A 55,229-nucleotide genomic window follows, 5' to 3' on the forward strand; every position below is an offset into this window, starting at 1 on the left:
GAGCAACTACAAAACCAGCTCTGCCCGCCGCGTACCCCACAACAACGATCCCCGCCCCACCAAAGGAAAAAGCAACAAGCTCTGGACAGGCCTCCAATCTTAACAACGACCTCCGCAGCATTTGCAGGTGTCTGAAATTCCGGACAGTGGGTCGGTAAAGGCGCTGATTTCCGCACAGTTAGGGGCCATAGTAGAGAACAAGACCACCGTGCTATGTAAGGACCCGCCATGAGCGCCACCACCGAAACCGTCACCCTCAGCTCTTCAGGGGTCACCCCCGAGGACGTCATTGCCGTGGCCCGCCACAACGCAAAGGTGGTGCTCAGAGCGGAGGCGCTGACCGGCGTCGAACGGGTGCGGGCTCATGTGGAAAAGCTGGCGCACTCAGAGACCCCCTCCTACGGCATCTCCACAGGCTTTGGTGCCCTCGCCAACCGCCACATCCCCACTGATATGCGCACGCAGCTGCAAAAATCGCTAATCCGCTCCCACTCCGCCGGCATGGGTCCGGCCGTGGAGCGCGAGGTGGTGCGCGCCCTGATGTTCCTGCGCGCCAAGACCCTCGCGAGCGGCCGGACGGGTGTGCGCCCCGTGGTTGTGCAGACCATGGTGGACGTGCTCAACGCCGGCATCACCCCGGTGGTGCGTGAATTCGGTTCACTTGGCTGCTCCGGTGACCTGGCCCCGCTCTCGCATTGCGCGCTGGTGCTTATGGGCGAAGGCGAGGCGGCAGGCCCGGACGGCGTGATCCGCCCCGTGCCCGAGCTGCTCGCCGCAGCTGGCATCACCCCTATCGAGCTGGCCGAGAAGGAGGGCCTGGCGCTGGTCAACGGCACCGACGGCATGCTCGGCATGCTGCTCATGGCCATCGCTGATTTGAAAATGCTCCTGACCACGGCGGACATCACCGCCGCGCTCAGTGTGGAGGGCTTGCTGGGGACCGATCAGGTTTTTGTGCCCGAGCTGCACATGGAGCTGCGCCCGCACCCAGGCCAGGCTCTCAGCGCGGACAACATGCTGCGCGTGCTGGCGAACTCGCCCATCGTCGCCTCGCACCGTGTGGGCGACTCCCGCGTGCAGGACGCCTACTCGCTGCGTTGCGCCCCGCAGGTGGCCGGCGCCGCCCGGGACACCGTGGATCACGCGCTCATGGTGGCCACCCGGGAGCTCGCCGCCTCGATCGACAACCCCGTGGTGCTCCCTGATGGCCGCGTATCCTCCAATGGAAACTTCCACGGCGCACCGGTGGCCTACGTGCTGGACTTCCTCGCTATTGTGGCCGCCGACGTCGCCTCCATCGCCGAGCGCCGCACCGACCGCATGCTAGACCCCGCCCGCAGCCACGGCCTGCCCGCATTCTTGGCCGGGGACCCTGGGGTGGATTCGGGCCTCATGATCGCCCAATACACGCAGGCCGGCCTGGTCTCTGACTCCAAACGCCTGGCCGTGCCCGCCTCCGTGGACTCCATCCCCAGCTCCGCCATGCAGGAGGATCACGTTTCCATGGGCTGGCATGCCGCCCGGAAGCTGCGCCGCTCCGTGGAAAATCTGCGCCGGGTCCTAGCGATTGAGCTGGTCACAGCCACCCGCGCCATTGACATGCGTACGTCCTTGTCCGGCGGCGTTTTGCTCCCCGGTCCGGCTGGCGCCGCCGTACTTGAGGTGCTTCGGGCAACCGTGCCGGGACCGGGTGCCGACCGTTTCCTCTCGCCCGAACTTGAGGAAGCCGACCGTTTGGTAGGCTCCGGCGCCATCCGTGCAGCAGCGGAAACTGCCACGGGTCCGCTGAACTAGGCGCGGGTGGGGCACGGAACGTGAAAGTGCCCCGCCTTAGCGCAGCAGTGTGTCGATCAGCCGAGCGGCCACCTTCGCGGTGCGGTTGTCAATGTCGAATTCGGGGTTAAGCTCCGCCACATCACAGTGGAACAACTTCCCGCTCGCGGCCACCTGGCGGCATATGGCGGCGATGATTGCCAGTGGTACCCCGTAGGCTGCGGGTGCGCTGACGCCGGGGGCCACGGCTGCGGGCATCACATCCAGGTCGATCGTGAGGTACACAATATCCACGGTCTGCAAAAATGAGGACACAAACCCTTCCGTGCGTTCCGCTGAGCAATCCTCATCCAGCAGGTACTTCACCTCGAGTTCATGCGCCGTATCGAAGAGGGCCCGGGTGTTGTTGGGTTCACTGATGCCCACGACGGCGTAGTTCAGTTCCCGCCCAGCGGCGGCTTCCGCGCGGGCCATCTGCAGGAACGGTGTGCCGGAGCTGGGTACTGGGGCCTCGCGCAGGTCAAAGTGGGCGTCCAGGTTCAGCACACCGAGACGGGCGCCGTTGGTGAACGCCGCAGTGCCCGCAACACCTAGGTAACTGGCATACGCGGTTTCGTGCCCGCCGCCCAGCACACAGGTGAGGTATCCGGCGTCGAGCATGGCTGTCAGAGCAGCGCCGCAGCGGGCCTGGCCGTCCTCTAAGGAGTCACCGGAGACCACAATGTCTCCGGCGTCAGTTACTTCCCGGGTGCCATGGAAGGCGAGCGAGCCCAGAGCGGCGCGGAGGGCTGCGGGGCCGGTGGCGGCGCCCGTGCGGCCGTGATTGCGGGCAACGCCGGCGTGGGAGGCGAAACCCAGCAGTGCAGCGGGGCCGGGCAGCGAGGCATTCAGCGAGGCGGTGTTCAAGGACGGGGCGTCCGGGGATGCGGAGGTGGCAGCAATGGCGACAGTCTGCCACCAGCGGCGGTGGGCGGGGGATTCGCCGTCGTTCCGGCCGGTCCATGCCGTGGCGGGTATATCAACGGAGAGCGTAGAAAAGTCCATGTGCCAAGCCAACCCCATGCCCTGGGACAACGCCAGCGGTCCTCGGGTATGGGCGTCTCCCATCACAGACACCCATTAAAATGAAATCGAGTACACAAGCTGGTGGACCGAAACTACACGATTCGGTCCACCAACTTACGTACTCGAGGGTGGTGCGGTTACCCGATGCCGAACAGGGCTTCCACCGTGCCGATGCCGAAGAACAGCAGGAACGCCGCAGCAACAGCCCACATCAGGGGGTGAATTTCCTTGGCTCGGCCCTGGAATACGCGGATCAGCACGAAGGCGATGAACCCGGCACCGATGCCATTGGCAATGGAGTAGGTGAACGGCATGAGGGTGAACGTCAGGAAGGCCGGGATGCCGATTCCCCAGTCGGACCAATCGATCTTGCCCACCTGGGAAACCATCATGAAACCGACCACAACAAGGGCCGGGGCCACTGCTTCAAAGGGGACCAATTTAATCAGCGGCGTGACGAACATGGCCAGCAGCAGGAGCAGGCCCGTCACGATGGAGGCCAGACCCGTACGGGCGCCCTCACCAATACCGGCACCGGATTCCACATAAATCTGGTTAGAGGATGCGGATGCGCCACCTCCGGCGATCGCACCGAACGCGTCAACAAGCAGTACGCGGTCCACGTTGGGGATGGTGCCGTCTTCACGCAGTGATCCGGCCTCGGCGGCCAGACCCACCATGGTGCCCATGGCGTCAAAGAAGATGCTCAGCAAAATCACAAAGGCGAGCAGCAGGGCAGCAATCGCCCCCAATTTGCTGAAAGCGCCGAAGATATTGACCTGGCCAATGAGGGACAAGTCAGGCAGGGACCACTGCGAGAGCTGCGGGACCACCAGTGACCAGCCCTGCGGGTTGGACGTGGTGCCGTCGAAGGACGGGCCAATGTGGAGCGTCATTTCCAAGATGTTGGCCAGGACGGTGGAGACCACGATGCCGATCAGGATGGCGCCCTTGACCTTGCGCACCACCAAGGCGATGGTCAGGATCAGCCCAACAATGAAGACCAGCGTGGGCCAGCCCAGCAGCTTGCCGTCAAAACCCAGTCCCACAGGAACCGTGGTGCCAGCAACGTCCGGAATACGGCGCACAAAGCCGGCATTGACCAGGCCAATGAGCGCAATGAACATGCCGATGCCCACCACAATGGCGATTTTTAGCCCTTCAGGCACCGCCTTGAACACCGCTGTTCTAAAGCCCGTGAGTACCAAGATGAACATGGTGATACCGGAGAGAACCACCAGGCCCATCATGTCCGGCCAGGTCAGGCCCGGGTTCGTGGCAACCGTGACGGCCACAAATGCGTTGACGCCCAAGCCCGCCGCAAGGGCGAAGGGGTGCTTGGCCCAGGCGCCCATGAGGATGGTCAGGATGCCGGCCACAAAGGCGGTGACAGCGGCAACGCGCTCCAGGCCCAGCTCACCGCCTGCGGAATCTGCGCCGCCCAGGATCAGCGGGTTCAGGACCACAATGTAGCTCATCGCGAAGAACGTGGCGAAACCGCCGCGGATTTCCCGCGAATAGTTCGAGCCACGCTCGGTGATCATGAAATACTTGTCGACCGCAGACAGGCGCGGTGCCGTCTTCGTTGCCATGGGGAGCCTTCCAGGGAAGTGAAAAAAGATTTAAGTTAACCGAGGAAATAATAGCCCGTAATGGTGGCGCGTACTTATTAGGCGTTGGCTTGGATTTTTAACTCCTAGGCTGACCGCGGCGGTAGTTGGCTTGGGTGCCCCGCCAGGCGCTGTGGGGCGAACTCCCATAATGCTGGGATACCGTGGGGTGGCATTCTCCAACGAGTAAAGGAACTTTTGCTGTGATTTCTCGCATAGGCCACCGACAGAGTGAGATTAACATGACATCAAAATCATTGCTGGGCCGCTCATTGGCGGGCCTGTTGACGCTTCTGCTGGTCTTTTTTGGTACCGCCACGGCGGCTTTTGCCCACGATTCCGTGACGGAGACTTCACCCTCTGACGGTTCCACCGTGGCCACAGTTCCCGAGAAGATTCAGATCACCATGAGCAATTCCCCTGCCGTCATTGGTTCCCAAGTTCTGGTCCTTGACGCGGCAGGAGATAATTGGGGGGTCGGTGAGGTGGAGGTGTTGGACAACATCGCGACCCAAGCAGTGCGTCCGGGGGCGCCCGCTGGAAAGTACACCGTGAAATGGCGGCTAGTGTCCTCTGACTCACACCCCATTGAAGGTACCTTTGGGTTCACCGCTACCTCCGCCGGCACGGCTTCTGGTCAAGGCGCGGGCGCCGGCCCCGTGGTGTCCGTCCAGGCTGAACCGGAAACCCCTGGCGAAACGGTGCCGGATAGCCCCGCAGTGCCCTGGTCCATCATTGGCCTTGCCGTTGTCCTGGTGGGTGTAGTGGTGGCCATGGTGGTTGTTGCCCGCCGCCGCCTTTCCAGCGAGGACTAGCCACTGCGGTGAGGCTCTAAGCGGTGGCGGCCACGGAGCCCAGCTCCCGGGTTGCGATCCGGGCAGAGATGGACTGGCTGGCCCGTTTGGCTTGATGCAGAATTTCCTGAGTAGTGGGGATGGCAAGATCCCCTACACCTACGAGGTAGATCCCCAAGGCGTGCATGCCCGCCCGCACGTCAGTTGCGGTGGTCACGCCCACGCTGTGCAGGAGTCTGCGCAATTGGCTCAGGGCGCTGCGGGTGAAGACAACGCTGTGGGCCGTCAACATGCCGGTGGTTGTCTGTACTCGCCACTGGCGCTGAGACGGGGCCTCACCGTGATGCTGGGTAAATTCCAAGGCCTGGGTTGTTGGGCGTAGATCCAATTCATGGCGGCGGGCGTAGTGCTCAAGGAGCCGCACAATTTCGCTGCGCTCGTTCAGGGCGGTCAAGCTGATGCCTCCCGTGGTGGGTGCCAGCGGTGCCGGTGACTTCATGGGGCAGCCGCTATCCACCACTATGGTCTTGATGCCCTGCCGGTTGAGTTCGGCTGCTACGGCCAATGCCGAGAAACCGGAACCGATCACAATGGTGGTGGTGCTTTCAGGGGATGTTCCCCGCTGCGCGGAGGCGCTGGTTGCTACCGTGCTGGCAGGTATCACGCTGGTACCTGCCAGTGGCACCAGATCAGCTCGTGGTGGGGCAACTTTTGGGGCATACATCATAGCAAATGACTCCTCGAACGGTAGGAGAATTCACGGGTCGGTGCAGGCCATCAAAGCCTGCGCCGTAGGGCGGGTGCAACGGAAGGGGTTGCTCTGCACTGAGTTCAATAATTAGCTCAGTACTCGATCCAGATAAGCGTTTCTGAACACCCGCCGAGGATCAAGATCATCCCGAACAATACAGAACTTTTCTAGGTCTGGGTAGAGCTGGCAAAAGTCTTTCGATTGGAGGAAATGCCACTTGCCCCAATGCGGTCTCCCCTCATGGGCACGAAAGATTTCCTCGGCGGCGCGAAAGTACTCCAAGGGTGCCGTTTTCACATGTTGATGGATGGCGATGTAGCCACTTTCGCGATGGTTTGCCGTGGATAGGGCAATGTCATCGGCGGCGGCGCTGCGAACTTCTACGGGGAAGGAGATGTGCAATCCACGGCGCATAATCATGGCCTCAAGTTCGGCCAGCACCGTGGGGATTTGGGCCAGCGGAACGGCATACTCCATTTCCCTGAACCGGACAGTGCGCTCGGTGGCGAAAACCTTGTGTGAGAGATCGCCAAATTCCCTATTGCCCGTCAGCTTCGAAGCCGTCTTGTTGAGGCGGGGAATGATGGCGGGCATCTTGCCGGATACAGTGCACAGGGCAGAAAACAAGGTGTTGGAGACCAACACGTCATCCACTAAGTGATTCACCGCGGACAAAGGGGAGACCCCCTGTGGCAGCCCGCCCACTGGGTGGCGCGTGTTCGTTTTGGTGAGCGCCGTATCGGTGTGTGGAAACCAGTAGAACTCAAAGTGGTCAAGGGTGGCGTTGCGTTCGGGCAACGATTCCAAAACGGCCGCCAGCCGTTCCGGGCGCTCCACAGCATGGAGCATGAATGCATCCACACATGCCAAGGTGACCTCAACAATGATGCCCAAGGCGCCAAGGCCTACACGTGCCACGGCGAACAGGTCCGGGTTTTCAGTGGCGGAGCAGTGTTTGATTTCCCCCGTGCCCGTCACCATTGTCAACGCCCGCACCTGGGTGGCAATACCGCCAAATCGCACACCCGTCCCGTGCGTGCCCGTGGAGATGGCCCCTGCTATGGACTGCTTATCAATATCGCCCAGATTTTCCATGGCCAACCCGTACGGTGCCAGCAGGGCTGGGATCTCATGCAACCGGGTGCCACCTGCAACGGTGGCCAGCTTCGCTTCCCGATCCACCCTGAGCAATCCGCTGATGCCATCGAGGTGCAGCTGAACGCCCTGGGTCAGGGCGATGTCAGTAAAGCTGTGCCCGGCTCCCACAGCTTTGATGGTTGTGCCACTACTGGCAGCCGCTGCGACTAAGGCCGAAACCTCAGCTACTGTACTGGGCCTAGCTACGGAGCTTGGTATGCAACGCTGATCGCCTGCCCAATTGCGCCACTGACTCATATGAACGCCTTCCCTTCGCCTCGATAGGTGAGCGCCCTGCCTGCCCGATGGCCGCCGCCGTCGATAATTTCCAGAGCGTCAACATGCTCACAAACCTCACCGGATTTGGCATGGCGGAACCAAACTTTCTCGCCAATGCGCAGGGTTGAGGCCGCGGCCCCGCGCAAAGGGGTCTGCACCTCTCCCGCGCCCTCCGTACCAATGAGAGATAAACCGGAGGGGTAGACGGGCTCAGGGGACCTGTCCGCGCCGGACGGGCCGGAGGCAATCCAGCCACCGCCCAGAACCGTGACAATATCCGGGGCCGGCCGTCTCACCACGGGTGTGGCAAATCCGACGGCGTGGGCCGGGCTGAAGCGCGAGTACCCGTCAAAGAGCGTGGGACCGAAGAGGCCCGAACCTGCGGCCAGTTCCGTCACGGAGGGATCTTCAGTGGTGAGTTCCAGGCTGCCTGTGCCGCCACCGTTGACGAATTCGAGCTCGCACAAATTGCGCACAGCAGCCACAACGTTGGCGCGGCGGTGGAGGATTTCAGCCATCGATGAGCGCTGTATTTGTTGGAGGATCTGTGACTTGGCGGCATCGGCCAACTTGTTCTTGGTGTGCGGGGTGTCCTGCAGACCAGCGATTTGGGCCTCGTACGCCATGATGCCGGTGAGCCGGAAAAGCTGTGCACCGCCCTTGACATAACGGCCGATCGCTAGAGCCAAGGCGATGGCGTCGCCCCCGGTGCGCACGGGGGAGCGGTACACGCCAATGTGACCCAGTGTGCGTCCTGCCACTGCCGGGCGCCACGAAGCGTCTAGATCCAGGCACAGCCGGATGGGGGCAGCCGGTTGGGTGCCTGCCAAAGTGGCGGCCATCCACTCCAACTGTTCTGTGGAATCCACCATGAGCGTCACGCGGGCACAGGCTTGCGGATCAGCGGCAAGGGCGCGCAGGGCGGGGGAATCGGCGGTGGGGTAGGCCACCACAATGTCAGTGAAGGCGCCGGATGGATCAGCGGCTAACCACAACGCTTCCGGAAGTGTAAATCCGAGTATGCCGGCAAAACCGGGCTGGGCCAGCACGGCACGGAGAACGTCACGGTTCCGGATTGATTTACTAGCCACCCGGATGGGCTTGCCCGCCGCCCGCCGCAGCAGGGACCCGGCATTTGTGGACAGTGCCGCCAGGTTCAGGACGGCCAGTGGGGCGGACAGGTTGGCACAGGCCAAATCCACCCCTGCCCACATGGCCTCCTCCGCAGAGATAGCCCCAGAAGAAGGCGCAGAAGGCGTGGAAGAAGCCCCGCTGAGGCCGTCCGCCAGAGCCGATTGTAGTAGTTTCAACATTGCTGCCCACTTTCCTACTCGCCAGTAATGCCAACTCTGTCACATGTCAGGCTCCGGATGTGGATATGGCAGATGAAGTCATGTTTGGCACACGCCGCAGCGCAACTTGACGTGCATGGCTGAACCCGCAATAGTCACAAGTAAAGGCCGCGACGGGGAGGCCGCAGCAAGTTTTTGCATCCCCGGCACACAAGAACCAGGAGGCGCACGATGACCAGCCAAGAGCAATCACCCCAAGGCGCAGCGCACGAACCGATCCCCGCCCCCACCGGGATTGTGGTCGGAATTGATGGTTCCGAGCAGAGCATTGGCGCCCTGATCTGGGCCGCCCGGCAGGCGAGATTGCGCAACGTTCCACTTCATCTGGTCACCGCCTACACTGTCCCCATTTTTGCCGCCTCGGGACTCGACGGCGGCTATGCAACAGTGGACGACGACGTCATCCGCCAAGGTGCCGAGGCTGTCCTTCGTGAATCGGCGGCCAAAGTGGCGCATCTGGATATTGAGATGGACGCGCGGGTTGAGAACGGTGATGCCGCCGGAGTGCTGCTGGAACTAAGCGAAACTGCCGAGCTGCTGGTCTTTGGCTCACGCGGCAGGGGCGGGTTCATTGGCAGGCTTTTAGGCAGTGTCAGTTCCGCGCTTCCCGCCCACGCCAAATGCCCCACCGTCACGGTCCCACTGAGCTGTGCCGCACGCCTGGAAGAAGGCCTTGAGGAAGGCCGGGCAGGGATTGAAAAAGTTGTCACAGTGGGTGTGGACGGCTCGGATCAGGCCCGTTACGCGGTGCTTGTAGCGGCAGAACAAGCCCAACTTTCCGGCAGTACTCTGCGCATCATCTGCGCCGTGCAGCCCTACACCGGATCGCTGGCCTGGATGCCCGCACCTGTAGACCGAGAAGCGTTATTCACTGAGATTCGCAGCCAGCTGGAGGCCGGTGAAAAGTGGCTGCGCAATCATTTCCCGAAGCTGCCCATTGAGATTGAACTGTTGGAAGGATCAGCCGTGGAAGCGCTGGTCAAGGCCACCGAAACAACAGAGCTGGTGGTTATGGGAACCCGTGGCCGTGGCGGTTTTGCCGGCATGATGCTCGGCTCCACCACTGACGGTGTGCGCCACCATGCCAAGGGCCCCATCATGGTTGTGCGCGATAGGGAAGATCCCCGTCAAGACGACCGCACCGCCTTTGGCCCACTGCTGAAGACATGATCCGGCTACTTAGCTGAGCGCGCAAAACTGAAGGCGCGGCATCCGCCCCTACGGGCTGGATGCCGCGCCTTAGCTTGCTGTCATATCTTCTTACCGTAGGGCAGACAAGCGCCTCAGGGCCTCTGTGCTGCGTGGTTGCAGCCGCTAATACCTGGCCGCGTAAGGATACAGGCTCATATAGGGGGTCATGTGCGAGAGCGGGGTGATTTCCACCGGCTGGGTGTAATTCAGGGCCTGAACCACCTGGTTGTTGCCAATGTAAATGGCAACGTGACCGAAACGGCCATTGCCGTCGTCATCGAACACCAGCAGATCGCCATATTGCATCTGAGATAGCGGAACACGGACCGGGGCAGCCCAGAACTGATCTGAGCCTTGGCGCGGCACGCTCTTGCCAGCAGCTGCGAACGCCTGCTGAACCAGCCCGGAACAGTCAAAGGCATTGGGCCCGTTGCCGCCCCATTGGTAACGGCTGCCAATCTTGGACAGGGCGTAATTAACCATGACCTGGGTGTAGCTGCCCGTAGGCGGAGCAACAGGTGGCTTGGGTGCCGGTGGTTTAGGTGCCGGTGGCTTGGGCGCAACCGGTGGTTTAGGAGCGGGTGGCTTCGGTGCAACAGGGGGTTTAGGTGCGGGTGGCTTCGGTGCAACAGGGGGTTTAGGTGCCGGTGGCCTGGGCGCGGATGTGGTGGGAGCCGGGGGTTTGGGGGCCTGCGGTTTCGGGGCCTGCGTGACAGGCGGTTTGGGCACAGGGGGAAGCGCGGGAGGTTTGGTGCCGGTGGCCGGTGGGCGGACTGGAGCCGGGGTGTCGGCGGAGGCCTCAATCTGCTCCTTGAGGGCCTCTTCCTCGGCCTTTCGGGTGAGCTCGTCAACCCGGGCACCCTCCAACTCCACCGTGGTGTTGTGCAAGCTGGCAAGTCTTGTTAACAAAATATCTCGCTGGCTTTGGTTCTCCGCCACTACTGCGGCCTGCGCGTCAGCGGCTCCCTGGGCTTGGGCGCGTGAGGCCTCGGCGGCCGTGGTGGCCTCGGTGGCCGCAGTGCTGGCGGCCAGGGCTTGTGCATCCAGTGCGGCGGACGTGGCAGCGGCGGCTTCGGCGGAAGCAAAGGTGTTGGCTCGATTGGAACTCAAAGCCATGAGCGTGGAGGCCTGGTAAAGGGCGTCATCGCCCTCATCGCTGGTCAGCAGGGTCTGGACGCTCAGCCCAACGCCACCGGACTTGTACAAGTTGCCTGCCAGCTGCCCCAGTTGGGTCTTGGCCTTGGAATGTGCGCTCCGGGCAGCTTCGGATTTCCCCTTTGCGGTTGCGGCTTCTTCTTGGCGCTGTTCAAGCACCACCAGTGCTTCGGTGTACGAGCCGCTGGCGCTCAGCGCGGCCATGGACGTTGCCCGGAGGCGGTCATTGGCCGTGGCCAAAATGGCCTCCAGCTCGGCGGCTGCAGCCGCGGTGGCAGCCTCTGATTTTTTGGCCTTGGCAATGTCCTCTTCGCTGGGGACGGTGGGAAGGTGAGGCTGCGGGGCGAACTTTTGAAACGCCGTCGAACTTAATCCAGGTGCCGCAGAGACAGCGGGTCCGGCCGTGGCGGGTAAGAGCAGGCCGGAAGAGGCCAAAGCGGCGCACGCCAATGTTGCAGTGCCGCGAACCAAAAAGCGCATACTCATCCAGGTGCCTCACTGCAGATCGATTGGTAAATGGTGCAGCCCCCAGGCCACAGGCCGGAGACAGGTGGCTCTCGGCGAATTTACACAGCTAAGCCGACCCTACGGGTCTTAGGAATGCTTGGCAACACAGGAAACAACAGCACCATGAACAACAATAGTGTCATTTAGCCCCAGCCAAGCTCGTGCAAGCGCGCGTCGCTAATGCCGAAGTGGTGGGCGATCTCATGGACCACCGTTACCGTGACCTCATGGATCACTTCTTCGCGGCTGTGGCAGATCTCTAAAATGGGCGCACGGAAGATGGTGATTCGATCAGGGAGGGAACCGGCCTCCCACCAGGAATCCCGTTCCGTCAGCGGCGTCCCCTCATACAAGCCCAGCAACACGGTATCCGGGTGTTCTCCGGTGGCAGGCTCGTAGTCATCGGCAATGAAGATGGCCACATTGTCCATTTCGGCGCTGATATTTGCCGGAATCGCGGCGATGGCAGCCTGCACAGCAGCGTCAAATTCCTGTTCATCCATAGTGAAAGGCAGGAAGGAGGGAATGCCGGCAAGGGGATTGTGATGCATGCCTCAAGCGTAGCGGTGAAACCCCGGCATCATGCGGATACAGTGCCCTCTAGAGTCACTGTCGGGGAGCTGTGGCCAACGTTTTCAGCCCCCGGTGGGCGGTTGTCGCATGTCCGTTTTGTGTTCTGAGCAAATAGGCCCTATAGTTTTTGGAGTCCACTTCGAACCGAAGCGCTGGGAACAACGCAGAGGCTACGAAGCTGACTTAGGCCCCCATCGTCTAGCGGCCTAGGACACCGCCCTTTCACGGCGGCGGCACGGGTTCGAATCCCGTTGGGGGTACTTGCGAGCAAGTGGTAAATCAGTAAGAAATTTGCTGGTACGCTATAACTCGTGAAAATCACACAAACGTGTGACGGTAACAAAATGCAGTAAACGTATGGCCCTGTAGCGCAGTTGGTTAGCGCGCCGCCCTGTCACGGCGGAGGTCGCGGGTTCGAGTCCCGTCAGGGTCGCTTTGGTTTTCTTGACTAGTGCAAGAAGATCTGGTGACGAGATTTTCAGATCACCAAGGCTCTGTAGCTCAGTTGGTAGAGCGTTCGACTGAAAATCGAAAGGTCACCGGATCGACGCCGGTCGGAGCCACCACTAAGAACCCCCGCTAATCCGGGGGTTCTTCGCTTTAACACATAACTCGCCGCACCTATTTGAACGTTTCGGGGGGAGCGGCCAAAACGTTTCGCGCCCGTTTGAACCATAGCGAAAAACTCAAAGTGGGGCGAAAGTTCACTCCACCGACTCCTTTCCCGGTTGTGTGCCAGAATGACCACCAAGGGGTAGCGGCTGCCTGTTCAGCCGAGCCAACAAGTGCGGCTTACAAAAGGGGTCTTCATGCGAGCAGCAAGAACTTTCCGGAAAATATTCCTGCTAGTAGCGGCCCTGCTCACAGCCTCGGTAACCGCTACTGCGTGCTCGGTAATTCCAGACCTTGGCGGCCTCTCCGGGAACTCAGGAAGCAGCCAGGAGAGCACGCAGGCACAAGCGCCCCGCGGCGAAGGCCAGCAGGAACTTGACCCCGGTGAAGTGGTGCCTGATGTGAGCGGGATGCTCGGCAACGCAGAGGCCTGTGTCAGTGTCAGCGCCGTGGTGATCACCGGTAGCACGCTGGCCTTCATAGCGAGGCTCGATCCGAGCGGAGAAGGCACTAAGAGCATGGCGAATCAAGTCACTGAGTCCATGAAAAAGGTTCCGGCTGAAATAAAGGGAGATCTGGAAAACCTTTTGTCGGTGATCAATGACTCTGCAATTAATGGAAATACTTTCAATGACAAAAAATTCGAACAGGCCATGAAACCCATCAGTATGTGGGTTGAGAAAAACTGCACAAACCCATAAAAGGGTTAGGTGTCGGGACGATTTACGTTCTTCACGGCATACTCTGGCACGTAGCGGCGTTGCCCCTCAACTTTTCGGTGCATAGGCTTACCGTAAGGGAAACAGAAAGGGCTCATTCATGGACTCGCAAAACCAGGCTTCGCCAGAAGTCACGCCCGGCACCGGGATTGGTGCCGGTACCGGCCCCACAATAGTGGCCGGAGAAGGACGCACAGTCATCTCAGAGACGGCAGTGGCCAAGGTGGTTGGCATTGCTGCCCGCAATGTTGCAGGAGTCCACGCACTGGGATCAGGTACCTCACGGTCCATAGGGGCCATTCGTGAAGTGGTGGGCGGCGCAGACCTTACCCAGGGTGTGCGGGTTGAAGTTGGTGAGTCCCAGGTGGCTGTCGATCTGATTCTGCTGGCGGAATACGGCTATCCCTTGCAAACACTTGCCAACTCAGTCCGTGCGGCCGTCTACACGGCAGTAGAGGAACTGGTGGGCCGGGACGTTATTGAAGTGAACATTGAAATCACTGATGTGTTTATCCCGCCAGCAGATTCGGAAAAGCCTGCAGCACGGACCCGTCTGACGGACCGTTTGGGGAACCCCAAGGTGAGCGGAACGGTTGCTCCTACAGCAGCGCAAGGCATCGATTTAACGGAAACCGGAGAGCAGAAATGAATCTTAGCGTGGTGTGTGCGGCGTTTGGTGCGTTTTTGGCCTTTATGGCCTTCGCTTTCGGTTTCTGGGGCTTGTTGATCAGCGCCATTTTCATCGTGGTGGGAGCATTCGTGGGCCGAGCTGCCAGCGGAAAGCTTGATTGGCGCGGTGCCCTCGATGCGCTCACAGGCCGCCGTTCGTCGTCGTGAGTCAGAAGCAAACATCCGGCGCGCCCGGACCCGCCGGCGGACAAGGCCCTACTCCTGCCCCAGGAAACGCCCAGGGACTCGGCAAAGTGCCCAATAATCCTGTCCTGGCCAAGACCCCGGAGCAGTTGGACCCAGAGCAGTTGTCCCCAGAGCAGTTGACCCCGGAGCAGTTGACCCCGCGTGAGCTGGCCGGGCACAACCGCATCAGCACACAGGCGCTGACCTCCGTGGCGAAGGTGGCTGCCGCCCGTGTGCTGGCCGTCCCGGCGGCACAGGTGCGAGTGGGGTGGAATGATGAAGACGGCCTTTTAGCCTTGTCCATCTCCTCGGTCATCAGTGCGCCACCGCTTAGCGCTGTGAGCCGGGACGCCGCCCGTTTCCTGCCTGAGGGCAGTATTATTGCCCGAGCAACGGCAGCCAAAGCCAGGATTCAGTCCCAGGTTGAGTACCTGAGCGGCTCGCGTCTGAGCCGTGTGGATGTACGAATCTCGGGGCTCCTGATGCGCGAGGACGGGAGAGTTTCATGAGGGAACCGGTACAAGAACGAGCCGCGGGCTTCGCGCGGCACATTCTGCGCAGGGAGACCCATTCGCCGCGGTCCGCGGCCTCCTTTATCGCAGCGATTCTGGTGGCCGCGATAGCCCTCTATTGCATGCTGGAGACGGTACTTTCGGGGTTGGGTCAACCCACCTGGTTCATCAGTCCTGGCAGGGCGATGCAGTGGGTGGCAGATCTGCCCGGCGATGCCCCGCGGTTGTTGCTTGGAGCAGCTGGCGTGTTGTTGGCCCTTGTTGGCCTGATTTTCTTTTGCCATGGGGTGCTGCCCGGGCGGCGTGCCCGCCACGTGCTCAGGCATCCGCGGGTTGCCATTGTGGTGGACGATGAAGTGGTGGCTTCCGCCTTGGCCAAAACCGCGCGGATGAGCGCCGGGGTCACCCGTGAACAGGTCATGGTGGTTGTCTCCGCCCGCCAGGTTCAGGTGATTGTGCGTCCCACCTCAGGAATTCCCTTAATGGAGGAGCGCATTCAGGCTGCCGTGGAAGCCCGGCTAAATGCCATGTCCTTGGATCCCGTACCCTCGGTGAGCGTGAAACTGGCCGAAAGTGGAGTGGTGGGCGTATGAACGGCACACCGAGAGCGCTCAATAGGATCCTACTGACGCTGATTGGCCTGCTCCTGATCATTGCCGGGGCGGGTGTGCTCACCTTGGCCGCCGTCCCTGCAGCGGCCAGCTGGTGGCAGGACTATGCGCAGAGGCAGCTGGACTGGCTGCTCGGCGTAGAGGATCACACCAGGCTGCTGCTGACCTCGCAAAGCTGGATTTGGCTGGCGGTTGCTGCGGTCTTCTTGATAGTGGTGATTGTGATGGTCACGTGGATTGGCAACCAGGGCAAGGGCCGTGCCAGCACGTTGCTGGACTATCAGGGAAACCCGGACGACGACGGAGCCGCCGGAGCGGTGAGGCTCAGTTGCGCTGTGGCTGAGCAGGCGCTCAAAAGTGCCCTGCAAGAACGCACCGATCTGGTGGGCGTCACAGTGGCAAGTTATGACTTCCGCAAACAGACGGCCATAAAGATCCGCGTGTTACCCCGCCAAGGTGTTTCCCCTCATGTAGTGGCCAGTGATATTACAGATCTTGTGGCCGCCTTGGATAAGTTGCTGGGTTTTGAAGTCCCCATACTTCTCAGTATTGGCAGCGGGGCAAGGTCACGCTTCACCAAAGCCGAACGAGTCCGCTAGTCTCTGTTCAGCATTACCCTCCAGTATTTTTGCTGGGGGATCCGCAGCAAAGGATGAAGGACGGGACCATGACTGAGAACAAGGCAGGCAAGCACGTAGCTGACGCCGTTGAAAACGTGAAGGACCTTGCCGGTGATGCAGCTGACTTTGCCGGCGTCGCAGCGGAGAAGGCCAAAGACGTAGCAGCCGATGCCGTTGACAAGGCGAAGGACTTCGCTGGCGATGCTGGCGAGAACATCAAAGAATTCGCTGGCGATGCTGGTGAAAATATTAAGGACTTTGCTGAGGATGCCGGCGAGAATATCAAGGAGTTCGCTGAGGATGCCGTAGGGCATGCCAAGGGCCTGGGCGCCAAGATAGCTGGCATCTTCAAACACGACAAGTAGCTCGGCCGCTCCCTCGCCCCGGTTCAACCCAAGGCGAAAGAGTTAGTGCAAACAAGTTAGTGCAAAAAGGTTAGGGCGGCGGCCGGTTTTACCCCGCCGCCCTCACCCTTATCAGCCCTGGCCCGTCCGTCTAGAATTGCTCCGGCTGGAGAACTCCTGTTAGCTCTCCAGCCACACGGCGGAGTTCGGGGACAGCGCTCCGTTGAGCACAGCACTGGCCGAACTGGCCAGCAGCACGGACGCCCCGGCTGGCAGCGTGATAGGGACCTCGCCGACGTTGGCCACGACGCTGATGCCCCCGTTGGTATACGCCACAACACCCACGCCCGGATCATGCGCGGCGGCCCAGAGGTGTGTTCCCACACCCAAGGCATGCTGTTTTCGCAGTGCCAGCGCGGAACGGTAAAGCTCAAAAGTGGACTCGGCAACAGCAACTTGAATATCAGCTGCATAACGGGCAAAGGATTCGGGCTGCGGTAGCCACGGCTCTGCCACCGAAATGTTCGCCACCGACGTGCGCGCCCCGTCAGCCAGCGCCCCGGGACTGAAACCGAATCCGGGCCTGCTGGCATGCCATGGCAGGGGAACCCGGCAGCCATCCCTGCCGCGCTCGGTCCCGTTGGTCCGGAAGAAGGCCGGATCCTGGCGAACGGAGGCCGGCAAGGCAGTGTGTTCTGGAAGGCCCAGTTCTTCGCCCTGATAAATATATGCTGACCCCGGCAACGCCATCATCAGCAAGGTCGCTGCACGGGCACGGGCCAGCCCCAATTCCTCGTTGGGCTGCTCATCCTCGGCGCTGATCCCCTTGGGGAATGTGGTGGGATCACTCAGGCCGAACCGTGAAGGGTGGCGGACCGTGTCATGATTCGAGAGCACCCAGGTTGCCGGTGCGCCAACAGTGGCATTGGCTGCCAAGGAATTTTCGACCGCGGTCGCGATCCGCCCGGCATCCCAGCCCGCGAGCAGGAACTCAAAGTTGAAGGCCTGCTGCATCTCATCCTCACGTACATACAATGCCAGCCTCTCCGGCTGCTCAACCCAGGCTTCGGCAACTAACATGCGCTCACCGGTGTACTCCTTGAGCACACGGTTCCAGCTGCGGTAAATCTCATGTACACCGTCCTGGTCGAAGAACGGTGACGGCGGATTCATGGCTGAACTATGCTCGGCGGGATCCTGCGTGTTTTCCTCACCCGCAACCATGGCCGCCTGCCCATCCCAATCCGGCAGCCCCGGGGCTTTCACCATTCCATGCGCCACATCCACACGGAATCCATCCACGCCACGGTCAAGCCAGAACCGCAAAACAGATTCCATTTCGGTGTGCACCTGCGGGTTGTCCCAATTCAGGTCAGGCTGTTTGGTGTCAAAAAGGTGCAGATACCACTGCCCCGGCACGCCGTTGTCCATGATGCGGGTCCAGGCCGGGCCACCAAAAATTGACTGCCAGTTGTTGGGAGGAACGTTTCCATCCTTGCCCAGCCCGTCCCGGAACAAGTAGCGGTTGCGGGCCGGTGAACCTTCCGGGGATTCTAGCGCATCCTGGAACCACACGTGCTCATCCGAGGTGTGGTTGGGGACCAAATCCACAATAACCCGCAAATTCAAGCCATGGGCCTTGGCAAGCATGGCGTCGAAGTCGGCTAAATCGCCAAACCGCGGGTCCACCTGGCGGTAGTCGGCCACATCATATCCGGCGTCCGCCTGCGGTGAAAGGTAAAACGGTGAGAGCCAAATCGCATCGATTCCCAACCCAGCCAGATACTCCAATTTTCCGGAAATTCCGGGTAGATCGCCCATGCCGTCATTGTTTCCATCGGCAAAGGAACGCGGGTAGATCTGATAAATAACGGCGCTTGACCACCACGGCGTAGTAGCGGTTGCCTGAAAAACAGTCATGAGTTCTCCTTCGGTGACGAATTGCTAACAAATAATGTAAGCGCTTGCACTATCGCATTACATCCTACTAGTGTGATTCAGACCACTCAAACCCGGCCCCCTGGGGGTGTGCCAGGAACTCATCATTTGACACCAGGAGAATTGCGATGCCAAAGAAAATTTCCAGAATGCTGCTGCCGGTGGCCACCGCCGCAACATTTGCCCTTCTGCTTTCAGCCTGCAGTGGCGGGAGCGGAGGCGGTGGAGGCGGCGGCGGTGGAGCTGCCACTGAAAACCTTGACGGTCGCGGACCCATCACATACGTGCAGGGCAAGGACAATTCGGACGTGGTGCGCCCCCTCATTGAGAAGTGGAATGCGGCGCATCCGGATGAAAAGGTCACGTTCAAGGAACAGTCAGATAACGCAGACCAGCAGCATGATGATCTGGTGAAAAACTTTCAGGCAAAGAACGTCGATTACGATGTGGCCAGTGTTGATGTCATCTGGACCGCCGAATTTGCAGCCCAAGGCTGGTTGCAGCCGCTGAAGGACACCATGGCCGTCTCTACTGAAGGCATGCTGCCCGCCACGGTGAAGACCGGAACGTACCGGGATGTGTTGTACACACTGCCCCAGACTTCTGATGGCGGCATGCTCTACTACCGCAAGGATCTGGTTCCTACCCCGCCCAAGACTTGGGATGAAATGATGTCCATGTGCCCCATTGCCAAGGAGAAGGGCATTGACTGCTACGCCGGCCAGTTCGCGCAGTATGAAGGCCTGACGGTCAACGTCGCGGAAGCCATCAACAGCCAGGGCGGGACCATAGTTGGCAGTGACGGCAAAGCAACGGTGAACTCGGCCGAGGCCAAAGCCGGCCTGGGGAATCTCGTTGAAGCCTACAAGAGCGGCAATATTCCCAAGCAGGCACTGACTTATCAGGAAGAGCAAGGCCGGCAGTCGTTTGAGGACGGCAAGCTGATGTTCCTGCGGAACTGGCCGTATGTGTACAACCTGGCCAAAACCGATGGCTCCTCAACCGTGAAAGATACATTTGGGATTGCCCCGCTGCCCGGCAAGGATGGGCCCGGTGCCTCAACCCTTGGGGGTCACAACCTAGGCGTCAGTGTCTACTCGAAGAACAAGGCTACGGCCAAGGACTTCCTGGCATTCATGACCAGTGAGGAGACACAGAAGTTCTACTCCACTCAAGGAACTCTTGCGCCGGTGCTTGAATCCCTCTACACGGACCCCACGCTGGTGGAAAAGCTGCCGTACCTGCCCGTGCTCCTGACCTCCATCCAGAACGCTGTCCCGCGCCCGGTGACCCCGTTCTATCCTGCCGTCACACAGGCCATTCAGCAGAACAGCTTCGCGGCCCTGCAAGGCACCAAGACCGTGGACCAGGCTTTGACTGACATGGAAGCAGCTATCAACACCACTGTGTCGAAGTAGTGCAGCGCGGCCCGGCAGAGATCAGCCCTGCCGGGCCGCCGCCCTCCTTGCCCGCGGGCGGTAATTTCATCAAGCACGAAGAAAGGAGCGGCCATGTCGGCACAAGCAGGCCCTGACGCCAAACACGGCAGCGCAAACTCCGCCCGCGGAGGCAACAAAGGAATTAAAGAGGTGGGGGCTGACCGCAAGGAAAAGACCCAGGGACGCTCGGCAACGCTGCTGATTGTGCCCACCATGGTTGTTCTTGCCGTTGTGATTTTGTACCCGGTGATCAACGCCATCATCATGTCATTGGAACATGATCAGGGGCTCGATCCTGTCACGGGAACATTCGTGGCCGGAGGCTTTGCAGGATTATCAAACTACGCCCACTGGTTGTTCCAACAATGCACTGACCCCAGCGGTGCCACCGTCAGCTGTCCGCCAGGCACGCTGGGAGCCCAGTTCTGGGGGGCCACCGGGGTGACCTTCTTCTTTACCGTGGTGACGGTCTTCTTTGAAACCATTCTCGGTTTCTGGATGGCACTGATCATGGCCAGGGCATTTAGGGGACGCAGCGTCCTCCGCGCAGCTGTTCTAGTTCCCTGGGCAATCCCCACTGCCGTGACAGCTAAACTCTGGTTCTTCATCTTCGCCTTTGATGGCATTGTCAACACAGTCTTGAACACCTCCATCTTGTGGACCGGTAGTGAGGGCCCGGCACGGGCGGCCATTATTATTGCCGATGTCTGGAAGACCACGCCGTTCATGGCCCTGCTCATTTTGGCGGGGCTGCAAATGATCCCGGCAGACATCTACGAAGCGGCAAAGGTTGACGGTGCCTCCACGTGGCAGCGCTTCAAACTCATCACCTTGCCACTGGTGAAGCCCGCCTTGATGGTGGCAATCCTGTTCCGTGTCCTTGATGCGCTGCGTATGTACGATCTTCCGGCCATCATGACAGGCGGTGCCAACGGCACCACCACGCTTTCCATCTTGGTGGTCAATCAGATCCGGATCGGGTTCAACTCGGCGGCAGCCCTGTCCACCATCACCTTCTTGATCATCTTCATCGTGGCCTTCATCTTTGTGCGGTTCTTGGGAGCCAACGCCGTTGAATCCGCTAGCGGCGGGGCAAAGGGGAAAATCAAATGAGCACATTGACGCAAACCTCAACAGAACACGCGGCGGCCGCTAAGAATGTTGCGCTGCGGCGCAACCGCTGGGCCAGTTCGCGGACTTACATCAGCGCGGCCATCATTGTGATCTGGTGCCTGCTGCCGTTCTACTGGATGGTTGTCACGGCATTCCGCGATGTTGGCTACACCTTTGACCCAACCCCTTTCTTCACCCACGTCACGTTGGATAACTTCGCCACGGCCTTCTCCTCGGAAATGGGTAACCATTTGGACCGGGCGTTGTTGAACTCCCTGTTCATTTCAGGGGTCACCACCGTGGTGGCACTGCTTTTCGGCATATTTGCCGCCTATGCGCTGGCCAGGCTGAACTTCCGTGGGAAGTTTCTGGTGCTGGGACTCATTCTGGGAGCCTCCATGTTCCCTGGTGTGGCCATTGTTACCCCGCTGTTTCAGCTTTTTACCAACATCAACTGGGTAGGCACCTACCAGGCAATGATCATTCCCAATATCTCCTTTGTGCTTCCCCTGACGGTTTACACCCTGACCTCATTCTTCCGTGAGATGCCGTGGGAGTTGGAAGAAGCAGCCCGCATTGACGGGTGCACGGCCGGGCAGGCCTTCCGCAAGGTGATTATGCCGCTGGCAGCACCTGCCGTATTCACAACAGCTATTTTGGCTTTCATTGCCGCCTGGAATGAGTACCTGATTGCCAGCATCCTCTCCAACGATGCAACGCAGACGGTAACGGTAGCTATTGCCAGTTTTGCCGGTTCTCAGCCGCATCAGGAACCCTATACGGCCGTCATGGCCGCCGGAACAGTGGTCACGATCCCACTGGTGGTGCTGGTGTTGATCTTCCAGCGCAAGATCGTTTCCGGACTCACCGCTGGGGCGGTGAAGTAGGCCGTGGCGCGCAACCAGCGCAAGCATGATGCCGGGACCAATGCCTTACACATCCCAACCAGTAAGCAGAAGAGCGCCGAGGATTTTGACATCATCATTGGGTTTCTCGGCTTTTGGGCCCTCGTGCTTTTCTCCGTCACCGTGTGGTTGGAGGTGACAGGGAAGCCCGCCCTGATTTGGGCGCTAGGATTGCTGCTGGTTTGCCTGGCGCTGTGGGGAATGCTCCGATTGCGCAGGAAGCTGCCTCAGAGGCGTGGGAGGCGACCCCGCTAGCTTCACAACGGCCAGCATGCAGTGTGAGAGGAAGGGCCTGAAATGAGCGTCAGCATTGAGGACGTCGCCAAACGCGCGGAAGTTTCCACAGCCACCGTCTCACGTGCGCTCCGCGGCCTGCCCAAGGTCAGCCCCGCCACACGGGAGAGAGTTCTGGCAGTGGCGGCCGAGCTTGGCTATGTGCCGTCGCCTTCAGCGACGGGGCTAGCCACCGGCCGGACCAGGACCGTCGGAGTGTTGATGCCCTTTGTTGACCGCTGGTATTTTGGGCACGCGCTAGAAGGTGTCGATCAAGAACTGCGCAGCAGAGGTTACAACCTGTTGCTCTTGAGCCTAGGTGGATACTTGCACGGCAATAAGCGCCGCTTCACCGAACAAATGGTGCGCAAACAAATAGACGGCCTTGTGGTGCTGTGCATGGGCTTGTCCCAGAGCGAGCTGGAAGAGTTAGCGAAAACACAAATGCCGGTGGTAGCGGTCGGCGGGCCGATCGAGGGCTGTGTTGGCGTCCACATTGACGATTTTGCCGCAGCAACAGCGGCCACCACTCATCTTATTGATTTGGGTCACCGCAAAATCGCCCACTTGCGCGGTGGCGTCAAGGATGAGATCAACTTTGTAGTACCGGGTCTGCGAGCTGAGGGATTCGCCGCAACAATGCGCAGCGCAGGGTTGGAATTACGTCCGGAATTCAGTGTTGCGGGAGACTTCACGGCAGCTCAGGGGGCCGCCGCCGCGGGCCGGATTTTCGATCTCCCAGGAGAAAAACCAACAGCAGTTTTCTGTGGGTCGGATGAAATGGCGCTGGGGCTCATGTTTGAGGCGCGGCGGCGCGGCATCCGTATTCCGGAAGACCTCTCTGTTGTGGGCATCGACAACCATGACTTCTCGGTGCTGGCCGGGCTCACCACCATCGCTCAGGATCCGGTGGAGCATGGGCGGCAGGCAGCGGCAATTTTGTTGGATGCGGTAGAGGGTAAGCCGGAGGCCATCACACAAAAATACATGCCCTTCCAGCTCCTGAAACGTGAATCAACTGCCCGCCTACCAAGCTGAGCGGACTCGTTAGCTCAATGAGAGCTGCTCAGTTGGCCCTGGCCAGCTGCCGCACCGGCATCCAACGGTTCGCCAGCCGGCGGTAGGCTGCAGCAGCACCGCCAATATCGCCGTCGGCCAGGCATTGCAGTCCCATGTTCACATCGGCGGGGGAATCATCCGGGTGCACCCGCTGAGCCACCGGACCGTAGTCCAACTCCACGGCTCCACCCTCATGGAAGCCGCTGAGCCACTGTAGCAGATCCGCAAGTTCCTCAAAAAGGTCAAGCTCAGGGGCCATGGTTGCCAGCATGCGCAGTGTTCTTTCCACTCTGCCCAAGGCAATGGAAAGGGGAACCTGAATCCGCACTGTCAGTACCCGGCCGTTGGACTCCACCACTTCCATGCGGTCATTGGCATAGACCAGGGTGAACCAGCTAAACGGGATTCCCCAGGTCGAATTACGGGTCTGCACAGGAAGCTCAAGATGCTCGGTTGCGGAGGCGTGTTCCAGTTGCCGAGTCCACTCCTCCTGCCGAAGGATCATGGCCGCCAGTGGTTCCATGCTTCCCGAGAAGAGCTCGGCGGCACTGGCTAGTGACCGGGCAACGAGCTGGTTGGGGGCGTACAGCAGCGGCATTCCGTCAGCCATACTGAGCACGCGCACCCGCTCTCCCGCCGGCGTCGGCAGCGGATTGGGGCTGCCCCGGCTCACACGCCCCAACGAATCCGCCAACTCCCCGGCATCAACACTGGTCCCATTTTGCCCCGGGACGTGTAATCCCTGCACAAAGGCGAATTCTGTGGCCGTATATGCCTCGCGGGGCAAGTAAACGCGCAGGGTGGAGATGAAGGGGAGTTGCACCCCGCCCAGATACAGCCCGCTACTCAACGCTCAGCCCAATTCCACAATGACGGGAGCATGGTCCGAGGCACCCTTGCCCTTGCGTTCTTCCCTATCAATCTCGGCGCCAGTTACGCGCGCCGCCAGGGCTGGGGAGGCCAGGACAAAGTCAATCCGCATGCCTTCCTTCTTGGGGAAGCGCAACTGGGTGTAGTCCCAGTACGTGTAGACGCCGGGGCCCGGGTGCAGGGGGCGGACCACATCGGTAAACCCGCCCGCTTCGAACGCCGAGAAAGCTGCCCGCTCAGGTTCGCTGACGTGAGTGAGGCCTTGGGTTCGGAAAAGCTCGATGTCCCAAACGTCCTCGTCTTGCGGGGCAATGTTGAAGTCTCCCATGAGGGCGATCTGGGCGTTGGGGTCTTCGGCGAGCCAGCCCGTGGCCTGGTTCTTGAGCGTTTCGAGCCACTGCAGCTTGTACGGCATGTGCTCGTCATCCAGGGCACGGCCATTGGGAACGTAGAGGCTCCAGATACGTACGCCATTGCAGGTGGCGGCAATGGCGCGTGCTTCTTGGACGGGATCCTTGCCGCCCTTGCCAAATTCTGGCTGGCCGGAGAAGGTCCGTTCCACATCCGTGAGACCAACGCGGGAGGCGATGGCCACTCCGTTCCACTGGCTGAAGCCAAAGTGAGCCACTTCGTAGCCGTTGTTTTCAAAGAGCTCCCACGGGAAGTTCTCGTCTTTGCATTTGGTTTCTTGAATAGCCAGCACATCGGCGTCGGTACGGCGCAGCCAGTCCTCGACACGGTCGGCACGGGCACGCAGGGAGTTCACATTCCAGGTAGCAATCTTCACTCCTCCAAGCTATCAAGTTAAGTAGTGCCGGGGCGCTGGACATTCCCGCCCCGCGGGCGAGAATTGTGAGCAGAGACACTGCCGTGGGTGCGATTATGTTGCCTAGAGTTACAAAGCTGTAACGCTTGCCTCGCCCCGCGGATGCGGCGTGGGGAGCGCTGGAAAGTACCGGGATGGTGGGCTAACGCGCGGAAATTATGCCTGTAGCGAAAGTGTCTTTGTTACCGTGGAGGCGAACCAGTAGACCGACAAGCCTGCGGGCAACTGCCACAATCCGCCCACGGTGATGACGAATCATCACCCCGGAGCGTGGCAGCCAGACACAGGCCGTCGAACTGGCGGTAGGGATAGCCTCCCGACTCTTGACCCTTGTGGCAAGACCGTCTTTCCTTGGAGCCCCGGCCGGGGCGTTCGGGGGAGCGAAGAGTTTGACGCGTAACAACGCCTGCAGCACGAGATCACCAATCGCGCTTGTTTAGATCACCCGCTCAAGCGGGCCCTAAACCTGCGTGTAGATGGATACTACGTGTACCAATCCACAGAAAAACTGACACCAGAGCAGGACTTCATGCCCGCAGCTGGGCACGAACCGGCCCAGCATGATGTTGCCTTGAAAGTAAGCAATGTTTATAAAGTTTTCGGAAAACGCCCCGCCGAAGTAATCAAGCGTCTTCGAGGGGGAAAGAAGCGTGCGGAGCTGACTGCGCTGGGAACAGCCGCCGTCATCGACGCTTCCTTTGAGGTAAAAAAGGGTGAGATCTTTGTGGTCATGGGCCTCTCCGGCTCCGGAAAGTCCACACTCATCCGTACCCTCAACGGGCTGTGGGCACCCACGGAGGGGTCCGTGGTGGTGGGCGGCACTGATATTTCAAAGATCAGTGAGAAGGAATTGCGCCGAGTTCGCCAGCAGAAGATCTCCATGGTGTTCCAGCACTTCGCTTTGATGCCGCACCGAACTGTTATGGAAAACGCCGCTTATGCTCTTGAAGTCCAGGGTGTGGCGAAGATTGAACGCCGGGCCCGTGCCGAAAAAATCCTCGCTTTAGTAGGTCTTGAAGGCTGGGGTGAAAAGTACCCCAGCGAACTCTCCGGTGGCATGCAGCAACGTGTTGGTCTGGCACGTGCCCTCTGCGCCGAGACTGACATTCTGCTCATGGATGAGGCGTTCTCCGCGCTTGACCCGCTGATCCGCCGCGAGATGCAAGAACAGCTGGTGCTGCTCCAATCCGAGTTGGAAAAGACCATCATCTTTATCACCCACGATCTCAACGAAGCCATGTTCTTAGGTGACCGGATCGCCGTCATGCGTGACGGGGAGATTGTCCAAATCGGCACCCCGGATGAGATCCTCACGAGCCCGGCCAATGATTACGTGGCCCAGTTTGTGCAGGATGTTGACAGGACCCGTGTGCTCACCGCCGGGGGTGTCATGGAGCCGCCACTGGCAGTGGTCAACTTATCCGGTGGGCCCCGCAATGCCTTGCGAACCATGCGTGATTTGCAGGTCTCGGCCGCCTTCGTGGTGGACCGCCGCCGTAATTATCTAGGCACCGTCCGGGACCGTGACGTGATGAAGCAGGTGGAGGCGCACAGTTCCGATCTGGGCGCCGTTGTCCGCAACAGCATTGAAGCGGTCAGCCCGGACACGGCGCTCAATGACCTCTTTGGTCGCGCCGTGGAGAGCCCCATCCCGCTTCCTGTGGTGGACGACGCCGGACGGTTGGTGGGTGCCTTGCCGCGAGTGACGCTGTTGGCTGCCTTGGGCAATGTGCCCTCCACCACGAGTGAATTTCCCATAGTGGATGTAGCTGTTGCTCCGCTGCCGGAACAAGTTGTCACCGACGCGCTGGCCAAGACTGAAGGAGACGCATAGTGGAACCGAAATTTAGGATCCCGCTGGGCGACTGGGTGGAAGTGGGCCTTGACTGGCTGACAAGCACCTTCGACGTTGTCTTTGACGCGATTCGCAGTATTTTTGTTGGCGCCTACGACGGCCTTGATTGGCTGCTGACGGCACCTCCCTTCTGGGCGATCATCATTATCTTTGCCGCGATTGCTTGGTGGGCGAGTGGCTGGAAGTTGGGTGTGGGCACAGCCATCAGCTTCGCCCTCATCGTTGGTGTGAACCAATGGGAGAACGCCATGGATACGTTGGCGTTGGTAACCATTGCCACCGTTGTTGCCGTGGTGATCAGTGTCCCGCTGGGCATTTGGGCGGCAAGCTCGGACAGGGCCTCCTCCATCATCCGTCCCGTGCTGGACTTCATGCAGACCATGCCCGCCATGGTGTACCTGATCCCTGCCTTGGTCATGTTCCGGGTGGGCGTGGTGCCGGGCATCATCGCCACCATCATTTTCGCCATGGCTCCGGGTGTCCGTTTCACGGAACTGGGCATCCGTGGCGTGGACAAGGAAGTAGTGGAGGCTGGGTACGCCTTCGGATCTAGCCCGTCACGGATCTTGCGCCAAATCCAGCTGCCCCTGGCCCGGCCCACCATTATGGCCGGCATCAATCAGGTCATCATGCTCTCGTTGTCCATGGTGGTCATTGCCGGCATGGTCGGCGCCGGTGGTCTGGGTGGGGACATCGTCGCCGCCTTGAATCGCATTGACGCAGGGTTGGGCTTCGAGGCGGGCATTGCCGTGGTCATTTTGGCAATCTTCCTGGACCGGGTGACGGCCAGCTTCGGTAAAAGCTCTTCGAGCGGACGTAGCAAGGAAGCGTAAAGCTTCCACACAACAAGTTTTGAACCAATCGGGTAGCCACTCTTGGAAGGGCTGCCAATGAAAGGAAAGAATCATGAAGAAGAAATTTCTAGGAACACTCGCCATTGCGGCAACACTGGCACTGGGTCTGTCCTCCTGTGGATCCGGCTCGGATGAAGTAGCCACCGTTGACAACGGTGACAAGCAGGATCTTAAGATTGTCGTGTTCAACGGCTGGGACGAAGGCGTAGCCGCATCCCAGCTGTGGAAGTCGATCCTCACCGAGAAGGGTTACAACGTCACGTTAGAAAATGCTGATGCGGCACCCGTTTACTCGGGTCTTTCCGCTGGTGACTATGACGTTGTGCTGGATACTTGGCTGCCCGTCACGCACAAGACTTACATCGAAGAGTACGGCGAGAAGATGGAAGACTTGGGTGCCTGGTACGACGATGCCAAGCTCACGATCGCCGTCAACGAGGACGCCCCCATTGACTCCCTCGAGGACTTGGCGGCCAATGCGGACAAGTTCGGCAACAAGATCATCGGCATTGAGCCCGGTGCGGGCCTGACGGAAGCAACCAGCAATGAGGTCATCCCCGGCTATGGGCTGGAGAAGATGGACTACATCACTTCATCCACCCCGGCCATGCTCTCCGAACTGAAGACCGCAACCACCAAGGGCGAGAACATTGTTCTCACCCTGTGGCGCCCGCACTGGGCCTACGACGCATTCCCGGTCAAGGACCTCGAGGATCCCAAGGGTACCCTCGGCGCGGCTGAAGGCATTCACAGCTTCTCACGCCTGGACTTCGACAAGGACTACCCTAAGCTCGATGGCTGGTTGAAGGACTTCAAGATGGACTCCGACACGCTGTCATCGCTGGAGAACGCCATGTTCAACGGTGTCGACACCGATGATTACACTGCGATCGTGGAGAAGTGGATCGGTGAAAACCAGGACTACGTTGACTCCCTGACCAAGTAGTCTCCCGCCCATTGGGATAGCCTCCCCGTCCCATCTGGACGCTATCCCACCAATGGTGTGATTTTTGGGAACGCTATCTCACTCAGTGCGATAGCGTTCCCGATTTTCCCGCCAAAGGTGGGATAGCGTCTTTTGCGGGTACGGGGGTTTGTGCGGTGTGGGGAAATTAGCTGAAGTCTGACTCCAAATATTCCCTTGCCAGCCCGTCCAGTGTTGGCTGCGTGCCGGCACCGTGGCGGGATTCCTCGTTCGCCCGCAGTTCCACCCGCCGGATCTTGCCGGAGATGGTCTTGGGCAGCTCCGAAAATTCCAGCCGACGGATGCGCTTGTAGGCTGGCAGATGCTCGCGGCAGTACGCGAAAATCTCCCGCGCCGTATCCTCACCCGGCTGATAAGCCGCTGTCAGTACAACATAGGCCTTGGGCACGTTCAGGCGTAGCGCGTCAGGGGAGGGCACCACGGCGGCCTCCGCCACGGCCGGATGTTCCAGCAGAACGCTCTCCAGCTCGAAGGGTGAGAGGCGGTAGTCGGAAGATTTGAACACGTCATCGCTGCGCCCCACATAGGTCAGGATGCCGTTCTCATCCCTACTGGCTACGTCCCCGGTGTGGTAATAACCGCCACGGAAGGCTTCGGCCGTTTTCTCCGGGTCGCCGTAGTAACCCTTGGTGAGCCCCACAGGGGCCGGGTTCAAGCGCAAGCACAGTTCGCCGTCGTCCGTTTCTTCTCCCGTGAAAAGGTCCAGCAGGACTACGTCATAACCCGGGAGCGGGCGGCCCATGGAACCAATTTTCACCGGCTGTCCGGGCGTGTTCGCAACCTGCACCGTGGTCTCGGTCTGGCCAAAGCCGTCACGGATCAGCTGACCCCAAGCCCGCTCAACCTGACCGATCACCTCGGCATTTAGCGGCTCGCCGGCTGAGACCACCTTGGTGGGCGGGTTTTTCAGAAGCGTGAGATCGGCCTGGATCAGCATCCGCCAGACGGTGGGCGGAGCACAAAAACTGGTGACGTGTTCCTTGTCCATTTGCGCCATGAGGGCGGCGGCATCAAAGCGTGAAAAGTTGTAAATGAAAACGCAGGCTTCGGCGATCCACGGGGTGAACACATTGGACCAGGCGTGCTTGGCCCAGCCCGGCGAGGCCACATTCAGGTGGACATCGCCTGGCTCAAGCCCGATCCAAAACATGGTGGACAGGTGTCCCACGGGGTAGGAGGTATGCGTATGCTCCACCAATTTTGCCTTGGACGTGGTGCCCGAGGTGAAGTACAGCAGCATGGTGTCATTGGCCAGCGTGGGCGCGTCCGGAGTGAAGGTTTCCTCTTCGGTGATGGAGGCCGCGTAATTGAGAACCGGGCGCCCTGCGGCAGCCATTGCGTGAGCACCAGTGTTGGCTGCGCCGCCTTCTAACCCAATCCCCACCAAGGTGTAATCACCTGGAACCTCGGCGAACTTCGCGGCGTCCTCCTCCCGCGCACCAACCCAGCGGGCCGCACCGCGCGCCACCCGGTCACGCAGATCCGCGGGGCCCATCATGGTGGTGGTCGGGATCATGACCACACCCAATTTGATGCAGGCCAGCATCAGCTCCCAAAGTTCAACCTGGTTTCCCAACATGATGATCATGTGGTCCCCGCGTTTGATGCCCCGCCCGCGGAGCCAGTTGGCCAACTGGTTGGAGCGGAGCGAGAGGTCCTTGAAGCTACGCCGCGTAGATGTGCCGTCCTGCTCAACAATGACCAGTGCCGGATTTTTTCCGGTGAGCGGGTCTGCGGCAATCTTGTCGATCCAGTCCAAGGCAAAGTTGAACTCGCTAAACTGGGGCCATTGAAATTCTCGTTGTGCCCGGGCATTATCCAGACGCATGTCCAGAAGCTTATTGCGGGCCGCTCGGAATTCCTCTGTGACGTTCATGGTGTCCACCTTTCGGCGCAGTTGCCGCTCTTGGTTACCTTGAATATACGCCGAGGAATTTAGGTCCAAGCCCTGTACGGGTATTCGCCCGCGGCTAGCGCCACCACGTATCGAGCAGTGACACCGGGGTAGTGCGCTTGTGCCGGCTCTGGAGGAAACGGCGCTCAATGCCCTCGGCGGCGGCTTCGCTGACTTCTTTGCCTTCCAGATAGTCATCAATATCGTCGTAAGTGATGCCCAGTTCATCCTCGTCGGTGCGTCCGGGGACGCCGTCGAGGAGATCAGCGGTTGGGACCTTGGCCCACAGTTGCTCCGGGGCGCCGAGTTCTTGCAACAGCGCACGGTTCTGGCGTTTGTTTAAGGTGTAGAGTGGCAGAATATCCGCACCGCCGTCCCCAAATTTTGTGAAGAATCCGGTGACGGATTCGGCGGCGTGATCGGTGCCGATGACCAGAAGGTTTTCCTCCCCGGCCAGCGCGTATTGGGCAATCATGCGGGAGCGGGCCTTGACGTTGCCCTTGTTGAAATCAGAAATTCCGCGCCCGGCGGTCTTAGCGAATTCTGCCTCAAAGCCGTCCACGGCAGGAGCAACATTGAACGTCCACTCCGTCTGGGCGTTGATGAACTTCATGGCCGCCTGCGCGTCATCTTCATCGTGCTGAACACCGTAGGGCAGGCGGACGGCAATGAAGTTGGCCTCCACGCCTTCTGCGGCCAGTTCTTCCACGGCCAGCTGTGCCAGCCGTCCGGCCAGCGTAGAGTCCAGCCCACCGCTGATGCCCAAAACATAGCCGCGGGTTCCTGTTGCTTTGAGATAGTCCTTGAGGAATTGCACCCGCCGCGTGATTTCCGCAGCAGGGTCAATGGCTGGCTGGACACCGAGTTCAGCAATGATCTGTCCTTGTAATTCGCGCATGAGCTAAGCGTAACCTGCACGTGTTTCGACGGTGTCCCGTGCGCCCAATTAGAATGGATCCCATGACCTCAACTCTTGCCGCTGACCGCGCCCGCCTGCTCGAACTCGTTAAGGAACTCGCCGTTGTCCACGGCAAGGTGATCCTCTCCTCCGGCAAGGAGGCCGATTACTACATTGATCTGCGCCGCATTACCCTCCATCACGAGGCTTCCCGACTCGCCGGGCGTGTCATGCTGGCCATGTTGGACGACGCCGGCATTGACTTTGAGACCGCCGGCGGCTTGACCATGGGCGCAGACCCCGTCGGCACGGCACTGATGCATGCAGCCGGAGATGCCGGCCGTGCCATCGATGCGTTTGTGGTCCGTAAGGCGCAGAAGTCCTACGGCATGGGCCGCCAGGTTGAAGGCCCCAGCGTTGACGGACGCAAGGTAGTGGTGTTGGAAGATACCTCCACCACCGGCGGATCCGCACTGGCCGCTGTTGAAGGCGTGCGCAAGGCCGGCGGCAACATCCAGGCCGTCGCCGTCATCGTGGACCGCGATACCGGAGCCAAAGAGCGTATCGAAGCAGAAGCCAACGTCCCGTACCTGTTCATCTTCGGCAAGGATGAGCTCGGCCTGAACTAGTCCCCACGCCCTCCCACTGCTCGCGGGCTCGCAGCGGGTCCCTCGGGCGCGTGGGCCCATCCACACTCTCCCACTGCTCGCGGGCTCGCAGCGGGTCCCTCGGGCGCGTGGGCCCATCCACACCCTCCCACTGCCTAACGATTTGGAAGGCTTGTTTTGTCGAAGTTGTATTTCCGTCACGGCGCCATGAATTCAGGCAAGTCCACCGGCTTGCTGCAGGCCGCGTTCAACTATGAAGAACGCGGCCAGCGGGTTCTGTTGGCCAAGCCTGGCGTGGACACGAAGGGTGAGAGCGCAATAGTCTCGCGCCTGGGGGTGAGTCGTGACGTTGACTTCGTCATCCCGCCTGGCACCGACGCACGGGAACTGTTCGCCAGCCACATGCGCGGTGACGATCCCGATGCGCTGCTCAAACACATGGACATGGCACCTGTCGCGTGCCTGTTGGTGGATGAGGCCCAGTTCCTTGACCCTGCCCAGGTGGATGACCTTTTCCGGATCGCCGTCCTGGACGGAGTCCCCGTGCTGGCCTACGGGCTGCGCACCGACTTCCGCACCAAGGCTTTCCCCGGCGCGGCGCGGCTGCTGGAAATTGCACACTCACTAGAAGAGCTCAAAACCATCTGCCGCTGTGGCCGGAAAGCCATGTTCAACACCCGCCGCGTGGGTGAAGATGTAGTGTTCGACGGCGACCAGGTCGCCATCGAGGGTGCCGAGGTTTGGTACGAATCGCTGTGCGGCAACTGCTATCTGGAACTCTCCGGCGGGCAGCTGGGCCGTTAGAGAACTGGGCTGCTAGGCCTAGTCCAGGATCTTTTGGAAGAGCTCGTGGTCTTGCCAGCGTCCGGCAATTTTCAGGTACTTCGGCGCCATCCCGAAACGGGTGAAGCCGTTCTTCGCTAGAACACGTTGCGAACCGGCATTGTGAAGCAAGGCTTCAGCCTGCAAACGGTGCAAGCCGAGGCTATTTCTGGCATGTTCGACGGCGTCTGCCACGGCTGCCGTGGCTAGGCCGGCACCGTTTTCGGTACGGGACACCCAATAGCCCAGACTCGCAGACTGGAGAGAGCCACGGACGATTCCGTTGATGTTCAAGAAACCGGCCAGCTGCCCTCCCTGATTCAGAATGAGTAACGGCACCCGGGTACCAGCTGCATGGGCTTCCAAGGCAGCCTCTGCCAGAGCTCGTTGTTTGGTCTCGGTGTGGAAATCTTTATCACGGAGCGGTTCCCACGGAGCTAAGAATTCCCGGTTTTCACTGCACAGTGCGGTCAGCTCCGGAACATCGCTGAGCTGCAACAATCTTGTTACGCGGTCCACGCTGGCCTCCCCTACTTGAAGTGCTTGGCCGTTTGCGACGTCTAAAACTAACGGCCCTACCAAGGGTAGTGCTGCGGAGCAACGATCTAGATTTGAGAGCCCGGTGAGAGAGTGTTTGTTGCCCGGCTGTCCTGCAGGCTTTTTGCAGATGAATAGTGGGTACCATCTGGGGTGAGTTCTCCCCATCGCGGAAATTTGATCCGGCCAATAGGCTCCTGGGAGGGCTGCAGTGCGCCCGGTTGGTTCAAATGAAAGAGTCTCACATGTCAGAGCAGCCTCCGTGGCCGGACTATCCCGCTCACGTCCCAGACCCCAACACGGGCCAGCAGTATCCGCAGTACGCACCCCAGCAACAGTATGCCCAGCCCTACTATGGGACGCCGCATTTCATACAGCCGGCACCCAAGAAGAAGCCAGCACTGCCTTGGATTCTGGCCGGTGGCGGGGTGCTCGCGCTGGCTGGCGTAATTGGCGCGGTGGTGCTGGTTTCCACTTTGCTAGGTGGCGGGGTCAAAGCGAACATGGTGGCGGCACCTGTAACGGGAGCCTCATTCCAATACCCAGAGGGCTGGCTCCGCACCGATGAAAACAAGACTGTCATCAATAGTGACGGGAGCCAGCCGGAGGAACGCTTCAGCGCCATTAACAAAGTCAAGGATGCCACAGCGCTAATGGTCTACGAGGGCGGCGCCCGGCCTGAAGCCGCCGTCACCCCAGAGAAGATCCATACTGCGATCGATCAAGGACTGGCGGGACAGCTTGCTGCATCCCCAGACGAGTTACTCTATTACCGCAGCACGGCGGGCTTTGGCTGCCTAGATGATTTCGGGTACACCAACGAGCCAGCCATTGTGGAGCGGGACGGCATGTATGGATACAGCTACGGTTACACCTGCCACAGTTACCAAGGCGATGTCACCGGAGAATACTTCGTTGCCTACGATTCCACGGGAGTCAGCCACCGCATGACGGTTGAAGCCAAATCCTCTGAATGGGCCAGCAGCAAACGTTTGCTACAGTCCATCACCGCATCACTGCACCCTGCTGCCTAAGAGACAGGAACAGAATTAAACGTGGGGGATTAGATCAGCTACCGAATTCATGGTTTGATCCGGACGGAACGGGTAGGCATCGATGTCTTCGGGTTGAGTGATTCCGCTGAACACCAGTACCGTGTGCAGTCCCGCTTCCATCCCCGCAATGATGTCGGTATCCATCCGGTCACCAATCATGGCGGTCGTCTCGGAATGCGCCTGAATCCGGTTCATGGCTGAACGGAACATCATGGGATTCGGCTTACCCACAATATAAGGTTCACGGCCGGTGGCCTTGGTGATCAGTGCTGCCACGGCGCCGGTGGCCGGCATGGGACCCTCTTTGGAGGGGCCGGTAGCATCCGGGTTGGTGCAGATGAAACGGGCACCGTCACCAATGAGCCGGATCGCCTGGGTGATGGCTTCGAAGGAGTAGGTGCGGGTTTCACCGAGCACCACGTAGTCAGGTTTCTGGTCGGTGAGGATAAAACCAGCCTCATGCAATGCCGTGGTCAACCCGGCTTCACCAATCACAAAGGCGCGCCCATGCGGCATTTGAGATTTCAAAAATTGGGCCGTGGCCAGCGCAGATGTCCACAGGTTTTCCTCGGGGATATCCAGTCCTGACGCTTTCAGCCGGGCTGCAAGATCGCGCGGGGTGAAGATGGAGTTGTTTGTTAGCACCAAGAAGCGTTTGGAGGTATCCACCCAGCGCTGAATCAACTCAGCGGCACCGGGTACAGCCTTGTTCTCGTGGACTAAAACGCCGTCCATGTCGGTAAGCCAGCATTCAATATCGGCAGGCTGGCGTGAAGATTGCTGTGTCATGAGGCTCCTTGGGCGTGGATTTAGGATTCCAGTCTTGCAGAGAATGGCCCCGTTGCATTGATGCCGGGCACATGTGCGTAAAGTTGAACGGTGAGTAAAACCGGTGAAACCCCTGCCCCAGATGATGCTTTGAGCCCCGAGCATCCGGAATTGCACCATGAAGTCGGTCTTGGTCCGTGGGAGGGGCCGCTACCTGAAGGGGACCAGTGGGACCCTGAACTCCTGGCCAACGGGGACCGGCGCAACGTTCTGGACGAGTACCGGTACTGGTCTATGGAAGCCATTGTGGCCGAGCTGGACACCCGCCGCCACGACTTCCATGTGGCCATTGAAAACTGGCAGCATGACATGAACATTGGCACCGTAGTGCGCACCGCAAATGCGTTCCTGGCCAAGGAAGTGCACATTATTGGAAGGCGGCGGTGGAATAAGCGTGGCGCAATGGTCACCGACCGCTACCAGCACGTCCGCCACCACCCCACCGTTGAGGACTTTGTTTCGTGGGCACAGCGTGAGGGTTTGGTGATCATTGGCATCGATATTTTCCCGGACTCCGAACAGCTGGAAACCTATGAACTGCCCAAGAACTGCGTTTTTGTTTTTGGCCAGGAAGGCCCCGGGCTAAGTGATGAGGTGCACGCCGCTGCACAAACCACCCTGTCCATTGAACAGTTCGGCTCCACCCGCTCCATCAACGCAGCCTCGGCCGCCGGCATTGCCATGCACGCATGGATTCGCAGGCACGTCTTCAACCAGCATGTGCTTTAAATAAAAGATTCATAGCTTCTTCCCAGACTCTAGTCAGCCAAAAAACAGCGGGTCTAGGCTCGGCAGTGTGCGGGCGCAAAGGGTGCCTGCCCGGTGAAGGATCTCTGATGAGAACATCATTCAAACCGCGAAAATTTTTCAGCAAAACTCTGGCCATCGGTGCTGCCATGGCCTGCGTTCTCGCCTTTGGCACGACAGCGGCAACGGCCGCCCCAACATCCTCAGACACGGCGTATCCCGGCGGTGTGCCCAGTTGGGCCCAACCGGCAAACAATGAGGGGGCCGCAGCCGCGGACACAACAGTTGAAGGCGAAATTTACTTCCAGCTCCGCGATCTCAGGGGCGCCAAGGCGCTGGCCACGGCAGTCTCCACACCCGGAAACCGCAGCTACGGCCAGTGGCTTTCGCCGGCCCAATGGATTGGCAGGTATTCGCCGACCCAAAAGTCGTATGACTCCGTGCTCACCTACCTCAAAGATCAGGGTTTGGTTATCACCGGAACGCCTGAGAGCCGCCTGTTCGTGGTGTTTCGGGGCACCGTGGCACAACTGAACGCCACGTTTAACGCCGAGCTACACAACTATGACTTCAAGGGAACCACTGTGGTGGGCCCGTCCAAGGCGCCAACCCTGCCGGCGAGTATTGCGGCCCCGGTTGCCGGGGTCTCGGTTGATCAGGGCAGCCTGCTCACCCACCCGAACTACGCCACGCCCGACGGCGGCACCCAGCCAACGCCGCAGGCGCGCCACACCCAGCCGCCAGCACCAACAGCGGCCTGCTCAAACTACTTTGGGCAGCACAGCGATACGGTTCCCAGCGCCTATGGCAAGACCAGCTATCCGACGTACGTGTGTGGTTACACTCCACATCAGATCCAGTCTGCCTACGGCAAGGGCGATCTGACCAAGACGGGCCACGGCCGCCCAGCCGCTGACGGCAGGGGGCAAACCGTGGCGATCATTGACGCCTACGCATCGCCCACCATGCTCTCAGACATTAACACGTACTCGGCCACCTATGGGTTGCCGCAAATGGATGGGCACAGCTACCAGCAGATTGTCCCAGATCCCAGCGAGTTTGTTGATCAGGATCTCTGTGGCGGACCTAGCGGATGGCAGCCAGAACAGGCCCTTGACGTGGCCTCAGTCCACGGCACAGCACCTGCGGCCAAGATCCTGTACGTTGGCGGGTTCAACTGTGGCGGCGGGCTGGACGTTGCCATGTCCAAAATCCTCGACCACAAACTGGCCAACATTGTCAGCAACAGTTACGGCAACCTTGGCGAGGCGCTCCCGGCGGATGTCATCCTCGGCGAGGTCAACATCCAACTGCAGGCAGCAGGTGAAGGGATCGGGTTGTACTTCTCCAGCGGTGATTCGGGCGATGAAGCCGCAAACCTTGGCTACACATCCCCGGACTTCCCTGCCAGCTCGCCGTGGGTCACCGCGGTGGGAGGCACAAGCCTTGCGGTGTCCAAGAAGGGCACGTACATGTTTGAGACAGGGTGGGGCAGTGTGCGTGACCAGATCGTTGACGGCGCCTATGTATCGGCCCTCCCCGGGGCCGAATTTCGTGGAGGTGCCGGGGGCGGCGTCAGCGCAGTCTTTGCCCAACCCACCTACCAAAAAGGTGTGGTGCCCCGTTCGCTCTCACTCGGCCAGCGGGTTGTACCTGATATTTCCTCGCTGGCGGATCCTTACACCGGATACGTGATCGGCATCAGCCCCATCAACAATGACAGCACCCTGACCACCGATCCTTTCACCATCCAAACGTACGGAGGCACGTCCCTGGCCGCGCCCTTGTCGGCCGGACAGATGGCTGTGGCCCAGCAAGTCAGCGGCAAAACGCTCGGCTTCGCGAACCCCGTCATCTACTCCACCAGCCGCCAGCAACGGGGAACGTTCACCGACGTGGTATCGCCGCGCAGGCAACAGGCACTGGCATTTACCAGCCCTAGTACGGGGAACCAGTACCTGGTATCGATGAACCTTGACACGTCCCTGACCACCACCAAAGGCTATGACAATGTCACGGGCATCGGCAGTATGAACTACGGCTTCGCCCTGGCCATCAGCCGGCACGGCAGATAACTACAGCAAGCACACCAGCACGACGGCGCGTCCCGGCACTGAAGCCGGGGCGCGCCGTCGTGCCTGGCCAGTCCACAAATTGGGCAGCAGCGACACGAACTTCGCTGCCGTGAGGGCACTGGCTAAGATGGGAGTAGTCATGCGGGAGCTGGCCTGTTGCCAGACTCTTAGTACCGTTCAGCCCAGAGGAGCTTTCAATGCCCATCGCAACACCGGACAAGTATGCCGAAATGATCGACCGCGCCAAAGCTGGCGGATTCGCCTACCCGGCGGTCAACGTGACGTCTTCCCAGACACTGAACGCAACCCTCCAGGGCTTCGCCGATGCCGGAACTGACGGCATCATCCAGGTTTCCACCGGTGGCGCAGCCTACTGGTCCGGCGCCAGCGTCAAGGACATGGTTGCCGGTTCCTTGGGCTTCGCAGCGTTCGCACGCGAAGTTGCCAAGAACTACCCCATCAACGTGGCCCTGCACACCGACCACTGCCCCAAGGACAAGCTGGACGGATTTGTCCTTCCCCTCTTGGAAGCTTCCGAGGCTGAGGTCAAGGCCGGCCGGGACCCCATCTTCAACTCCCACATGTGGGATGGCTCGCACGAGACTCTCGAAGAGAACCTGCGCATTGGCCGCGAACTGCTGGCCCGCACGCACGCAGCCAAAATGATCCTTGAAGTTGAGATCGGTGCTGTTGGTGGCGAAGAAGACGGCGTTGAGAACGCCATCAACGACAAGCTGTACTCCACCATTGAAGACGGCCTGGCCACCGTTGCCGCGCTGGGATCAGGCGAATTTGGCCGCTACATCACGGCACTGACCTTCGGTAACGTCCATGGCGTGTACAAGGCTGGCAACGTCAAGCTGCGCCCGGAGCTCCTGAAGGAAATCCAGGCAGCTGTTGGCGCCAAGATCGGCAAGGAAAACCCCTTCGATCTGGTCTTCCACGGCGGCTCGGGCTCCTCTGACCAGGAAATTGCTGACGCCGTTTCCTTCGGTGTCATCAAGATGAACGTCGATACCGACACCCAGTACGCCTACACCCGCCCTGTGGTTGATCACATGTTCACCAACTACAACGGCGTGCTGAAGGTTGACGGCGAAGTGGGCAACAAGAAGACCTACGACCCCCGCGTTTGGGGTGCAGCCGCCGAAAAGGGTCTGGCAGCACGCGTTGTTGAAGCAGCCTCACAGCTGGGCTCCGCTGGCAAGACGTTCAAGTAATATGAGCGATTCTTTCCGCCGAAATCTCCTCGGTCCCGAGCCCACGTTGCTCCCGGTCGAGGCGGAGGTCCAGTCACGTCTGGATGCAGGGGATGAGGCCGTTGACCTGGCCGCTACCAACCCGACGTCATCGCTTTTGTGGGCCATTTTGGCAGACGAGGCATATGCCGAGGGCCGGACCATTGAGTCCTACGCGTATGCCCGCACCGGCTACCACCGCGGCTTGGACGCATTGCGCCGCAACGGCTGGCGCGGCACGGGTCCGGTTCCCTACACTCATGAGGGCAACCGCGGATTCCTGCGGGCGCTCTATGCTCTGGGACGGGCCGCCGGCGCCATTGGTGAATCCGATGAAGCTGCACGCATCACCACGTTCCTGAACGACTCCGACCCGTTGGCCACGGCCGCGATCGAAGCCGCTCTGTAAGGTCCGCGCGTTTCGTTTCCAAAAGGGACGGCGCTTGCGGATTCGGACACCTGTCTACCGGTGTCCGAATCCGCAAGCGCCGTCTTTTTTGTGTTCGAGTGCCGGCTGAAGCGTCCGCGTTAGTTTCGGACCATGGACAGCTTCCACAATTCCGGACCGTTCTCCACGTAGGTGACGTCAAACTTACCGGCCGAGCGCTGTTCCAGTTGGGCCAGTAGCGGCAGCGGGTTGTGATTGGCGATCAGCAGAATGCCTTTTCCTGGGTTCAGTCCCTCCAACGCGCCGAAAATGGTGGCGTGGCGGATGGCGTGGGGGATGACGCGCGTATCCAGCTCTGACAGGCCTGGCTCGTCGTGCCCGCCGCAGGCACACCCGCCCGACGCCGGCGCCTGGCTCGGCAGCGCTGTCCCGGCGGTGCGTGCCGGGAGGATTGCCGCGAGTGAGAGCGTTGGTTCCTGCGCCAGAGCAGGCAGCAACAGCTCATTGGCCTGGTTTAGGAACGCAGTGGCGGCTTCTTGTAACCGGCCGTCGGCATGCACCATTTTCAGTGACAATTCTTGAACTTCCAAGCCCTTTGTTGCCTCGATGAGCCGGGCATGGTGCCCAGAAGCCAAGGCGGCAACCACGTTCAGTGGCCCGGCTTTTTTGTTTGTTGCAAGGAAGGCCCCTGACAGTGCTGCGGCCAAGGGAAGCAGTTCCTGTTCGGCAAATTCAACCAATGCGCCTTGATCTGCTTCTACCAGAGACGCCCCGGAGGGGTTGGCAGCAGCCGCGAGCAAGTTATTGCTCAACGTCCCTAGGGTGCCGGCGGCTTCCGCCAGCCGGGTGTGCGCCTCCTCGAGGGCTGCTGCCTCGGTGGCGGATGAGGCAAGGATGAGGTTATTCACGAGGGGAACCTTTCATAACGGCGCGAGCGTAGCGGGGAATGGAGATTATGCGAATATATTACTACACTTAATTCCGTGGAAAATAAACTAGCGGTTGCACCACCAAACGGGCCCAGGCAAGGCGGCGGTGAACCAGTAATTCCCATGTCCAAAGCGCGGGCCACCGTGCTGGCCCGCTTGCGCCTGCATGATGCCACCTTGAGCGTTGAACAGCTGTCTGCGGAAACGGGCCAGCACCCCAACACTGTGCGTGAGCATCTAGAAGCGCTCGTTGAGACTTCCTATGCAACAAGGACGGCAGCGCCCAAGGTGGGACGCGGCCGGCCAGCCTGGCAGTACCAGGCCTCCGCTTCGCCGGCCGGGCCTGTTGGTTATGCGGCCCTGGCAGCGGCCCTTGCCAAACACATTGCCCTCCACAGTCACCATCCTGCTGCCGAGGGAGAAGCCGCGGGGCGTGCCTGGGCTCAAGCCCTGAAGCCTGCCGGAAATTCGCCAGATAATCTGCCAGAATTCAGCGCCGCTACGGCTCCTGAGGGCGGAGGTGCCGCGGCTAAAACCATCAGCAAGGCCGCCGCTAAAACGGCGCGGTCAGGTGTCAGTAATGCTCTGGTCGAGGCAGGGTTTGGTGTCCAGAAAAATCGGGACGCAACGGAGCTGGTGCTGACAACCTGCCCCATTGTGGAGGCCGCCCGGGATAATCCGGAGGTGGTATGTGCCGTACACCTGGGCCTGGTCAAGGGACTCCTCACAGGTAGTGGACTTGCCGAGAGTGAGGTGGAGTTGTTGCCGTTTTCCGGACCGGGCCGGTGTACTCTGCACCTCCCGCTGGGTGCCGCGGCTGGCACACAAGCAACAGGTAAAGAAACAACAGCTCACGCAGCCGGAACTCCATGAAATCCACCACCGCCGTTGGAACAAGCGCAAAAGCTGCGCCGAAGCGCAAAGTCAGTGTGCTGCGCAGACCCGTTTTCCGGATGTTGGTCCTGTTGCCGGCCGGGGTGGTCCTGATGATTGGGTTGAACGCTGGTCTGCAGCTTCTGGGTACGGATGCGCCGCTGAAAGTGGACCGCTTCCCACAAGTCCACGGCATGGCGTTGGTCCTCAGCTTTGTGGGCACAGTCATTGCCCTTGAGCGTTCGGTGGCCCTGAATAAGGCGTTGGGCTACGTCTCCCCGGCACTGCTGGGAATCGCCGGGCTGCTACTGATTTCCCCGCTGGAGCTGTGGATTGGTAAGACTGTTTTGCTGGCCGGGACCATCGCCATGACTCTGGTCTACCTCCCATTGTGGCGCCGTCAGTATGAGAACGTGGTGCTCATTCAGATACTGGGTGCCATCAGCGCCATTGCCGCAGCAGCCCTCTGGTTGCGGATCCCCAGCATCCCGGCGCTGTTGCCCTTTCTGATCACCTTTGTTGTTCTGACCATTGCGGGGGAACGCCTGGAACTGGCGCGGATCGGCATTCGCAGCCCTCACGCCGAGCCACTCCTGCTGGCCAACTCCTTGGCCCTGCTCGGCGCCACCTGCGCAACACTGCTGTGGCCCGCCGTGGGCTACGCGCTCTACGGCGTTCTGCTCCTGAGTCTCGTCGCCTGGCTGACCGGGTACGACGCCGCCCGCAAAACCATCCGCGGTGTAGGGCTGCCGCGCTACATTGGCGCGTGCCTGCTGGCGGGTTATGGCTGGTTGGCTGTGGCCGGCGTGGTGCTTGCCCTGCAGGAGGGGCCACTGACCGGCGCCTCCTACGACGTCGCCATCCACGCCGTCTTCCTTGGTTTTACGATCTCCATGATCATGGCGCACGCACCCGTAATCCTGCCCGCCGTGCTGCGCAAACCACTGCCGTACACGCCCGGCTTCTGGTTGCCGGCGGCACTGTTGCACCTGTCCCTGATCATCCGCTTGGGAATGGGCGACGGCGCGGGGAACCACGGCGCGTGGGTCACCGGCGGCGTCCTGAATGTCATCTGCATCCTGTTGTTTGCCGTCATGGCCATCTGGCAGTCCACCCATGCAAAGAAGGTAACAGCGTGAGAATCGGCTCCGCACCCGCAGCCTCCGGTAACTTGGCGGCCAAGCCGTCCATGGACAGATCCCGCTGGCATCTGCGAGCCAATGCGCCGGCCGTTCTGTGGCTCGTGGCCCTGGTGGTGGTGGTTCTTTTCCACCGCAACATTCCTGTCTCCAGCTGGCTCATGGTGCACTTGCTGTTACTTGGCGCAGTGACGAACTCGATCCTGGTGTGGAGCTGGCACTTCGCCCAAGCGTTGTTGCGCGGACCCACGCCCAATAACCGTGCCATGGTGGCCCGGCTGGTCGCTTTGAACATCTCCATTGTGGTGGTGGTTGTGTCCATGGTGGCCAATATCTGGCTGCTGACGCTCCTTGGCAGTATTGGTGTTGGGCTGGCGGTGGCGTGGCATGCACTGGTTCTGGGTATCCGCGCCCACAAAGCCTTACCGTCCCGCTTTGGGCCTACCGTTTGGTACTACGTTGCCGGGTGCCTGCTGCTTCCCGTGGGTGCAGGGGTGGGGGCTGCGCTCGCCGCCGGTCTCACAGGTGAAGCGCATGTGCGGTTGCTTTTGGTTCATATGAGTGTGAATATTTTGGGGTTTGTGGGGCTGGCCGTGCTGGGGACGTTGATGACGTTGCTGCCCACCATGCTGCGCACCAGAGTGGCCGACGGCGCTGAGGCAGTAGCGCGGCGAGGTGTTGTTCCGCTGTTGGCCGGGGTGCTTTTGACCGCAGCCGGTGCCGGGGCGGGGGTGCTGTTCCTGTGTTCCGTGGGGCTGCTCGTTTATCTTGGCGGGGTGGCATATATTTTGTGGCCGCTGGCCAAGGTTGTACGGGCTAAGCCACCCACCACGTTCGCTCCGCTTTCTGCCATTGCAGCCCTGCTGTGGTTGCTGGTGGGGCTGATTTGGCTTGTGGCGCTGACGTTCACCAGCAGCGGGTGGGAGAGCCTGCACCACGGAATTGATGCTGTTGTGCCGGTACTGGCCGCCGGATTTGTGGCACAGGTGCTGGGCTCCGCGTTGACCTACTTGATGCCCGTGGTGTTGGGCGGCGGCCCGGCAGCTCTCAAACGCAGAACAGCGGTGCTCAATCAAGCTGGTTGGTTCAGGGTGGCACTGACTAATGCTGCACTGGTGGTGTCGCTGCTGCCCGTGCCCAGTCTTGTACGGGTAGGCACCTCCGTGCTGGTCCTGGTGGGGTTGGCCTGGTTCCTGCCGCTCTTGGCGATGGCAGTACCCAAAAAATCTTCGGACGCTGTGCGGGCGCCAAGAGCGCCAGCGGCTGAAACAGAGCCCGGCGCCAAGGCTCCGTCCACGGCCCCTGCGAGTGCGGGGTATGATCCAGCCCCGCGCAGGAGGTTGGGACAGGCCGCGGCCGCGCTTGCCGTGGTGGTACTTGTTATTGTGGCGGGAATTCTTGCCGATCCACAGGCACTGCCAGGGGTCACAGGCGCGAATACCGGGCAAACAGCTCTCACGGCCACCGGTGAAACAACCACGGTGGAGATGAGTATGAAAAACATGCGGTTCAGCCCCGAAAGCATCGAGGTCCCGGTAGGCAACAAGCTGGTGATCAACCTGGTCAACAATGATGACATGGTCCATGACCTGGTGACCGCCATTGGCAAAGATTCCGGGCGTCTTTATCCCGGGCAGAAGACTACGGTGGACGTGGGTGTCATTGGCGCTGATATTGCAGGCTGGTGCAGTGTTGCCGGGCATAAACAGCAGGGCATGGTATTTAGCATTGTGGCCACGGGTGTTCCGCCCGCTGCGCCAGCCACCCCCGGCGACGGGATGGACATGCCCGGGATGGATCATGGGCCGGCCGGGCCGCCCGCCGTGTTCGATTTCATGAAAGAACCGGCTGCCGGATTCACCGCGCACAGCGCCGTGCTGCCACCGCTTCCTGCCACGGCGCAGGGGAGCGAACCCGCCGGGACCGTGCATGAGCTGACCATGAAGGTGACAGAGGAGGAACGCGAGGTATCCCCTGGCGTCACCCAAAAACTGTGGCTATTCAATGGCACAGCCCCCGGGCCTGTGCTGCACGGCAAGGTGGGCGACACGTTCAAGATCACCCTGGTCAATGACGGCTCCATGGGGCACTCCATTGACTTCCACGCCGGTGCCCTGGCGCCCGATAAACCCATGCGCACCATCAACCCGGGGGAATCGCTGAGCTACAACTTCACGGCCACGCGCGCCGGAATTTGGATGTATCACTGCAGCACCATGCCCATGAGCCAACACATCGCCAATGGCATGTTCGGCGCCGTGGTCATTGACCCGCCCAACCTGAAACCGGTGGACAAGGAATACGTCCTGGTGCAGTCCGAGATTTACGCGGGGCCGCAGGGCGGGGTGGCGGATTTGGCCAAGATCCAGGCCGATGACCCGGACGCCGTGGTGTTCAACGGCTACGCCAACCAGTACAAGTTCAGCCCACTGCCGGCAAAGGTTGGCGAGAGGGTGCGGATCTGGCTGCTCGACGCCGGACCTAGCCGAGCGAGCTCGTTCCATGTGGTGGGTGGCCAGTTCGATACCGTGTGGAGTGAGGGGCGGTACCTGCTGGACGGGACCGACCCGGCTGCGGGTGCTCAGGTGCTGCCGCTGGCCGCAGCTCAGGGCGGGTTCGTGGAGCTGGAATTCCCCGAGGCGGGCAATTACCCGTTCGTCTCACACAGCATGGTCGACGCCGAACGCGGCGCCGCCGGGGTGTTCCACGTGGAGAAATAGCTTGTAGCCAGCCGTTCAGGACCCGCCCTCACGTGCGGTTTTACGTGATGCGGCGGCCACAAAGAACGAGCCCACCAGGCCGATGAACAAGAACATGGCTGCGGCAAGGACCGCAGCGCTCGCAGCCTGGGCGAAACCGGAGGACATCGCCTCCACCGCGGCGGGACCGGCAGCACCGAGCGGACCATGCGTGCCCAGTTGCGCCAGTTGAGGCACGACGCCGCCCGCTGAGTCACGCAGTTGCCCCGCCAAGGTGCCCACCTGACTTGCGGGGAGTCCTTGCACCGCTTCGAGGGCCTTGGTGCCGGCGGACACCGCAAAGTGGGCCAGTACAGTGCCCATGATGGCCGAGCCGAGGGCCGCACCGAGCTGCCGCACGGTGCTTTGGGTGGCAGAGCCCTGACCGGAGACGGTCGTGGGGATGTCAGCTAGAACCGTGCCCGTCAACTGTGCCGAGGCCAAGCCAAGGCCCAACCCGTAAACCACCAGCAGGGCCGCGATCAGCCAGATGGACGTGGTTGAGGTGATGACCAGGGCCAGCACCAGTAGCCCTGCCGTCTCCAGAGCCAAGCCAATGATGACCACGGTGGGCGGCCCCAAACGGGAGGCCAAGTGGCGAGCGGAGGCACCAGAGAAGAACGCGCCCAGGGCCATGGCTGCCAGGACGAAGCCGGCGTCGAGGGTCCCCAATCCCAGAATGTTGATCAAGTACAGGGGCAGGATCAGGAGTAGGCCAAATTCTCCGATGGCCACCATAGCCGCCACTGCGTTACCCCAGGAAAATGTCCGGACGCGGAACAAGGTCAGGTCCAAGATGGCGGAGCGGCCAACCGTGGCCCGGTGCTTTTCCCACAGTACGAAGCTGATGAGTAAAACAATGCCTGCGGCCAGGGTCAGCGGTACGGCAGAGATGGTGGCGTCGGCAGGCCAGCTGATCAGGCCAAGTTTCAGGGCACTCTTCGCGGACCACCAGCCCAGCGTTGGCCCCTCGATCAAGGCGAACACAAACAGTCCAAATCCGGCGGCGCTGAGCAGCAGGCCCAGAATGTCGAAGCCGGCAGCGTCATTGGGGGAGCGGGTTTCCGGCACGAAGAGCACGGCGCCCACCAGCACGGCAAGGCCCAGGGGGATGTTCACAATGAAGATCCACTGCCAGGCGAAGGAGGAGGTCAGCCAACCACCCAGCAGCGGGCCTATTGCCGCCATCCCGGAGATGACAGCACCCCAGATGGCAAAAGCCGTGGTCCGGTCCTTGCCGAAAAAGGTGGAATTGACGCTGGAGAGGGTCGCAGGGAGTACGGCCGCACCACCCACACCCTGCAGGACGCGGCTAAGGATTAACCCGCCGGCGTCGTGGGAGAGTGCGGCGAAAATGCTCCCTGCCATGAACAGCACCACGCCAGCCATGAAGAGTTTGCGGCGCCCTATCCGGTCACCCAACCGGCCACTGCTCAGCAGGAGGGCGGCCAGGACCACCGAATACAGGCTGTTGACCCATTGCGCTTCATTGAGGTCCAAGTGGAGGTCCGCAATGATGGTGGGCAGCGAAACGCCAACAATCGTGCCGTCAATGACAATCATGGACAGCCCGGCGGCCAAGCCGCCAAGCCCTGCCCACTTGTTCCGGGAGGTTCCTGTGGAGCCAGCACTTACCTTGAGCTGTTGCATAACTTCAAACTATGCCCGGAGGCTCGAAGGCGGATCAACCATCTGGTTGATTGAGGTTTATGCCACTGAACTTGGACATTGTTGTAGTCAATGTGCGCCTTTGGGGGCCGTACAGTAAACTTACGGGGTAAGACCCCCTTGATCGGACGCTTATATTGCCGTAAAACAGCAAAAGCGCAGCGATTCCCAAGGGGCATTTTCGTGTCCGGACACCGTACGGCGGAACTACCGCCGAACACTGCAGTGCCCGGCTCAACTTATGAGCAAGGGGGAGGGTCCCATGCCAGCAATCGTAATCGTCGGAGCCCAATGGGGTGACGAAGGTAAAGGCAAGGCCACAGATCTTCTAGGTGGTTTGGTCGACTATGTAGTGAAGCCCAACGGCGGTAACAATGCCGGGCACACCGTTGTTGTAGGCGGTGAGAAGTATGAGCTCAAGCTCCTTCCCGCCGGTATTCTGAGCCCCAACGCAACACCCATCATTGGCAACGGCTGTGTGGTCAATCTGGAGGCGCTCTTCGAGGAAATCGAGGGACTCCAGGCACGCGGCGCTGACACATCCAAGCTGCGCATTTCAGCTAACGCCCACCTGGTGGCTCCGTACCATCAGGTACTGGATAAGGTCACCGAGCGGTTCCTGGGCAAGCGCGCCATTGGCACCACGGGACGCGGCATTGGCCCGGCCTACATGGACAAGGTGGCCCGCCTGGGCATCCGCGTTCAGGACCTCTTTGACGAGTCCATCCTGCGCCAAAAGGTGGAAGGCTCACTCAAGCAAAAGAACGAGCTCCTCGTGAAGGTGTACAACCGCCGCGATGTGGAGGTGGAGGAAATTGTTGAATACTTCCTCGCCTTCGCCGAGCGCGTACGCCCCATGGTCATTGACGCAACCTATGTGCTCAATGAGGCCCTGGACCGCGGCGAAGTAGTGCTCATGGAAGGCGGCCAGGCCACGTTCCTGGACGTTGACCACGGCACCTACCCGTTCGTCACCTCCTCCAACCCGACCGCCGGCGGCGCCTCGGTTGGCTCGGGCATTGGCCCCACTCGCATCACCCGCTCCGTGGGCATCATCAAGGCCTACACCACGCGTGTTGGTGCCGGTCCGTTCCCCACGGAACTCTTCGATGACATGGGCATTTACCTGCAAAAGACCGGCGGCGAATTCGGCGTCAACACCGGCCGTCCTCGCCGCTGCGGCTGGTATGACGCCGTCCTGGCCCGCCACGCCTCCCGCGTGAACGGCTTCACGGACTACTTCGTCACCAAGCTGGACGTGCTCACCGGCATCGAGTCCATCCCTGTTGCCGTAGCTTACGACGTTGACGGGGTGCGCCATGATGAAATGCCCATGACACAAACCGAATTCCACCACGCCAAGCCCATTTTCGAGTACTTCCCGGGCTGGACCGAGGACATCACCACGGCCCGCACCATGGAGGACCTACCCGAGAACGCGCGCAACTACATCCTTGCGCTCGAGGGCATGTCCGGCACCAGGATCTCCGCCATTGGCGTGGGCCCGGACCGCGATCAGACCATTGTGCGCCACGATCTGATCAACGACAACTAGCCCAACCCGGCCAAAGTGCAAAGACTAGGACGGCCCTGGAACGTAAGTTCCCGGGCCGTCCTTACCTTTTTGCCAGGCTGGAACAGGTGCCCTCTCCTGGCACCTTCCCTTAATGAACTCCGGAGAGCGCAAGCTGGACCGCGGCCTCGGCATGCAACAAGGTGGTGGGGAAAACGGGCACGGGGCTGGCGCACCAGCGATTCAATGATCTCAATGTAGCGCCGGCTTGAGCCTTCCGAGACGATTCCCCGCACCAGCTCGGAGTAGATAATCCGGTAAAAGTCCTCGTCCGTGATGCACCGGGCCGAGTGATGCCCGCCCAAACTGTCCCGTGTCATCTCATTGATCAGCCGATAGTACAGGGCAGAACTTTCCTAGCTCATACCGCCCAACAACCCAATAGCCTTCATCAGCGCATCTTACTTGCGCACCGCCGTGGCGTGGCGGCGGACGGACTAGGCTGGATGCACAGCAACCGAACGGAGAGGACCATAGCCATGAAGGTCAGCGTTGGACAATTTAACCCAGGCGCAGAAGTTAGTGCCAATTTGGCCACCATGGGCATGCTTGCGGCAACCGCGGCTCAAGAAGGCAGCAAGCTGATCGTGTTCCCGGAGGAGGCCATGTTTTCCGTGGGGCAGGTCAAGGGCGACTTCGCCGCAGCCGTCGATGCCCACTGGACCACCTTTGTGCAGGGTCTGTCCCTGATCTGCTCCGAAATAGGGATTGCCATCATCGCCGGCGGCTACGAATCCAGTGGCGAGAACCGGCCCTACAACACCGTGGTTGCCCTTGACGAGGCCGGCGAGATCCTGGGCACTTACCGCAAACTGCACCTCTACGATGCCTTCTCCTACCAGGAGTCCACCCGGATCAAACCCAGTGACCGAGGCATTGCTGTTGTGGAAATAGGTGGCTTCAAGGTAGGCATCATGACTTGTTATGACCTTCGCTTCCCGGAGTTGGCCCGGGCGTTGGCCCTTTCAGGGGCAGAGCTGATTTGCGTATCCGCAGCGTGGTTCAAGGGCGAACACAAGATTGATCACTGGGAAACGCTGTTGAAGGCCCGTGCCATTGAAAACACCTGTTGGGTGGTGGCTGCCGGAACCTCCAGCGACCATTGCATTGGGCACTCCGCCATCCTTGATCCCATGGGCATTGCCATTGACTTCCTCAATGATGAGGCAGAAGGAGTTGCCACCGCCGATGTTACCCACCGGCGCATTGAAGAAGTCCGCGAATTCCTGCCGGTGCTGCGCAACCGCCGGTTCGAGAACAACACAGCGGTGGTTCCGGCCGGCTGAAAATCCACCGTTGACGCGAGTTGATGCTGTGATTAGTGTCAAGACTAAGGGCAGGAGGAAATCATGAACGACGCCAGTATTTGGGCGGTGTTGGAAGCGATGTACCCGGTAGCGCTCGAGGATGTTCCCTTGGATGGGCAGTGGCTCAAACCGCCCTTCGCTAATGACAGCTCCGGACGTGCAATTGTGTGTAACGACGGAGATTTCCAATTTGTTGTGGTGGATCGCAACAGCTCCGCCATGTTGTACGTCTGCGAGGACGATGAAAGCATCATTGCCTCATCACTGCAGAGACTACCTGCCATTGTTGCCGCCTGGGGCTCCATCGACAGGGATACCGCCGGGCCCGAAGATGACGAAGACTTCTCCGAGGTCAAGAAGTCATTCGAGACCCAATTGCAAGCGCTTGACCCGGCCGCAGCCGCGGCCAATGAGTTTTGGGCACTATACACCGACGAGCTCACGAGCGAAGACTATGTGGACATTGACGATCCTCCCGCTGAGGAAGAGGATGAGCCCGCATCCGACTCCGGAGATAACGAACGGCCAGGCATCGACGAATCATTCGTGGACGCCTGACCGTTGTATGCCTGTATGCCTGGACGCTAGGGCCATGGCTGCTGAAGCTTAGGGTTTAGCGGCTGGGGGTTGTTATTTTTCTACGTCCATCTGCGCACAGCCCACTTCTCGGCCACGCCCAACAGGGCATCCGTGGCCTTGCCTAGGATAGCCAGCAGCACAATAGCTAGCAGCAGCCGGTCCGTACGGCCATTGTTTTGCGAATCCGTGAGCAGGAATCCGAGCCCCATGGAGGACGCAATGAGCTCTGCCGCCACGAGGAACAGCCACGCCTGAGCCAGGGCCAGGCGAAGGCCAGAGAAGATGGCCGGGACCACCGCGGGCAGCTGGATTGTTGTCAGCAACTTCAAGCCCTTCAGGCCAAACGCGCGGCCGGCTTCCACGAGGTTCTTGTCCACGTGACGCAGAGCCAGTGAGACGGTAGTGAAGACGGGAAAGAACGCGCCAATAATGATGAGCGTGATCTTGGAATCCTCCCCGATCTTCATCCACAGAATCAACAACGGAACCCAGGCCAGCGAGGGGACGGCGCGCAGGGCGCCAAGGGTGGGGCCGAGCAGGATGTCAGCCACCTTGGAAAGCCCCAACAATGCGCCCAGTCCCAAACCTAGGAGGGCTCCACCGGCAAAACCGAGCAGCACACGCTGGGTGGAAATAGCCACATGGCCAAAGAGCTCATTACGCTCAATAAGCCCCCTGCCGGCCTCAAAAACTGCGGCCGGCGGCGGTAGTTGAACAGCGGAGAACAGCCCTGCCGCCGTGCTCAGCTGCCAGGCCAGCAACACCAAGGCCGGGAAGATCAGGCCCAGGCCCAGTACTACCCAGCGGTTTCCCAGCAGCTTGTTGGCCGCCGGAACTGCTCGTGTGGGAGAAGAGCCTGTCCGTGGCAGAAGGTTCACGCCTGTTGCGGCGAAACCCTCCACACTGCTGGGGACGGTGCTAGAACCCGTAGCGCCGGGGTTGCCAAGGTCAATCATGATGCGTCCTTGATGGAGGAGGCATCTGCCTTCTTAGCCAGTGAGTCATCGAGTAGGGAGTTCAGTGCGGCATCAACCTGACCCTGGTTTTCAACATCGCCCAGGGCCACGAAGGTGGGGCCGATCTTGGCCAGTACAGCACGCTGCTTCTCGCCCGGGACACCGCTAACGTCCAGGTTGCTGCGCTCCGCGATGACGGTGGTGGCAACGGGCAGGTCCAATCCGGCAACGTTGGCCAGGACCTGTGCCGTCTCTTCGGGATTGGCCACTGCCCAGATGCGGGCCTTCTCATAGGCGTCCACAACGGTCTGGGCCAGTTCGGGGCTGCCCGTGAGGAAGGACTCTGTGGCGTTCAAGAAACCGTAGGTGTTGAAGTCCAAGTTGCGGAAGAAGAGCTTGCTGCCGTTCTCTTGCGCCCCGGCCATGATCGGGTCCAGACCTGACCATGCATCTACGGAACCGTTCTCCAAGGCGGTGCGGCCGTCCGCATGCTGCAGGTTCTGCACGGTTACGTCCGAGGTGCTCAATCCCGCCGATTCGAGGGCCTGCACCAGGAAGAAGTAAGGGTCCGTTCCTTTGGTGGCAGCCACATTCTTGCCCTTGAGCTGCTCAACTGAGGTGATGGGCGAATCTTTGCCGGTGACCAGAGCAGCCCACTCTGGCTGCGAATAGATGCTGATGGTCTTGATGGGTGAACCATTGGCGCGGGCCAGCAGAGCTGCGGAGCCTGCTGTTGATCCAACATCAACAGCGCCCGAGCGCAGCGCCTCATTGGCCTTGTTGGAACCGGCAGACTGCAGCCAGTTAACCTTCACGCCCTTCGGTGCGAGAGTAGCCTCGAGCCAGCCTTTCTCCTTGATGACCAAAGAAAGCGGGTTGTAAGTGGCGAAGTCTATGTTCAAGGTGGATTTGCTCGCGGCGGCAGCATCGCCGCCAGCCTTTTCGCCCGGGACGCAACCGGTCATAGCCAGAGCGGAGACGGCAGCGGCGGCGCCGAGGAAGGAACGGCGGTTTAAATGGCGTGAAACAGGCATGGAAGATCCTCACAGGGGTGGTTTTTGAAAGTCGGGGACGCAAAGGATGGGGGCGCAAAAAGCATGGTGCTTTGGCGGGGACTAGCTGATTAGTGGTGCGAAACACCGAGGCTGGCGAGCAGTGAACTGCGCAGTTGTGCCAGCGAAGCGTTGCTGCGCGGACGTGCAGCAGGAACCTCAACGGTGCGCACAATAGTGGCACCGCTGTGGACGGAACTTTTCGCTGTGCCTGAATCATCACTGCCAAGAACAATGATGCGGTCTGCCAGGGCCAAGGCCTCGTCAACATCATGCGTTACGAGCAGCACCGTGGTGGGCTCTGCAGTGTGAATTTCCAGCAGCAAGTCCTGCATCTTGATCCTTGTCAACGCGTCGAGCGCACCAAAAGGCTCATCCAATAGCAGCACACCCGGGTTGCGGGCCAAGGCGCGCGCCAGTGAGGCACGCTGTGCCATACCGCCTGAAATCTCACGCGGACGGTGACCGGCAAATTCGCTCAGACCTACCAGAGCCAGCAGGTCCTCAACCGTTCCCGGGACGCCGCGCCGGCGCTTAGCCGAACCGGACGGAAGGCCCAGCGCCACGTTCTCTGTCACGGACTTCCACGGCATGAGCCGCGGTTCCTGAAAGGCAAAGGCGCAGCGCGGATCAATCCCCGAGACTACGGAACCGTCAATGAGGACCTCTCCGGCAGTGGGGGAGTCAAGCCCCGCTGCGGCACGCAACAGAGTGGATTTGCCGCAACCGGACGGGCCTAGAATTGCTACTATTTCTCCGGCACGCACAGTGAAAGTGACATCTTCCAACACAGTCCGCGAGGTGGTACCCTCGCCGAAGGAACGTCCCAGGCCACGGAAGGAAACTCCCATGGCTGTGGTTCCGGCGTGGGTGTGCCGTGGAGTGGTGGCGGGTTTAGGCAGCGGTGCGGCGGTGGGCTGCGCCGAGGCAAGGGTGGTGCTCATATGGCTACTCCATCGGTCCTGGCAGTAGCACCCTACGGTGAAACGTCTTACGGTACCGGCCTGCAAGGCCGGAACCGTACCCAGACGAATTCCTTGTTATTGAACGGCATCGGGGACGATGACCGCCAACCAGGGTTGCTGCGGCTTCACTGAGCCAGATCTCTCGGCCGCTCGGGATGGTCACTTTCAAAGTAGCCTGATGGCCGCTGTAAGGCGAAATTTGATGCACACTTGCCGTAACAATTGCCGCGGCAAGAAAGCTTGGGGGAAGTAGGCTCGAGCTATGGATTATCAAAACAACCCTGCCGTCATTGAGCGGCTCCTCAAGACCCCGGCACGCTGGGCTGTGGTGGGGCTGTCCAATAACCCGCTCCGCGCAGCCCTTGGTGTCTCTTATTTTCTGCAGCAGGAGCTGGGCCATGAGATTATTCCCGTGAGTCTGAAGGGCCAGGACGTTCATGGGGCAAAGGGCTACAAGATGCTGTCCGAGATTCCCGGGCACATTGATGTAGTTGATTGCTTTGTAAACTCTCAGCGGGTGGGTCAGGTGGTTGACCAGGCCATTGCCATAGGTGCACAAGCCGTGTGGCTGCAATTAGGTGTGATTGATAAGGACGCCGCGCAACGCGCCCGGCTTGCGGGACTAGACGTGGTCATGAACACCTGCCCCAAGATCGAGGCAGCCAGACTGGGAATTTAGAGCCAGTCACAGTACTGCCCCGCACCAGCTTGTGAGCAAACTAAGAAGGTAGATATGCCACGTCATCTTGACCGCAGTCCCCGCCGGGGGGCTCTGTTCAGTTTCATAGCTCTCGCCATAGCCATTGTCCTCGTGGCAACCGGGATCTGGTGGATGGCAGCCCATTTCGAGCCCACCGCGCAAGAGCTGTCACAGCCGGGAGCCAGCACATCCACCCTTGCGGACAGCACTTCAGCCTCGAGCGCCCCCGCCGCAAGCACCCCGGCACCAGGTGCCACGACGACGCCAACACAAGGTCCGGCGTCGTCCATTCCCACCAGCGCAACCACCAACCCGGCAACCGGGCGGGTGGATACGCTGGATGGATTGGTGCCTGACTACGTGCTGCCACCCATTGAAAACGGGATGGTGCCAGTGTTGACCAAGATTCCCACCGAACAAAAAGTGGTTTTTTTGACCATCGACGACGGTGCCGTGAAACGGGATTCGGATCTGGCGCTGCTTCAGAAGCACGGCATTAGGGCGTCACTGTTTCTGGCTAAGACTTTTATTGCAGGGTCACCGGATTTTTACCAGCAATACATAGCGGCCGGGCACCTCATCGAGAATCACACCATGAGCCACAACTTGGACTTCATTCACCTCAGCTACGCGCAGCAGAAGGCCGAAATTTGTGGCACGGCAGACTTTGAGGAGCAGCAGTTTGGGCGCCGACCGGTCTTCTTCAGACCCCCTGGGGGGCCCTACACTATGGCGATCCGGAAGGCTGTAGCGGAGTGCGGCATGAAGGCAATTGTGGACTGGGAGAGCAAGGCAAATGCGGGAGGAATGGACTACCAGGTGGGTGCGGGGCTGCGCCCTGGAGACATAGTGCTGATGCACTTCCGGCCAGAATTTCCGGCCGATCTGGCAGCCTTCCTCAAGGCTCAGAAGGCGGCCGGGCTCAAGGTGGTCCTGCTGGAGGACTACCTGGGTGTGAAGTAGCGTTGAGACCATGACGCGCATCATTTACTACACGGCAACCACGATCAACGGTTATCTGGCTGACAGTGCGAACTCCCTCAAATGGCTGTTTGCCGTGGACACCGAGGGCGGGCCGGACAT

The 55,229-nt window shown here is 60.4% G+C and carries 55 protein-coding genes and 3 tRNA genes (1 of these 58 running past the window's edge); 38 read left to right on the top strand and 20 right to left on the bottom strand.

Annotated features, from left to right (window positions below; genetic code table 11):
- Positions 1-228: 228 nt before the first annotated feature.
- A complete protein-coding gene (gene hutH / locus ABIB48_RS15880) occupies positions 229-1,794 on the top strand; it encodes a histidine ammonia-lyase (RefSeq protein ID WP_354213594.1) in 1,566 nt (521 codons plus the stop codon).
- Positions 1,795-1,830: 36 nt separating this feature from the next.
- On the opposite strand, the gene hutG is transcribed toward hutH, so the two are convergent.
- Positions 1,831-2,817, bottom strand: coding sequence for a formimidoylglutamase (hutG, locus tag ABIB48_RS15885; RefSeq protein ID WP_354213595.1), 987 nt, complete (start codon positions 2,815-2,817; stop codon positions 1,831-1,833).
- 158 nt (positions 2,818-2,975) lie between these two features.
- Complete coding sequence (locus ABIB48_RS15890) at positions 2,976-4,430, bottom strand: NCS2 family permease (protein ID WP_110105857.1); 1,455 nt, start codon at positions 4,428-4,430, stop codon at positions 2,976-2,978.
- Positions 4,431-4,690: 260 nt separating this feature from the next.
- Between ABIB48_RS15890 and ABIB48_RS15895 the strand changes: the two genes are divergently transcribed.
- Positions 4,691-5,263 carry a copper resistance CopC family protein gene (locus ABIB48_RS15895; RefSeq protein ID WP_354213596.1) on the top strand — a complete coding sequence of 191 codons (573 nt, stop codon included), beginning with the start codon at positions 4,691-4,693 and terminating at the stop codon, positions 5,261-5,263.
- A 16-nt stretch (positions 5,264-5,279) separates the two neighbouring features.
- On the opposite strand, the gene ABIB48_RS15900 is transcribed toward ABIB48_RS15895, so the two are convergent.
- From ABIB48_RS15900 to ABIB48_RS15910, 3 genes are all read right to left on the bottom strand, one after another.
- Entirely contained in the window at positions 5,280-5,969 is a 690-nt protein-coding gene (locus ABIB48_RS15900) for an FAD-binding protein (protein WP_110105858.1), read from the bottom strand.
- Between the two features lie 111 nt (positions 5,970-6,080).
- On the bottom strand, positions 6,081-7,388 hold the full coding sequence (locus ABIB48_RS15905; protein ID WP_354213597.1) for a D-arabinono-1,4-lactone oxidase: 1,308 nt from the start codon (positions 7,386-7,388) through the stop codon (positions 6,081-6,083).
- Positions 7,385-8,722, bottom strand: a complete 1,338-nt coding sequence (locus ABIB48_RS15910; protein WP_354213598.1) for a type III PLP-dependent enzyme domain-containing protein — start codon at positions 8,720-8,722, stop codon at positions 7,385-7,387. The genes ABIB48_RS15905 and ABIB48_RS15910 overlap by 4 nt, the downstream gene beginning before the upstream one ends.
- 210 nt (positions 8,723-8,932) lie before the next feature.
- On the opposite strand from ABIB48_RS15910, the gene ABIB48_RS15915 reads away from it, so the two are divergent.
- Positions 8,933-9,931, top strand: coding sequence for a universal stress protein (locus tag ABIB48_RS15915; RefSeq protein WP_110105860.1), 999 nt, complete (start codon positions 8,933-8,935; stop codon positions 9,929-9,931).
- A 144-nt stretch (positions 9,932-10,075) separates the two neighbouring features.
- Here the strand turns inward: ABIB48_RS15915 and ABIB48_RS15920 are convergent, their stop codons facing one another.
- Positions 10,076-11,593, bottom strand: coding sequence for a C40 family peptidase (locus tag ABIB48_RS15920; protein WP_315914472.1), 1,518 nt, complete (start codon positions 11,591-11,593; stop codon positions 10,076-10,078).
- Between the two features lie 164 nt (positions 11,594-11,757).
- The gene (locus tag ABIB48_RS15925) at positions 11,758-12,165 is read right to left on the bottom strand and encodes a metallopeptidase family protein (RefSeq protein ID WP_245932123.1); all 408 of its coding nucleotides are present in this window, start codon (positions 12,163-12,165) and stop codon (positions 11,758-11,760) included.
- Positions 12,166-12,374: 209 nt separating this feature from the next.
- Here ABIB48_RS15925 and ABIB48_RS15930 point away from each other — a divergent pair.
- The 10 genes from ABIB48_RS15930 to ABIB48_RS15975 all read left to right on the top strand — a co-directional run bounded on the left by ABIB48_RS15930 (position 12,375) and on the right by ABIB48_RS15975 (position 16,481).
- Positions 12,375-12,447, top strand: a tRNA-Glu gene (locus ABIB48_RS15930).
- A gap of 99 nt (positions 12,448-12,546) precedes the next feature.
- Positions 12,547-12,620 (top strand) — tRNA-Asp (locus tag ABIB48_RS15935).
- Between the two features lie 57 nt (positions 12,621-12,677).
- Positions 12,678-12,753, top strand: a tRNA-Phe gene (locus ABIB48_RS15940).
- A gap of 243 nt (positions 12,754-12,996) precedes the next feature.
- Complete coding sequence (locus ABIB48_RS15945; protein ID WP_354213599.1) at positions 12,997-13,500, top strand: hypothetical protein; 504 nt, start codon at positions 12,997-12,999, stop codon at positions 13,498-13,500.
- A gap of 118 nt (positions 13,501-13,618) precedes the next feature.
- Positions 13,619-14,167, top strand: a complete 549-nt coding sequence (locus ABIB48_RS15950) for an Asp23/Gls24 family envelope stress response protein (protein ID WP_110105863.1) — start codon at positions 13,619-13,621, stop codon at positions 14,165-14,167.
- Positions 14,164-14,355: a hypothetical protein gene (locus ABIB48_RS15955; protein ID WP_110105864.1), complete on the top strand. Its 192-nt coding sequence runs from the start codon at positions 14,164-14,166 to the stop codon at positions 14,353-14,355. Before ABIB48_RS15950 ends, ABIB48_RS15955 begins: the two co-directional genes overlap by 4 nt.
- 155 nt (positions 14,356-14,510) lie before the next feature.
- On the top strand, positions 14,511-14,882 hold the full coding sequence (locus tag ABIB48_RS15960; protein WP_315914638.1) for a hypothetical protein: 372 nt from the start codon (positions 14,511-14,513) through the stop codon (positions 14,880-14,882).
- Positions 14,879-15,478: a DUF6286 domain-containing protein gene (locus ABIB48_RS15965; RefSeq protein ID WP_354213600.1), complete on the top strand. Its 600-nt coding sequence runs from the start codon at positions 14,879-14,881 to the stop codon at positions 15,476-15,478. Before ABIB48_RS15960 ends, ABIB48_RS15965 begins: the two co-directional genes overlap by 4 nt.
- The gene (locus tag ABIB48_RS15970; RefSeq protein WP_315914467.1) at positions 15,475-16,095 is read left to right on the top strand and encodes a hypothetical protein; all 621 of its coding nucleotides are present in this window, start codon (positions 15,475-15,477) and stop codon (positions 16,093-16,095) included. The genes ABIB48_RS15965 and ABIB48_RS15970 overlap by 4 nt, the downstream gene beginning before the upstream one ends.
- 68 nt (positions 16,096-16,163) lie before the next feature.
- The gene (locus ABIB48_RS15975) at positions 16,164-16,481 is read left to right on the top strand and encodes a hypothetical protein (protein WP_211315106.1); all 318 of its coding nucleotides are present in this window, start codon (positions 16,164-16,166) and stop codon (positions 16,479-16,481) included.
- A 159-nt stretch (positions 16,482-16,640) separates the two neighbouring features.
- Here ABIB48_RS15975 and ABIB48_RS15980 read toward each other — a convergent pair whose 3' ends face one another.
- Complete coding sequence (locus ABIB48_RS15980) at positions 16,641-18,380, bottom strand: glycoside hydrolase family 13 protein (protein ID WP_354213601.1); 1,740 nt, start codon at positions 18,378-18,380, stop codon at positions 16,641-16,643.
- Positions 18,381-18,526: 146 nt separating this feature from the next.
- On the opposite strand from ABIB48_RS15980, the gene ABIB48_RS15985 reads away from it, so the two are divergent.
- The 5 genes from ABIB48_RS15985 to ABIB48_RS16005 all read left to right on the top strand — a co-directional run bounded on the left by ABIB48_RS15985 (position 18,527) and on the right by ABIB48_RS16005 (position 23,166).
- Positions 18,527-19,816, top strand: a complete 1,290-nt coding sequence (locus tag ABIB48_RS15985; RefSeq protein WP_354213602.1) for an ABC transporter substrate-binding protein — start codon at positions 18,527-18,529, stop codon at positions 19,814-19,816.
- Between the two features lie 93 nt (positions 19,817-19,909).
- On the top strand, positions 19,910-20,950 hold the full coding sequence (locus ABIB48_RS15990; RefSeq protein WP_110105870.1) for a carbohydrate ABC transporter permease: 1,041 nt from the start codon (positions 19,910-19,912) through the stop codon (positions 20,948-20,950).
- Positions 20,947-21,837, top strand: a complete 891-nt coding sequence (locus ABIB48_RS15995) for a carbohydrate ABC transporter permease (protein WP_110105871.1) — start codon at positions 20,947-20,949, stop codon at positions 21,835-21,837. The genes ABIB48_RS15990 and ABIB48_RS15995 overlap by 4 nt, the downstream gene beginning before the upstream one ends.
- A 51-nt stretch (positions 21,838-21,888) precedes the next feature.
- Positions 21,889-22,110 (top strand): hypothetical protein, encoded by a 222-nt coding sequence (locus ABIB48_RS16000; RefSeq protein ID WP_110105958.1) that lies wholly within the window; start codon positions 21,889-21,891, stop codon positions 22,108-22,110.
- A gap of 42 nt (positions 22,111-22,152) precedes the next feature.
- On the top strand, positions 22,153-23,166 hold the full coding sequence (locus ABIB48_RS16005) for a LacI family DNA-binding transcriptional regulator (RefSeq protein ID WP_315914465.1): 1,014 nt from the start codon (positions 22,153-22,155) through the stop codon (positions 23,164-23,166).
- Between the two features lie 28 nt (positions 23,167-23,194).
- On the opposite strand, the gene ABIB48_RS16010 is transcribed toward ABIB48_RS16005, so the two are convergent.
- A complete protein-coding gene (locus ABIB48_RS16010; protein WP_315914464.1) occupies positions 23,195-24,037 on the bottom strand; it encodes a DUF8083 family protein in 843 nt (280 codons plus the stop codon).
- Between the two features lie 3 nt (positions 24,038-24,040).
- Positions 24,041-24,844, bottom strand: coding sequence for an exodeoxyribonuclease III (locus ABIB48_RS16015; RefSeq protein ID WP_110105874.1), 804 nt, complete (start codon positions 24,842-24,844; stop codon positions 24,041-24,043).
- A 568-nt stretch (positions 24,845-25,412) separates the two neighbouring features.
- Between ABIB48_RS16015 and ABIB48_RS16020 the strand changes: the two genes are divergently transcribed.
- The 3 genes from ABIB48_RS16020 (at position 25,413) to ABIB48_RS16030 (ending at position 28,538) form a co-directional block, all read left to right on the top strand.
- The gene (locus ABIB48_RS16020; RefSeq protein WP_110105959.1) at positions 25,413-26,717 is read left to right on the top strand and encodes a quaternary amine ABC transporter ATP-binding protein; all 1,305 of its coding nucleotides are present in this window, start codon (positions 25,413-25,415) and stop codon (positions 26,715-26,717) included.
- Positions 26,717-27,571, top strand: a complete 855-nt coding sequence (locus ABIB48_RS16025; protein ID WP_315914463.1) for an ABC transporter permease — start codon at positions 26,717-26,719, stop codon at positions 27,569-27,571. The genes ABIB48_RS16020 and ABIB48_RS16025 overlap by 1 nt, the downstream gene beginning before the upstream one ends.
- 73 nt (positions 27,572-27,644) lie before the next feature.
- Positions 27,645-28,538 carry a glycine betaine ABC transporter substrate-binding protein gene (locus tag ABIB48_RS16030; RefSeq protein WP_354213603.1) on the top strand — a complete coding sequence of 298 codons (894 nt, stop codon included), beginning with the start codon at positions 27,645-27,647 and terminating at the stop codon, positions 28,536-28,538.
- A 166-nt stretch (positions 28,539-28,704) separates the two neighbouring features.
- Here the strand turns inward: ABIB48_RS16030 and ABIB48_RS16035 are convergent, their stop codons facing one another.
- Both ABIB48_RS16035 and nadE read right to left on the bottom strand, forming a co-directional pair.
- Positions 28,705-30,453 carry an AMP-binding protein gene (locus ABIB48_RS16035; RefSeq protein ID WP_354213604.1) on the bottom strand — a complete coding sequence of 583 codons (1,749 nt, stop codon included), beginning with the start codon at positions 30,451-30,453 and terminating at the stop codon, positions 28,705-28,707.
- A 94-nt stretch (positions 30,454-30,547) separates the two neighbouring features.
- Entirely contained in the window at positions 30,548-31,369 is an 822-nt protein-coding gene (nadE, locus tag ABIB48_RS16040; protein WP_110105878.1) for an NAD(+) synthase, read from the bottom strand.
- A gap of 62 nt (positions 31,370-31,431) precedes the next feature.
- On the opposite strand from nadE, the gene pyrE reads away from it, so the two are divergent.
- Both pyrE and ABIB48_RS16050 read left to right on the top strand, forming a co-directional pair.
- Positions 31,432-31,998, top strand: coding sequence for an orotate phosphoribosyltransferase (pyrE, locus tag ABIB48_RS16045; RefSeq protein ID WP_354213605.1), 567 nt, complete (start codon positions 31,432-31,434; stop codon positions 31,996-31,998).
- A gap of 156 nt (positions 31,999-32,154) precedes the next feature.
- Positions 32,155-32,781: a thymidine kinase gene (locus tag ABIB48_RS16050; protein WP_110105880.1), complete on the top strand. Its 627-nt coding sequence runs from the start codon at positions 32,155-32,157 to the stop codon at positions 32,779-32,781.
- An 18-nt stretch (positions 32,782-32,799) separates the two neighbouring features.
- Here ABIB48_RS16050 and ABIB48_RS16055 read toward each other — a convergent pair whose 3' ends face one another.
- Positions 32,800-33,318 (bottom strand): GNAT family N-acetyltransferase, encoded by a 519-nt coding sequence (locus tag ABIB48_RS16055; protein WP_245932124.1) that lies wholly within the window; start codon positions 33,316-33,318, stop codon positions 32,800-32,802.
- Positions 33,319-33,581: 263 nt separating this feature from the next.
- Here ABIB48_RS16055 and ABIB48_RS16060 point away from each other — a divergent pair, with 263 nt between their 5' ends.
- Positions 33,582-34,370 (top strand): hypothetical protein, encoded by a 789-nt coding sequence (locus tag ABIB48_RS16060; protein ID WP_315914459.1) that lies wholly within the window; start codon positions 33,582-33,584, stop codon positions 34,368-34,370.
- A 15-nt stretch (positions 34,371-34,385) separates the two neighbouring features.
- On the opposite strand, the gene ABIB48_RS16065 is transcribed toward ABIB48_RS16060, so the two are convergent.
- Positions 34,386-35,180: an HAD-IIA family hydrolase gene (locus tag ABIB48_RS16065; RefSeq protein ID WP_110105883.1), complete on the bottom strand. Its 795-nt coding sequence runs from the start codon at positions 35,178-35,180 to the stop codon at positions 34,386-34,388.
- 129 nt (positions 35,181-35,309) lie between these two features.
- On the opposite strand from ABIB48_RS16065, the gene ABIB48_RS16070 reads away from it, so the two are divergent.
- Positions 35,310-35,948 carry a TrmH family RNA methyltransferase gene (locus ABIB48_RS16070; RefSeq protein WP_315914636.1) on the top strand — a complete coding sequence of 213 codons (639 nt, stop codon included), beginning with the start codon at positions 35,310-35,312 and terminating at the stop codon, positions 35,946-35,948.
- Between the two features lie 107 nt (positions 35,949-36,055).
- On the top strand, positions 36,056-38,041 hold the full coding sequence (locus ABIB48_RS16075; protein WP_354213606.1) for a S53 family peptidase: 1,986 nt from the start codon (positions 36,056-36,058) through the stop codon (positions 38,039-38,041).
- On the opposite strand, the gene ABIB48_RS16080 is transcribed toward ABIB48_RS16075, so the two are convergent.
- The gene (locus ABIB48_RS16080) at positions 38,042-38,182 is read right to left on the bottom strand and encodes a hypothetical protein (protein ID WP_170120937.1); all 141 of its coding nucleotides are present in this window, start codon (positions 38,180-38,182) and stop codon (positions 38,042-38,044) included.
- 56 nt (positions 38,183-38,238) lie between these two features.
- On the opposite strand from ABIB48_RS16080, the gene fbaA reads away from it, so the two are divergent.
- Complete coding sequence (fbaA, locus tag ABIB48_RS16085) at positions 38,239-39,261, top strand: class II fructose-bisphosphate aldolase (protein ID WP_110105885.1); 1,023 nt, start codon at positions 38,239-38,241, stop codon at positions 39,259-39,261.
- Between the two features lies 1 nt (position 39,262).
- Complete coding sequence (locus ABIB48_RS16090) at positions 39,263-39,688, top strand: DUF3151 domain-containing protein (protein WP_110105886.1); 426 nt, start codon at positions 39,263-39,265, stop codon at positions 39,686-39,688.
- Positions 39,689-39,807: 119 nt separating this feature from the next.
- Here ABIB48_RS16090 and ABIB48_RS16095 read toward each other — a convergent pair whose 3' ends face one another.
- Entirely contained in the window at positions 39,808-40,575 is a 768-nt protein-coding gene (locus ABIB48_RS16095) for a DUF2249 domain-containing protein (protein WP_354213607.1), read from the bottom strand.
- Between the two features lie 75 nt (positions 40,576-40,650).
- Here ABIB48_RS16095 and ABIB48_RS16100 point away from each other — a divergent pair, with 75 nt between their 5' ends.
- The 3 genes from ABIB48_RS16100 to ABIB48_RS16110 are packed head-to-tail and all read left to right on the top strand — an operon-like array spanning position 40,651 to position 45,328.
- Positions 40,651-41,469, top strand: coding sequence for a helix-turn-helix transcriptional regulator (locus tag ABIB48_RS16100; RefSeq protein ID WP_354213608.1), 819 nt, complete (start codon positions 40,651-40,653; stop codon positions 41,467-41,469).
- Positions 41,466-42,608, top strand: coding sequence for a DUF8744 domain-containing protein (locus ABIB48_RS16105; protein WP_354213609.1), 1,143 nt, complete (start codon positions 41,466-41,468; stop codon positions 42,606-42,608). Before ABIB48_RS16100 ends, ABIB48_RS16105 begins: the two co-directional genes overlap by 4 nt.
- The gene (locus ABIB48_RS16110) at positions 42,605-45,328 is read left to right on the top strand and encodes a multicopper oxidase domain-containing protein (RefSeq protein ID WP_354213610.1); all 2,724 of its coding nucleotides are present in this window, start codon (positions 42,605-42,607) and stop codon (positions 45,326-45,328) included. Before ABIB48_RS16105 ends, ABIB48_RS16110 begins: the two co-directional genes overlap by 4 nt.
- Before the next feature lie 15 nt (positions 45,329-45,343).
- On the opposite strand, the gene ABIB48_RS16115 is transcribed toward ABIB48_RS16110, so the two are convergent.
- Positions 45,344-46,996 (bottom strand): DHA2 family efflux MFS transporter permease subunit, encoded by a 1,653-nt coding sequence (locus tag ABIB48_RS16115; RefSeq protein ID WP_354213611.1) that lies wholly within the window; start codon positions 46,994-46,996, stop codon positions 45,344-45,346.
- Between the two features lie 280 nt (positions 46,997-47,276).
- Between ABIB48_RS16115 and ABIB48_RS16120 the strand changes: the two genes are divergently transcribed.
- From ABIB48_RS16120 to ABIB48_RS16130, 3 genes are all read left to right on the top strand, one after another.
- Positions 47,277-48,569 carry an adenylosuccinate synthase gene (locus tag ABIB48_RS16120; protein ID WP_315914453.1) on the top strand — a complete coding sequence of 431 codons (1,293 nt, stop codon included), beginning with the start codon at positions 47,277-47,279 and terminating at the stop codon, positions 48,567-48,569.
- 497 nt (positions 48,570-49,066) lie between these two features.
- The gene (locus ABIB48_RS16125) at positions 49,067-49,873 is read left to right on the top strand and encodes a carbon-nitrogen hydrolase family protein (protein WP_354213612.1); all 807 of its coding nucleotides are present in this window, start codon (positions 49,067-49,069) and stop codon (positions 49,871-49,873) included.
- 63 nt (positions 49,874-49,936) lie between these two features.
- Complete coding sequence (locus tag ABIB48_RS16130; protein WP_354213613.1) at positions 49,937-50,452, top strand: SUKH-4 family immunity protein; 516 nt, start codon at positions 49,937-49,939, stop codon at positions 50,450-50,452.
- A gap of 80 nt (positions 50,453-50,532) precedes the next feature.
- Here the strand turns inward: ABIB48_RS16130 and ABIB48_RS16135 are convergent, their stop codons facing one another.
- The 3 genes from ABIB48_RS16135 to ABIB48_RS16145 all read right to left on the bottom strand — a co-directional run bounded on the left by ABIB48_RS16135 (position 50,533) and on the right by ABIB48_RS16145 (position 53,425).
- Positions 50,533-51,429 carry an ABC transporter permease gene (locus tag ABIB48_RS16135; protein ID WP_110105892.1) on the bottom strand — a complete coding sequence of 299 codons (897 nt, stop codon included), beginning with the start codon at positions 51,427-51,429 and terminating at the stop codon, positions 50,533-50,535.
- Positions 51,426-52,463, bottom strand: a complete 1,038-nt coding sequence (locus ABIB48_RS16140; protein ID WP_354213614.1) for an aliphatic sulfonate ABC transporter substrate-binding protein — start codon at positions 52,461-52,463, stop codon at positions 51,426-51,428. Before ABIB48_RS16140 ends, ABIB48_RS16135 begins: the two co-directional genes overlap by 4 nt.
- A gap of 89 nt (positions 52,464-52,552) precedes the next feature.
- A complete protein-coding gene (locus ABIB48_RS16145) occupies positions 52,553-53,425 on the bottom strand; it encodes an ABC transporter ATP-binding protein (RefSeq protein ID WP_502914143.1) in 873 nt (290 codons plus the stop codon).
- Between ABIB48_RS16145 and ABIB48_RS16150 the strand changes: the two genes are divergently transcribed.
- From ABIB48_RS16150 to ABIB48_RS16165, 4 genes are all read left to right on the top strand, one after another.
- Positions 53,426-53,578, top strand: a complete 153-nt coding sequence (locus ABIB48_RS16150) for a hypothetical protein (RefSeq protein WP_170120938.1) — start codon at positions 53,426-53,428, stop codon at positions 53,576-53,578.
- Between the two features lie 130 nt (positions 53,579-53,708).
- Positions 53,709-54,125, top strand: a complete 417-nt coding sequence (locus ABIB48_RS16155) for a CoA-binding protein (RefSeq protein ID WP_354213615.1) — start codon at positions 53,709-53,711, stop codon at positions 54,123-54,125.
- Positions 54,126-54,179: 54 nt separating this feature from the next.
- Positions 54,180-55,109: a polysaccharide deacetylase family protein gene (locus ABIB48_RS16160; protein ID WP_354213616.1), complete on the top strand. Its 930-nt coding sequence runs from the start codon at positions 54,180-54,182 to the stop codon at positions 55,107-55,109.
- Between the two features lie 10 nt (positions 55,110-55,119).
- Positions 55,120-55,229: the 5' end (the start) of a dihydrofolate reductase family protein gene (locus ABIB48_RS16165; RefSeq protein WP_315914448.1), read on the top strand. The gene runs 460 nt beyond the window's last position; 110 of the gene's 570 nt are visible here — the first part of the coding sequence; it begins with the start codon at positions 55,120-55,122; the stop codon falls past the right edge of the window.

The organism is Arthrobacter sp. UYCu511, assembly GCF_040547105.1.
Lineage (GTDB): Bacteria > Actinomycetota > Actinomycetes > Actinomycetales > Micrococcaceae > Specibacter > Specibacter psychrochitiniphilus.

Bases quoted from the DNA above. Each gene is read 5' to 3' on its own strand.
- hutH (WP_354213594.1), top strand. From the start codon at position 229: ATGAGCGCCACCACCGAAACCGTCACCCTCAGCTCTTCAGGGGTCACC.
- hutG (WP_354213595.1), bottom strand. From the start codon at position 2,817: ATGGACTTTTCTACGCTCTCCGTTGATATACCCGCCACGGCATGGACC.
- ABIB48_RS15890 (WP_110105857.1), bottom strand. From the start codon at position 4,430: ATGGCAACGAAGACGGCACCGCGCCTGTCTGCGGTCGACAAGTATTTC.
- ABIB48_RS15895 (WP_354213596.1), top strand. From the start codon at position 4,691: ATGACATCAAAATCATTGCTGGGCCGCTCATTGGCGGGCCTGTTGACG.
- ABIB48_RS15900 (WP_110105858.1), bottom strand. From the start codon at position 5,969: ATGATGTATGCCCCAAAAGTTGCCCCACCACGAGCTGATCTGGTGCCA.
- ABIB48_RS15905 (WP_354213597.1), bottom strand. From the start codon at position 7,388: ATGAGTCAGTGGCGCAATTGGGCAGGCGATCAGCGTTGCATACCAAGC.
- ABIB48_RS15910 (WP_354213598.1), bottom strand. From the start codon at position 8,722: ATGTTGAAACTACTACAATCGGCTCTGGCGGACGGCCTCAGCGGGGCT.
- ABIB48_RS15915 (WP_110105860.1), top strand. From the start codon at position 8,933: ATGACCAGCCAAGAGCAATCACCCCAAGGCGCAGCGCACGAACCGATC.
- ABIB48_RS15920 (WP_315914472.1), bottom strand. From the start codon at position 11,593: ATGAGTATGCGCTTTTTGGTTCGCGGCACTGCAACATTGGCGTGCGCC.
- ABIB48_RS15925 (WP_245932123.1), bottom strand. From the start codon at position 12,165: ATGCATCACAATCCCCTTGCCGGCATTCCCTCCTTCCTGCCTTTCACT.
- ABIB48_RS15945 (WP_354213599.1), top strand. From the start codon at position 12,997: ATGCGAGCAGCAAGAACTTTCCGGAAAATATTCCTGCTAGTAGCGGCC.
- ABIB48_RS15950 (WP_110105863.1), top strand. From the start codon at position 13,619: ATGGACTCGCAAAACCAGGCTTCGCCAGAAGTCACGCCCGGCACCGGG.
- ABIB48_RS15955 (WP_110105864.1), top strand. From the start codon at position 14,164: ATGAATCTTAGCGTGGTGTGTGCGGCGTTTGGTGCGTTTTTGGCCTTT.
- ABIB48_RS15965 (WP_354213600.1), top strand. From the start codon at position 14,879: ATGAGGGAACCGGTACAAGAACGAGCCGCGGGCTTCGCGCGGCACATT.
- ABIB48_RS15970 (WP_315914467.1), top strand. From the start codon at position 15,475: ATGAACGGCACACCGAGAGCGCTCAATAGGATCCTACTGACGCTGATT.
- ABIB48_RS15975 (WP_211315106.1), top strand. From the start codon at position 16,164: ATGACTGAGAACAAGGCAGGCAAGCACGTAGCTGACGCCGTTGAAAAC.
- ABIB48_RS15980 (WP_354213601.1), bottom strand. From the start codon at position 18,380: ATGACTGTTTTTCAGGCAACCGCTACTACGCCGTGGTGGTCAAGCGCC.
- ABIB48_RS15985 (WP_354213602.1), top strand. From the start codon at position 18,527: ATGCCAAAGAAAATTTCCAGAATGCTGCTGCCGGTGGCCACCGCCGCA.
- ABIB48_RS15990 (WP_110105870.1), top strand. From the start codon at position 19,910: ATGTCGGCACAAGCAGGCCCTGACGCCAAACACGGCAGCGCAAACTCC.
- ABIB48_RS15995 (WP_110105871.1), top strand. From the start codon at position 20,947: ATGAGCACATTGACGCAAACCTCAACAGAACACGCGGCGGCCGCTAAG.
- ABIB48_RS16005 (WP_315914465.1), top strand. From the start codon at position 22,153: ATGAGCGTCAGCATTGAGGACGTCGCCAAACGCGCGGAAGTTTCCACA.
- ABIB48_RS16020 (WP_110105959.1), top strand. From the start codon at position 25,413: ATGCCCGCAGCTGGGCACGAACCGGCCCAGCATGATGTTGCCTTGAAA.
- ABIB48_RS16030 (WP_354213603.1), top strand. From the start codon at position 27,645: ATGAAGAAGAAATTTCTAGGAACACTCGCCATTGCGGCAACACTGGCA.
- ABIB48_RS16035 (WP_354213604.1), bottom strand. From the start codon at position 30,453: ATGAACGTCACAGAGGAATTCCGAGCGGCCCGCAATAAGCTTCTGGAC.
- nadE (WP_110105878.1), bottom strand. From the start codon at position 31,369: ATGCGCGAATTACAAGGACAGATCATTGCTGAACTCGGTGTCCAGCCA.
- pyrE (WP_354213605.1), top strand. From the start codon at position 31,432: ATGACCTCAACTCTTGCCGCTGACCGCGCCCGCCTGCTCGAACTCGTT.
- ABIB48_RS16060 (WP_315914459.1), top strand. From the start codon at position 33,582: ATGTCAGAGCAGCCTCCGTGGCCGGACTATCCCGCTCACGTCCCAGAC.
- ABIB48_RS16065 (WP_110105883.1), bottom strand. From the start codon at position 35,180: ATGACACAGCAATCTTCACGCCAGCCTGCCGATATTGAATGCTGGCTT.
- ABIB48_RS16075 (WP_354213606.1), top strand. From the start codon at position 36,056: ATGAGAACATCATTCAAACCGCGAAAATTTTTCAGCAAAACTCTGGCC.
- ABIB48_RS16080 (WP_170120937.1), bottom strand. From the start codon at position 38,182: ATGACTACTCCCATCTTAGCCAGTGCCCTCACGGCAGCGAAGTTCGTG.
- fbaA (WP_110105885.1), top strand. From the start codon at position 38,239: ATGCCCATCGCAACACCGGACAAGTATGCCGAAATGATCGACCGCGCC.
- ABIB48_RS16090 (WP_110105886.1), top strand. From the start codon at position 39,263: ATGAGCGATTCTTTCCGCCGAAATCTCCTCGGTCCCGAGCCCACGTTG.
- ABIB48_RS16105 (WP_354213609.1), top strand. From the start codon at position 41,466: ATGAAATCCACCACCGCCGTTGGAACAAGCGCAAAAGCTGCGCCGAAG.
- ABIB48_RS16115 (WP_354213611.1), bottom strand. From the start codon at position 46,996: ATGCAACAGCTCAAGGTAAGTGCTGGCTCCACAGGAACCTCCCGGAAC.
- ABIB48_RS16120 (WP_315914453.1), top strand. From the start codon at position 47,277: ATGCCAGCAATCGTAATCGTCGGAGCCCAATGGGGTGACGAAGGTAAA.
- ABIB48_RS16125 (WP_354213612.1), top strand. From the start codon at position 49,067: ATGAAGGTCAGCGTTGGACAATTTAACCCAGGCGCAGAAGTTAGTGCC.
- ABIB48_RS16130 (WP_354213613.1), top strand. From the start codon at position 49,937: ATGAACGACGCCAGTATTTGGGCGGTGTTGGAAGCGATGTACCCGGTA.
- ABIB48_RS16135 (WP_110105892.1), bottom strand. From the start codon at position 51,429: ATGATTGACCTTGGCAACCCCGGCGCTACGGGTTCTAGCACCGTCCCC.
- ABIB48_RS16140 (WP_354213614.1), bottom strand. From the start codon at position 52,463: ATGCCTGTTTCACGCCATTTAAACCGCCGTTCCTTCCTCGGCGCCGCC.
- ABIB48_RS16145 (WP_502914143.1), bottom strand. From the start codon at position 53,425: ATGAGCACCACCCTTGCCTCGGCGCAGCCCACCGCCGCACCGCTGCCT.
- ABIB48_RS16150 (WP_170120938.1), top strand. From the start codon at position 53,426: ATGGCTACTCCATCGGTCCTGGCAGTAGCACCCTACGGTGAAACGTCT.
- ABIB48_RS16155 (WP_354213615.1), top strand. From the start codon at position 53,709: ATGGATTATCAAAACAACCCTGCCGTCATTGAGCGGCTCCTCAAGACC.
- ABIB48_RS16160 (WP_354213616.1), top strand. From the start codon at position 54,180: ATGCCACGTCATCTTGACCGCAGTCCCCGCCGGGGGGCTCTGTTCAGT.